Source organism: Loktanella sp. M215 (genome assembly GCF_021735925.1).
In the GTDB taxonomy this organism is placed as follows: Bacteria; Pseudomonadota; Alphaproteobacteria; order Rhodobacterales; family Rhodobacteraceae; genus Loktanella.
Genome location: NZ_WMEA01000001.1, coordinates 1,194,652 through 1,250,487, shown reverse-complemented (window position 1 = coordinate 1,250,487; position 55,836 = coordinate 1,194,652). Strand labels below are relative to the sequence as shown.

The window sequence follows — 55,836 nt, the reverse complement described above, 5'->3', positions numbered from 1 at the left end:
GATCGCGGCACCGGGGAAACTTGCGGGGATGAAGGCGGGCGCGGGTCCGAAGCCTGCCTTCATCTCGGCCATGTACATCTTTTCGTTGATCGACCCCATGACGATCAGCGGCTTCCTGGTGTGCATCAGGTGACGCACCTCGTCGTTGTTGGTCTTCTTGCCGCGGGTGCGGGCGACGGCAAAGGCGCAGGGAAAGCCCAGATCGCCTTCAAGGTACTTGCGGATGCCGCGGGTGTAGGTCTCGTTCGCGACGACGGCGAATTCGCAGGTCGCAAAGAAGTCCTGCGTGACCGACCGCCACAGGTCCCAGACCGGCTTCAGCGTCGAATGCTTCTCTTTCTCGATGAACGGCTCCGGGTCCAGCCCGAGCAATTCACCCAAGCTGCGCAGGAACAGCGTCGTCTGCTCGATCCCGATGGGCGCCTGCAGATAGGGCTTGCCCAGCACCTCGCACAGGCCCCGCCCGAATTCGCGGTACATGCAGACGTTGACGTCGGCATTCACCAGATTGCGCATCTCGGCCAGATGGGCGCCCAGCGGCATGACCATGTTGACCTCTGCGCCGATCCCCTCGACCAGACGCCGGATCTCGTGCAGATCCGATGGCATGTTGAACGTGCCATACATCGGCCCGAGAATGTTGACGCGGGGCGCTGCCCCCTCCTCACGCTTCTTCTCCGGCGGCATCCGCCCCTTGGTCTGCCCGAACTCGGTGAACAGCCAGGTCATCGCGCGGTCAGCGGACTCCCACTGATCCTCGTCGATGGTGCGCGGCAGGAACCGCTGGATGTTCGTGCCCTGCGGCGTGACCCCGCCACCGATCATCTCGGCAATCGATCCTGTCACGACGACGGCGGGCAGCGCCGGGTCCAGCACATCCCAGGCCCGCTTCATCGCAGCCTCGGTGCCCTCACCCATCTCGGTCTCGCCCAGACCGGTCACCACGATCGGCAATTCATGCGGCGGCAACCCGTCGGTGTAATGCAACACAGAGGTCACGGGCAGGTTTTCGCATCCCACAGGACCGTCGATGACGACCTGCAATCCCTTGACGGCACAGAAGGCATAGACCGCCCCCCAATACCCGCCGGCACGGTCATGATCTGTCACCAGCATGGGGTTACCCCCTTCTTCTGGTCGAAAATACTTCGGGGTCCGGGGCAGAGCCCCGAAAGGGGTGGGCGGGCGGGGCCCGCCGCCCCCACAAAAATCAGTGCAACGGTCATATCATCTGCTCCGCCGCAGCCGCACGCGCCTGCTTGTCCAGCTTCTTCTGGTGCTGCGCCCGGAAATCGGGCCGCAGATTGGGCGACCCTTCCCAGATGCCGGCGGTATCGCCAGTCCCGACGCCCTCGAAGAAGCCGCGCATCTTGTCCATGCGTCCCTTGCCCCCCATCGCGGCGGTGACGACCTGTTGCAGGCTGCCCGCACCCGCAGGTCCCATCAGGGGCCGGGCGGAGATCAGGTTCGTGAAATAAAGCGCCGGAATCCCCAGCTCCTTGCCACGCTGCACGACAGGCGTCGTGCCGATGGCGAGGTCCGGACGGACACCCTCCATGACGGCCAGATCGTCCTCCAGCGACGCGCGGAATTTCACCGTCACGCCCTTCGCCCGCAGCCAGTCGGCATCGACGGCGGACCAAGGCGTCCTGGGCAGGGCGGTGCCGACGTAGGGCACATGCGCACCGCTTTCGATCAGAAGACGGGCGACCAGCAGTTCGGAGCCTTCGTAGCCGGACACGGTGATCGTCCCCTTGACCTGCGCGCCCATCAGAGCGCCCTTGATCGCGGGCAGGAAGGCGTTCTGTGCGGCGGCGATCTGCGCCGGCGCGACATTATAAGCGTCGCCGATCGCGGCCAGCCAGGCGGCGGTGCCGTCATGGCCGACGGGAGCGGAGCCTATGACCGTCCGGCCTGCGGCCTGAAACTCGCGGACTGCGGCGGTATAGAACGGATGGATTGCAGCCACGACGCCGCAGTCGAGGGCGGCATAAAGCTCGCGCCATTCGCGGGTCGGGACCGTGGGTCCGGCGGCGAGGCCCATGGGGGCCAGCATCGCGCCGATCATCATCGGATCGGCGGGGAACATCTCGCCCAGCAAAGCAACGCTTGGGCGGTCCTCGGCGGCGCGGGCGGGGCGGGCGACGGGGCCGGCCTCAGCCTCGGTCCGGGCATAGTTCAGCATGGCGCCGGCGAGGACATCCTTCGCCTCGGCGTGGGTCGGGATGCCGAAGCCGGGCACGTCGATGCCGATGATCCGCACGCCGTTGATTTCCTTCGGCAACAGCCGCAGCGGCACGCCAGAGGCTGTCGGCACGCAGAGGTTCGTGACCACGATGGCGTCATAGCGTTCCGGGTCCGCCATCTCGTGAACGCTTTCGCGGATATCCTCGAAAAGCTTGCCGGTGACGAGGGATTCGGAATTGAAGGGCACGTAGCCGACGGAGCGGCGTGCGCCGTAGAAATGCGACACGAAGGTCAGGCCGTAGACGCAGCAGGCCGAGCCGGACAGCACCGTCGCCACCCGCTTCATCCGCAGGCCGACGCGCAGGGACCCGAAGGCGGGGCACATGGATTGCGGCTGGTCGTGGGGGCCTTTGGGGTAGTCTTTCGCGAATTGGTCCAACAGATCGGACTGGCCGGCAGCGCGGGCAGCGGAGTCCAGTTCGGATTTCGAGGAACAGAGGCCGGCGGTGGCTGGGGGCTCTGCCCCCGTCGCTGAAGCGACTCCCCCGAAGTATTTTTCACCAGAAGAAGCAGGGGAGGCGGTGACCAGCACCGTGCCGTCCGTGTCCTTGCTGACGTGGAAGCCTTCACGCGTCATCGTAGATGACCTCCAGGCTCGCTTTCGGTGTGCCGTGCTTGCCGCGCATGTCCAGATCTGTGGCCGGGACAAGTTTGTAGTCGCCGCCGGTGTCCTTGGCGTCGAAAAGGCCCAGCAGACCATCCTGATCCAGTGGTGTCGGGCGGACGGGCGGGGCGATGCCCACGGCCTCGGCCAGACCTTCGAACATCGGACCCCATTGCGATTCGTGGGTGCCGACGATCTGGTAGTTCGCGGATTTCTTACGCAGGTCGTCGTTCTGCGGAATGGCGGCGAGGACGGGGATCTTGACCGCTGCGGCAAAGGCCTGCGCTTCGCCCGTGCCGTCGTCCTTGTTGATGACCAGCCCTGCCACGCCGACGTTGCCGCCCATCTTGCGGAAGTATTCCACCGCAGAGCAGACGTTGTTGGCGACGTAGAGGGATTGCAGGTCGTTGGAGGCGACGAGGATGACCTTTTGCGCCATGTCGCGGGCGATCGGCAGGCCGAAGCCGCCGCAGACCACGTCGCCGAGGAAATCGAGCAGGACGTAGTCGAAGTCCCAGTCATGAAAGCCCAGCTTCTCCAGCAGCTCAAACCCGTGGATGATGCCGCGGCCGCCGCAGCCGCGACCGACCTCTGGCCCGCCGAGTTCCATCGCAAAGACGCCGCCGCGTTTGAAGCAGACATCGCCGATGGCGACTTCTTCGCCGGCCAGTTTTTTCTTGGAGGAGGTCTCGATGATCGTGGGGCAAGCCTTGCCGCCGAAGAGCAGGGACGTGGTGTCGGATTTGGGGTCGCAGCCGATCAGCAGCACGCGCTTGCCCATCTCGGCCATCATGTGGCTGAGGTTGGCGAGGGTGAAGGACTTGCCGATGCCGCCCTTGCCGTAGATTGCGATGATCTGCGTCTTGGAGGTGGGGGCGCCCTGCGGGACTTCGAGTGTGGGGGCCGCAGCCTCCTCGCGGAGGGCCTTGTCGTAGTCGCGCAGGTTCGGGACTTCGTCTTTCATGCGGCATTCCAATCGAGGATCATTTTAAGGCAGGATGTGTCGGTAAAGGCGGTGCGATAGGCGGCGGGCGCCTGCGTCGCGGGCATAGTGTGGGTGATGAGGTCGGAAAGGATCAGGTCGCCGGATTCCACCAGCGCGCGGGTGGCGATCATGTCGGCGGGTTGCCATTCGGCGCTGATGCGCAGGCGCGCTTCTTTCATGAAGGCGGGCGGGAAGGCGAAACTGAGTGCTTCGGTGTAGAAGCCGGCGAGCACGATCTCTCCACCGCGGGCGAGGCGCCCGATCAGGTCGGGCAGCAGGGCGGATTGGCCGGACACGTCGTAGATCGACTGGTAGTCGCGGCGCGGGTCCGTGGCGGGGTCGATGACTTGGTAATGCGTAGCACCTGTGCGGCGCGCAGGGTCGATTTCCCAGACGGTGGGTGCGGGTGCGCCGGACAGGACGGTCAGGCGGGCCAGCAGGCGACCGAGCGTGCCGTGGCCGACGATCAGGTCGGGGACGGCCTTGCCGGGGCCTGCCATCGCGTGGCGGGCGGTCGCGGCGAGCGCCAGAAGCGCGCCGGCGGCACCCAGGCCCTGATCGATTCGCGTCACACGGGAGGCGGCGGTCGTGACGGTCTGTGCTGCGGCCCCGAAGAGGCCGAAGGCGCCGTCGTAGCAGTTGGCCCCGGGGACGAAGACATGGGTGCCGACGGGGATGTCGGCGTCGGGACCGGCCTCGACCACCTCGCCCGCGGCCTCGTAGCCGGGGACAAGCGGGAAGCCCATGCCGGGGAACGGCGGCATCGTGCCGGTGTAGAAGAGCTTTTCAGTGCCGGTCGAAATGCCGGAGTGGCGGATCTGCACGACGACATCGGCGGCGCCGGGGGCGTGCAGGCCGACCTGTTCCAGCGTCAGCTGACCGGGAGCCTGCAGAAGGACGGCTGTCGTGTGCATGGTGCGATCCTCCTCCTGAGGACGTGGAGTGCGATGTGTCGCGTCCCGGTAACATCAACTTTAGCGAGACGCGCCAATGTGTCAACCTATTTAGACACCTTATGTGTCAATCTAGCCTTACAGTCGTCAGAACAGAGGTGACGAAGGGGCGGGCCGGGGCCGGGGCGGTGACGGCTTGCGTGAAGCCGGCCTGGCCCAGCAGGGCCGTGATCTGTGCAGCGGAACGGGCGCGCCCGGTGCGCATCGCCATGCAGTAGAGCGCGAAGTAGGCGTCGCCCGCGCGCGCAGGCGCGGACCCGCCCGTCATGGGTTCGGAAATGACCAGCCGACCGCCCGGCGGCAATGCCGCGTGGGCCGCGCGCAGCAGGGCCAGGACCGTATCGCCGGCGTGGTCATAGAGCACGCGGACGAGAGTGATCGTGTCGGCGCCTGCGGGCAGTGAATCGTCGCGGAACGATCCGGTGACGATGGTGCTGCGGTCCGTGAGGCCATCGGCGGCGAATCGGTCGGTGGCGGCGGGGGCCACGGCGGGCAGATCGAACAGCGTCAGGTGCAGATGCGGCTGCGCCGTGCCGAGGGCTGTCAGGAAGGCGCCGGTCCCGCCGCCGACGTCCATGACGCGGCGGCTGGCGGACCAGTCGATGGCCGCGATCGTGTCGGCGGCGACGAGGCGCTGGCTGTCGGCCATCAGGGCGGAATAGGTCGCGGTGACATCAGGATCGGTCGCACCACCCGCGCCGAAAACGTAGGGCCAGAAGGCGGCGAGTTCAGTCTCGACCTCGCCCCGGAAAAAGGCGACCGGGTCGGTGAGGTCGCGGTAGAGGACATCGTGGTGGGCGATCATGCCTTGCAGGCCGGGCACGCCGGCGAGCGCCGCACCGCGGGTGGTCAGGGACCACAGGTCGCGCGACCGGCGCAGCAGGCCGAGGGAGGCGGCGGCGTTCAGCAGGACCGTCATCCGGTCGAGCGGGATACGGCTGCGGGCGGCGAGGGTCGCGGTCGCGGCAGGTGAGTCGAGCAGCTGCGCGGGCAAGTCGAGGCGCACGAGGGCGAGCAGGACCTGGCTGTGGCAGAAGCCTGCGACGAGGTCGAACATCGCCTCGCCTTCGGATCTGACGATGCGGCGCAACAGAGGAATCCGGGCGGCGCGGGCCTGAAAGGCGGGGTCTGCGATCAGGCGCAACACGCGTTGGCGCAGGCCGGGGCGCGGGCTGCGCGACATCAGATCGGCGGTCGCCGTCATTCGCCCGGCACGGCGCTGCGCGCCACGGCAGGCACGAGGCGGTCGGCGTAGGCGCGGACCATCTGGGCAAGCGCCGCCTCGCCGGGGCAGGCGGGGATGGAGGAGATCGCACCGGCCAGCATGTCGTCGAAGCGCGCGACGGCGCCGTGAATTCCAAGCCGCGCCACGGCGTTGGGGCGGCCGTGCAGGTCGTCCTGACCGGCGGGCTTGCCCAATTCGGTTGCGTCGCACAGCGCGTCGCGCAGGTCGTCGGCCACTTGAAAGGCTTCTCCGATGCGGTCACCGAGTTCGGCCCAGGGTTCGCCAGCCTGACCGGCGGCGATGGCGCCCATCTGGGTCGCGGCGATGAAGAGCGCGCCGGTCTTGGACCGGTGGTAGGCGGCGAGGTCGATCTGATCCTCGGATTCCCACCCCTGCCCGGCGCAGATGCCAAAGGGCATGCCGGTGCGGGTGGCCAGCACGTCGATGAGCGCCACGGCGCGGTCGGGGGCAAGGGCAGCGGCGCGGGCCAGCACCTGAAAGCCCATGACGATCAGGCTGTCGCCGGTCAGAACGGCCAGCGGTTCGGAAAAGGCGCGGTGCAGCGCGGGCTTGCCGCGGCGGGTGTCGGCGTCGTCGAAACAGGGCAGGTCGTCGTGGACGAGGCTGGCGCAGTGAATGACCTCCAGCGCCGCGGCGGCCGCGTCGGCCAGCGCCGGGCGGTCGTCGCCGCAGGCCATGGCGACGGACAGCAGGATCGTGGGCCGGATGCGCGCGCCGCCGGGTGTGACGGCGTAGTGCAAGGCAGCTGACAGGCGAGAGGGCGCAGGGCCACGCTGGCCGGAGTGGATGGCCATGGCCACGGCGGCGTCGATCCGGTCTGACAGGCGCATCGGCCACATCCTTTGATAACTGTAATCTAAATTAGACACCGCAATGTAAACTAGACTGGACACATTTGGATTCCGAGTCAACAGTCGGGTTGAAGGAGAGGCGCGATGGAGACGCAGGCCAAGGTTGTGATCGTGGGGGCCGGGATCGGCGGGCTGGCGGCGGCCATGCTGTTGGCGCACGCGGGCTGTGCCGTCACGGTGATCGAGGCGCAGGCCACCCCCGGCGGCAAGATGCGGACCCTGGCGACGGAGGCCGGGCCGGTCGATGCGGGGCCGACGGTGCTGACACTGCGGCCCGTCTTCGACGCACTGTTCGCAGATGTGGGCCTGCGGCCGGAGGATCATCTGACGCTGCGCCCGCTGGACACGTTGGCGCGGCATTACTGGCCCGATGGCGCGACGCTGGACCTGATGGCCGATGCGGGCGACAGCGCCGCGCGGATCGCGCAGGTCTTCGGTGATGGCAGTGCCGACGATTTTCGCCGCTTCAGCGCGCGGGCGGCGCGGCTTTTCGCGGCCTTCGAGGTGCCGATGATGCAGGCCGCGCAACCGTCGCAGGCCGATCTGGTCCGGCGGGTGATCAGGCAGCCGCGGCTGGCGCTGGACATGGCGCCGCACAAGACGCTGGCGGGGCTTGTCGCGTCGTCGTTCCGAGAGCCCCGTCTGGCGCAGCTTTTTGCGCGCTATGCCACCTATGTCGGCGGCAGTCCCGGCGCCTCCCCTGCCCTGCTGTCCCTGATCTGGGAGGCGGAGGCGCGCGGCGTCTGGACGGTGGATGGCGGGATGCATGCGCTGGCTTTGACGCTGTCGCGGCTGGCCGAAGGGTTCGGCGCGACGTTTCGCTACGCGACACCTGTGCGGCGGATCGTCAAGCAGGGCGGCAAGGTCAGCGGCGTGGATACGGAGACGGGGTTCGTGCCCGCCGACATGGTGCTGTTCAATGGCGATCCGGCGGCGCTGCAGGCCGGTCTGCTGGGACCTGCGCCCAAGGCCGCCGTGGCCGAGGCTGCGGTGATGCCGCGCAGCCTGTCGGCGCATGTCGCGAGCTTTGCCGCCGTGCCGGAGGGGGTGCCGCTGGCGCATCACACGGTCTTTTTCGCGGACGACGCAGAGGCGGAGTTCGCCGCCATCGCCACGGGCGCTGTGCCGCAGGACGCCACGCTTTACATCTGTGCGCAGGACCATGACGCCGCCCCCGGCGCGCTGCAGCGGTTCGAGATCATTCGCAATGCCGCCCCGCTGGGCGAGCGCCCGACACCAGAGGATTTTTCATGTCAGACACTGATGTTCGACCGCCTGCGGCAGTTCGGCCTGCACTTTTCCCCCGGCCCGGTGACACTGACCGGGCCGGGGGACTTTGCCCGGCTGTTTCCCGGCAGCAGAGGATCCCTTTACGGGCGATCCCCGCAGGGGCTGACGGCGGCCTTGCAGCGGCCGACGGCACGGACGGCGGTGACGGGTCTGTATCTGTGCGGCGGGGGGACGCATCCGGGGGCGGGCGTGCCGATGGCCACACTCTCCGCCCGGCATGCGGTCGCGATGATGCTGAGCGACCATGCTTCAACCTTGACGTCCCGGCAGGCGGATACGCGTGGTGGTATGTCGACGGGATCAGCGAAGACGGGCAAAAAGCCGTTTCCGTCATAGGGTTCATCGGGTCGGTGTTCAGCCCGTGGTACGCGTGGTCAGGGCGGCGCGATCCGGCGAACCATTGCTGCATCAACGTGGCGACCTATGGCCCCGGCGGGCGCTTCACGATGACCGACCGGGGCCGCGCGGCGCTGTCGACGACGCGGGACACGCTGCGCGTCGGCCCGTCGCAGATGCACTGGGACGGGCAGTCGCTGGTCATCACCATCGACGAGGTCAGTGGCCCGCCGGTGATCGCGCGCGTGCGCGGCACGATCACGGTGACGCCGCGGGCGATCACGGGGGTGGAACTGCCGCTGGCGGCGGACGGCGGGCATGTCTGGCGACCCTTTTCGCCGATCAGCGACATCACCGTGGCGCTGGAGGCGGAGGGCTGGCAGTGGTCGGGGCATGGCTATTTCGACGCCAACTTCGGCACCCGCGCGCTGGAGGATGATTTCGATTTCTGGACCTGGGGGCGGTATCCGACGGCGGCGGGGGCCACCTGTTTCTACGACGCGGTGCGGCGCGACGGCAGCCGGTTCGACACCGCCATCGCCTTTGGTCCCGACGGGTCCGCCCAGCCTGCGGAGGCACCGCCGCGCACCGCGTTCAAGCGATCGCTGTGGCAGGTGAAACGAGAGACGCGGGCCGATCCGGGGACGGTGCCGCAACAGGTGCTGGGGATGCTGGATGCGCCGTTCTACAGCCGCTCTGCCGTGCGGACGCAGCTGAACGGCGAGACGGTGACGGGCGTGCACGAGGCGCTGGACCTGACCCGGTTCCGCAATCCCTTGTTGAAGCCGATGCTGGCGTTCCGCGTGCCCCGACGGCCCGGCTGGTCGGAACCGCGCAGGGACGGCTGACGTTTGACCCTGCTGCAGATCAAAGGGGGCGCGCATGGCCAAGACGACCGAGAACCGCCTGCCGGACGGGGCCAGCAAGGCCGAACCCCGTGTCGCGCAATTCGAAGCCCTGTCGCAGGCCATGTCGTCTGGCGAGCGGCTGATCCCGCCCGTGCTGCTGACCGGTCAGGCGCGGCGCGAACACATCCGCAGGACACTGCGCGAAGACCACGCCACCCGGATCGAGCAGCAGGCCAGCGGCACGCGGGATAAGTTCGACACCCTGTCCAAGGACGTCTTCAAGTTCTTTCGCGGCACGGCCCTGCTGTTCTACCGCGACATGGCGGGCGAGGATCCGGCGATGCCGACGGTGCTTGCGCTGGGTGACGTCCACCCCGAGAATTTCGGCGTGATGCCCGACGCGCACAACGTGCCTATCTTTGGCGTCAATGATTTCGACGAGGTGCTGTATGCGCCCTTTACCTGGGACATCAAGCGCGGGGCCGTGGGGTTCTGGATCGCGGCGGAACAGGTCGCGGGTGCGAAGAAAAGGCAGCGCAAGCGCATCGTGAAGCATTTCGTCAAAGGCTATCTGCGCGCGATGAAGGATTACGCCCGCCACGCGACCGAGAAGAACGACAACTACCGGCAGGACAATTCGCCCAAGGTGATCCGCCGCCTGTTTGCGCAGGCCTGGGAGGACCGGAAGGACTGGCTTTGGGGCGATTACCTGAAGCCCAGCGGCAAGGGGTTCCGGGCCGACGACGAATTGCAGCCGATCAGCGGCGAGATCGAAAAGTTCCAGCAGGCGATCTATGATCTGGCCAAGGCCAACGATCTGGACGTGCCGGACCGCAGCCCCGAGCTGAAGGTGAAGGACGTCTGCGTGCGGCACGGTCAGGGGACGGCGTCTCTCGGGCTGCCGCGCTATTACGTGCTGCTGGAGGGGCCGTCGCAGGACGCGACCGACGACATGATCGTGGAGTTCAAGCGGGCGCGGACCTCTGCCCTGCAGGGGCTGACGCCGCCGACGGAGTTTCACGCGGGCGACCGGGCGGACCGGATCGCGCACGGGCAGAAGGTGCAGCTGGCGCATGGCGATGTGTTCTATGGTGCCGTCACCATCGACGGCGACAGCTATATGAGCCGTGAACGCGCACCATTTCGCGATGACATCGATCTGGACGATCTGTCGGACAAGACGTGGCGCAAGTATGCGCGCGTTTGCGGGGCGGCACTGGCACAGGCCCATGCGCTGTCAGACGATCTGGGGCAGGTCGATTACGATGTGGAACCGTCGATCCTTGCCGCTGCCAGCCCGCGCAAGCTGTTCGTGGCCGATATCCAGCGCTGGACCAAGGAGGCCGCAAAGCGCCTGCACCGGGATCACAAGATGTTCCGTCAGGATCACGCGGCAGGCGCCTTCGACCGGGTCGACATCAACTATCGCTAGACGCGGCAGCCCTAGTCCAGTGCTGCCACAACGGCCCGGATGACGGTGGCGGCATTCGTGGCGGCCAGCGCCATGAAGGTGCCCATCTCGTTGGCCCCCTCGCCCCCGCCCGCGAGGTCGGACAGCGACCGGAAGGCGATGAAGGGGGTGCCGTTGGCAAAGGCGACCTGTGCGACGGCGGCGCTTTCCATGTCCAGCACCTGTGCATCGAAGGTGGCGAAGGCGTGCTGCCGCAGGGCGGCGTTGTCGACGAACATCGGACCCGAGACGCCGTTGCCGCCGACCACGATCTTGGGCGCCTTGGTCAGGCAGGCCTGATCCGGCGTGCAATCGGACAGGGCGACGTCGGCGGCAACGGTCTGCGCCAGCGTCAGCAGATCGGGATCGACGGGGAACCAGAAGCTCATGTCTGGCTCGCTCAGCCCGTCGGCCATGACGCCGAAGGGAACGGTGAAGGTCATGCCGAAATTGGGAAATGCGCTGGTCATCCAGGGTGGCATGGCAAAGGCGCCGTCAGTGTCGCGCGCGGCGACGCCCTGCAGGTATTGCCCCCACTGGCCGGGAATCACCACGTCACCGATGGCCAGATCGGGATCGACCCCCCCGGCGATGCCGGAAAACAGGATCCGGTCGATGGTGAAGTGATCCAAGGCCAGTTGCGTCGTCATGGCGGCATTCACCATGCTGACGCCGGACATGAACATCACGACCTGCTGACCCGCCAGTTGCCCGGTCGTGAAGCTGACCCCGTTCAGCGTCTGCGTCGCCGTGTCGGTCAGCCCGTCCTGCAGCGCCGCGATTTCCGGCGGAAAGGCCGAGATAATGGCGGTGCGGTGCGTCGCGTCCTGAGCGCTTAGCGGGCCGGCCAGCGACAGGGTCAGGATCGTGCAGGCAGCGTGGACAGGCAGGCGGTGCATCGGTATCTCCGGTCTGGGGTGTATCGACCATGCTGCATGTGGTTTGCGGGATCGCAAGTGCGGGCGGGTGGCTTTCGCCCCGGCGGTGGGTCAGGGCCTGCCGGATGTCGCAAATTTCAGCAGGAACGCGTTCGCATGGCCTATCCCGACCTTTATATCCTGCGCCACGGCGAGACGGTCTGGAACCGCGCGGGGCGGATGCAGGGGCATCTGAACGCGCCGCTGACAGAACTTGGCCGCGATCAGGCCCGGCGTCAGGGGCAGGTGTTGCAGGGGCGCGATCTGACGGGGTTCGGCTTCTGGACCTCGCCGCTGATGCGGGCGGTCGAGACGGCGGGGCTGGCGCTGGCCGAAATCGCCGTGGAGGTCCGGACCGACGACCGCCTGCGCGAGATCGACGTGGGCGACTGGCAAGGGCGGCTCCGCGCGGAGCTTTCGCCCCCCGATCCGGACGCCCCCCGCCCCGGCCCCGACGGCGATCTGAGCCTGTACGCGCGGGCCCCCGGCGAAGGGCTGGCAGCCGTTACAGCCCGGGCGCGGGCGTTCCTCGATGATCTGGACGGCCCCGCCGTCGTTGTCTGCCACGGCATCGTCAGCCGCATGCTGCGCTGTGCGGCACTGGGTCTGGACACCGCCGCCTGGACCGATCTGCAGGGCGGACAGGGCAACGTGTTTCACCTGTCGCGCGGGCGGATGGAGGAGTTGCGCTAGCCCCCGTTTGGCGCTAGATCGGCGCCTGCGGGTGGTTAGCTCAGTTGGTAGAGCGTTTCGTTTACACCGAAAATGTCGGGGGTTCGAGCCCCTCACCACCCACCATCTTCCAGTGACGCAGCGAGGGGCAGTCTCGATTTTGGGTGACTGCCGGATACGGCAGCCCGTGTAGGTTGCTACGTAACCACGCGCACCCCTCATTGATTTCATTTATGAAAATCACTTTGCTGCGCCCAAAGGTCTGCGCGGTATTCGCCCAAAGTCTTGCGCGTTTAGCGAATAGTCTTGCGCACCAACCTCGCCGCCAGAAGCCAGCGAATTGCCTGATTTTTATTACGTGAAATCCGGCTCGGCGTCCAGCCAGTAGAAAAGCCAGAAGCCGCCAAGGCATCCCTTGGCGGCTTTCATGTAGATAGCGCCCGACGACGGGCTTTGGTTAGATTGGCAAAACTCTCATCAGCTGGGCGATGTCACCGGTTCGGATCAAATGCCCGCGCGATGACTTGCCGGCGGGCTGCGACCCAACCGATGTGATTCCGTGACTCGCAAGCGTGGCAAGAAGCTTTCTGGACGTAGTCTGCCCTTCCTTTGCCAAATCCGAGACGACTTGGAATTCCCGGCGAAATCTCGCGACGGAATCCTCGGTAATTTGCCAGACGTCGAACGAACTTCGCCTGCCCTTGGTCGCAAAAAGCAGGCCCTGAGCTGCTGCCGGTTTTGTGGACACGAAGATAAGATCGTGACCATTGAACTGGAGAGTGGATATGACGAGACGGAAGTTTAGCCGCGAGTTCAAGATCGAGGCGGTAAGGCTGGTGACCGAGCGAGGCGTTGCGGTCGCTCAGGCGTGCCGGGACCTGGATCTTGCGGAGAGCGTGGCTCGCGTCGCTGGATGCGGGAATTGATGGGAGCGCCTGTTGCGGCGTTTCCCGGCAATGGCTTGCAACGCGCAGAATTGGCCGAGATTGCGACCCTGAAGAGAGAGGTCGCCAAGCTCAAGGCGGAGCGTGACATCCTAAAAAAGGCGGCAGCTTACTTCGCGCGGGAAGCGACATGACGTTCGCTTACGTGGCAAAGCATCGGCACATTTGGCCGGTCAGCTGGATGTGCGCGGTGCTGGGCGTCTCCCGATCCGGCTTTCATGCCTGGCTCAGAAGGCCGATAAGCGAACGCGCGGCTCAGGATGCAAAGCTCGTCCAGTCGATCGACAAGAGCTTCAAGGCCAGCGATCGCACCTATGGCGCCCGCCGGGTCTGGCGTGACGTTCTGGAAGAAGGTCTCGCATGTGGACTGCACCGGATCGAACGCTTGATGCGGCTAAATGCAATGAGAGCGCGGCCCAAACGCCGCGGGAACCCGAAGGATGACGGCGAGCGGTCGGTCATCGCCGACAACATCCTTGACCGCGACTTCACAGCAGACCGGCCGAACCAGAAGTGGCTTGCCGACTTCACCTACATCTGGACCGCAGAGGGCTGGCTCTACGTGGCGGTCGTGCTGGACCTGTTCTCCAGGGTTCGCCATTGTGCTTGAACCAATGGCGCATCAATGGCTCACCGTCGGCTGGTCCATGAAGGCGGAACGGGATGCTTCACTGGTCATGGATGCGCTGATCCCTCTCATGGTTTGCCAGTCATTCCACCGGAATGACCTGCAAACCACTGCCGGGCAGCGGATGGCCGTCTGGCGGCGCGGAAAGGCTGACGCGCTGCTCCATCACTCAGACCAAGGATCGCAATATACCAGTGAGCAGTTTCAGCGCCTGCTGCTGGACAACGGCATCATTTGCCGGGTGAGCCGTGCAGGCAATGTGTGGGACAACTCAGCAATGGAGAGCTTCTTCTCGTCGCTGAAGATCGAACGGACAGCCCGCAAGGTCTACCGCACCCGTGACGCGGCACGCGCCGACGTGTTCGACTACATCGAGCGCTTTTACAATCCGAGGCGACGGCATTCGAAGCTGGGCTATCTCAGCCCTATGGCGTTCGAGGACCGAGCTATGCAAACCTAACCCGGTGTCCACGAAACCGGCAGCAGCTCAAGTTGAAATCCCGTTAACCTTATTTGCGCCATGTTTGCCAATTATCCAGACCTTCGACACTTCTGGGTTGAGTTGGGTTTATGGTTATGTATCTGGTCTGGACGAAGACACATCCTTTAAGACGCGGTCGCTCACTTGCGTGTGCTCGTATGATACCTCTTCAGGAAGAACTGTAGGATGCAGATGTCCATGTTGAGGGTGCCTGCAGCGCTCGTTCTGCTTGCTGCAGCCGGCGTGGCAATCGCGCCGCAGATGACCAATCACATCTCGTCGGCGGCTGTCGTGAACGCGCCGCTCGTTTCTGTCTATGCGCCTTTTGATGGCACGATCATGACAGCCAGTCTGGGAGCGGCGGCACCAATTCTGGCGGGAGATACGATCGCAGTCATCAAGGATGCCCGCAGCCAGAGCGTGAACCTGCGCTCGCTTAGAAGCGAGATCGCGACCACATCAGGCGAAATCTCGGGCATCGAAACCCAGCGGCGACGCATGCAGGACCTGAAGGCCGATCTGATCAAGCGACGTTCGGATCAGGTGAACGCCAAGACGATCTGGTTTGGTCCGCGTCTGGAAGAAGCGCAGGCCGACGTGGCTGTCGCCGCGGCAGAGGTCAGCCGGACGCAGGATGCCGCCCTTCGGATTGCACAGTTGGAAGGGAAAGGCAGCGTCACGAAACGTGATGTCTTGGCGGCCGAAGCGGATCTGGCCGCGGCCCAAGCGCGGCACGCCCATGAGGTGGCAACGGTCAACCGCCTTGAGGTCGAACGCGATTATCTTCAGACCACAGACAGCATCGATCTTGCGACGAACAGCCTGGAACAGTTGAATTACCGGCTGGACGAGATCGCCCTGCGGGACGCCGATCTTTATACGCGGCTGCTGACGCTGCAGACCCGCCGTGCGGCGCTGCAGGGTGAGATTTCTGGCCTCGAACTCGAGAAGGCGCGCAACGACACGTTCTCTCCAAAGTCGGTGGCCGATGGCATCATCTGGGAGGTGTCTGGCCAAGTCGGAACAAACGTCGCGTCTGGCGAACAGATTGCCCAGGTGCTCGACTGTTCGCGCCGGTTTCTGGAGGTCATGATCAGCGAGACTTACACCCAGAGCATCCGGCCCGGCGACGACGTCTCTGTGCAGCTGAAAGGTGATAAGGATCGCTTCAAGGCTGTGGTCTATGCCGTCTACGGCAGCGGCGCACGGCCGAACCGCAAGATGCAGGCTGCGCAGCCGCGGATCGAAACACCCGACGGATTGCGCGTGATCGTCGGCATCGGCGGTGCGGACGTGTCTGCGCCCGGCGTGGCGCGATCCTTTTGTGATGTCGGCCGTTCGGCCGAAGTGCATTTCGCGATGAAGTCGATCTCTGCCGTGTCGAACCTCGTCTCTTCGTTGCGGGATATGGCTGGTTTCGCGCCGGTGATGACGGCCAAACTGGAGGATTCCGACAGCCCGACGACGGTCAACTGAGATGCCGCTGTATCTGATCCCGCTGACATTGGTCGTGGCGGCGGGTTTGTTGGCTCCCCGTCAGTGGCTCAGCGGACCCGGGGTCCGCAAAGGCGCGGTCTGGACTCTGCTCGCCGCGGTGACACTGGTGCTCTTGCGCTACCTTTACTGGCGCGTGACAGCGACACTCCCGGGGCCTGCCTCGGGGATCGGAGAGACCCTGTTCGCGTGGACGCTGTTTCTGATCGAGATGGCGGTCTGGTTCGACACCGCAGTGCTGTTCGCTACCCTGTGCCGGCGGCGCGACAATTCCGCGCTGGCCGATGCAGGCGAAGCGGCCCTGCGCGCGGCCGCCCCCGCTGAGCTGCCCACTGTCGATGTGTTCATCGCGACCTACAACGAAGACCTCGACGTGCTGGAGAAGACCATTCTGGGTGCCTTGGCCCTTGATTGGCCACGCGACCGGTTGCGCGTCTGTGTGCTGGATGACGGCAAGCGCGACTGGCTGCGCGACTACTGCGCACGAAAGGGTGCCGACTACTTTACCCGTGACAACAACGCCCATGCCAAAGCCGGGAACATCAATGCCGGGATCGCCCGGACCGATGGCACCTATTTCATGGTGCTGGACGCGGACTTCGTGCCGCAGCAGAATTTTCTCTACCGGGCGATGGGGCTGTTCGACGATCCACGCGTCGGCATCGTGCAGATCCCCCACAGCTTCTACAATGCCGACCCGATGCAGATCAATCTGGGCATGCGCAAGGCAATGCCGGACGATCAGCGCATGTTCTTCGGGTCCATCATGGAAGGGCGCGATGGCTGGGATGCGGCCTTTTGTTGCGGATCGAACTCCGTCACCCGCCGCAGCGCCATCGAGGCCGTGGGCGGCGGCTTGCCGACGGGGTCGATCACCGAAGACATGCTGCTGACCCTGGCGATGCTCCGCCACGGGTTTGTCACCCGCTATCTGAACGAGCGTCTGGCGGTCGGCCTGGCACCTGAATCCTTGAGCGCAATGTATGTGCAGCGCGCCCGCTGGGCCCGTGGTGCGATCCAGATCCTCTATCTGCGCGACGGACCATTCGGGCCGAACCTCAAGCTGCACCACCGAATCCTGTTTCTTCCGCTGCACTGGATGATCCAGCCGGTGATGACGATCACCTCGCTCGTGGTGCCGGCGATCTGTCTGTGGACTGGCTGGTCGCCGCTGCCGATGACGCCGACGGTCGAGTTGATCGACTACCAGGTGCCAACTCTCATCGCGACGCTGCTTGCGCTGCGGCTGCTCGACCCGAAAAGCTTCTTTCCACTCGCGGCGACCGTGCCCGCAGCCTTGCAGGCGCCACGGATTCTGCCGACCATCGTGACAACACTGATCCGGCCGCATGGTCATGCCTTCAAGGTCACGCCAAAGGGCCGCGCAGCCCAAGGCCAAACAGTTGACCGTCTGATGATCTATGCACCCCTCGCGCTGATCATCATCACCGCTTTGGGGTTCGTCGCGAATGCAAGTTACAATACCCGTATCGTGCTGTCGGCGGACCAGATGCCACTCCTGACGTTTTGGGGGATCGTCACCATGATTATCCTGTCGGTGGTTCAGGTCGCCGCAGTGACCGCACCGTCACAGGACGAAGCAGAGCATTTTCCCGTCGACATCCCCTGCTTCATCGGCACACGCCCGAACCAAAACGTTACCGCGCGGCTTGAATGGCTGTCGGTCTCTGGTGCCGGTCTGCGTCTGCCAAACCTGCAAGACGTCGGCTACAACTTTCGCTGGCTTCGCATCGATATCCCGAAACTCGGTCAGATCGCAGCCTATGTCGAGAATCAGGATGAGACCCTCATTCAGATTTCCTTCGCTGACCTCGACGACGTTCACCGCGACATCCTGATCAGAATGCTGTTCACGCAGGGCCTCGACAATTCTACGCAGGCAGCAGGCGCTTTTGCTGTGACATATGGCATTCTTACACGGATTCTGCGGCGGCATGATGCTGAAGTTGTAAAAGACATTCGTCCTGCACACACAGCACCACCGAAATGGATTATGGCAGCGGTCGCTCATTGAAAGTTATTTGCAATAGCAGCCGTATAGCAACCTCAGCGAAAGCGCGCTTTGTCCGCACACCGGATCTCGCCGCAAAGCGCAGCGAAGGTCGGCTTACCGCCCTTTCTATAATAAGATCGAACATGCAAACCGTAGTTTCACTACGAGATAGGACGGACGTTGATCTGACTACTCCGGTCTACCTTTGGGACAGGTGACGATCCAATACGAAATCGACGAAAGTGCTGGCGGCCCCAATCGCAAGGCGGGCATGGCGTGGTTGAAGCCCCTTGAATTCTCGCCCGCGACCATGGCCCTTGCCGTATGCATTCCGCAACGGAGCGAGAGAGTGAGCGATATTCCCCAAGCTGGTCAAAATACCTATAATTTCATTCGCGCCTCTGGCGCTCTCGTCGATCCCGTCCGTCATGATCTTGATCTCATTGCGGAGGAGCTTCAGCAGTTCGGGGATCTCCGCCTTTTCTGAATATTCTACCCTCCGATCATCCAAGATCAGCTTGCAGCAGCTCTCTACGATTTCCTTGGCCAAGGCGATCGCCTCGCCTGGCTCGCTGTCGCCGATACGCTCAAGGCGCCGTAAATCCTCGTAGAGCGTGTCCGAGTTCAAGGTAGCCGCGACGGCCTTGATGCGCTGGACCGATCCACCCAAGGCGTGAACCTTGAGTTGCGGCACATAAGCCGGCCGTCCATCGATGATGGCATCCTCGACGAGCTCCCACCCGTCAGCCCGTAGGTGACCATTGAACGCCCTGGCGAGCGCGTCCTGCTCCAAGTCGTCTTTGCGAACGATGGGATGAAGAACCTCGCAGATGAACGTCAGGAAGATATCCTCATCGGCAGCATAGAGACGTAAGCGCGGGTCACTGTAGACCCAGTCCTGTGGCCAGTCGAAGTTGTTGATGCAGTGCTGCCAGATGTCCTGCTGGGCGTTCTGGAACCGGCTGTCATGAGAAGGTAGGGAGGTCAGATTAAAGATGCGGCTGAGGAAAGCGATTTCATTTAAGGCACCGTGCCAGACAGTTTCCCTGGCACGCATCTCATCGAGGATGGCCGCGCGCGTCCGTTCGCCGATCTTCCCGTTCGGTAGGCGCCGATCCGGCGGCGGCGCACGCATCGGCGAGATCGCCGCGCTCACCCAGTATCCATTGTCCTGGCCCGCGACGACCTTGAGGTTCTTCGAGATGATCCCGGCGATCTCGTCCCGGCGGTCCTCGAACGATACGAAAACGCTGACCGGGACGCGAAGGAAGACAGTCCAGAGCTCGGTGCCACCGTTCCAGTTGTCGTAGCCAACTTCCTCGATCTCGATATCCGCCTGGCTCATAGCGCGGAGGGCATCGTGCTCACCTTTCTGGCGAAGGAGTTCCGCCACGGTGGGCAGGCTGCCTTCGATCTCGCGTCTGATGCTCAGGTATCTCATAGGTATCGGCATTGCCCGCGCAAACCTTTAGGAAAATCGCGCAACCTTTTGGGTATCGCGCACGATTATGCGCGATCCTACAGCCCGTCAGAAATCCAGATTCTCGACGTTCAGGGCGTTGTCCTGAATGAAGATCCGGCGCGGTTCGACGACGTCGCCCATCAGCTTGGTGAACAGATCGTCCGCCTCGGCCACGTCGTCGACCTTGACCTGCAGCAGGGTGCGGGCGTCGGGGTCGAGGGTGGTTTCCCAAAGCTGCTCTGGGTTCATCTCTCCCAATCCCTTGTAACGCTGCAGCGACAGGCCGCGTTCACCTTCTTCGAGGATCGCGGCCAGCAGGTCGAGGGGGCCGTGAATCAGCTGGCTGCGGTCCTTGCGGACCAGCGTCGCGGGCAGGTCGTAGACGTCCTGCAGAGCCTGCGTGAACGTGCCGGTCTTGCGCGCCTCACCCGAGCGCAGCAGGCCGCCGTCGAGGGTGCGGACTTCTTCCACGCCGCGCAGGATGCGGGCGAGGCGAACGCCGTGGTCCTGCGTGATCCGGCCCTGCCAGCCGCGTTCCCATTCGAGCGCGATCAGGTTCAGGCGCACGGCGATCTTGTCGGCGACACCTTGCAGGTTTTCTGCCACGGCACCGGGGGCAAAGGCCCCGGCAATAGCGGCCTGTTCGAGAATATGGCGCGGGTAATGCGTTGGAAACGCATCCAGAACCCGCTTGAGCTGACGCGCATCGTCGACCACACGGCGCAGGTCCGCACCGCTGATTTCCTCGCCGTTGCCCTGACGCAGCATGGCGCCTTCGATGCCCTGTTCGATCAGGTATTCGTCCATCGCGGCTTGGTCTTTCAGGTAGACCTCTGACTTGCCGCGCGCGACCTTATAAAGCGGCGGCTGCGCGATATAGAGGTAACCGCCCTCGATCAGTTCCGGCATCTGGCGGAAGAAGAAGGTCAGCAAAAGGGTGCGGATGTGCGCGCCGTCAACGTCGGCGTCGGTCATGATGATGACCTTGTGATAGCGCAACTTCTTGATGTTGAACTCATCCCGCCCGATGCCGGTGCCCAGCGCCATGACGAGGTTGCCGATTTCCTGGCTGCCCAGCATCCGGTCGAACCGCGCGCGTTCGACGTTCAGGATCTTACCTTTCAGCGGCAGGATCGCCTGCGTGCCACGATCCCGACCGGTCTGGGCGGACCCGCCGGCAGAATCGCCCTCGACGAGGAAGACTTCGGTTTTCGACGGGTCTTTTTCAGAGCAATCCTTCAGTTTCCCGGCAAGGAAGTTCACGTCCATCGCGGTCTTGCGGCGGGTCAGGTCGCGGGCCTTTCGGGCGGCCTCGCGGGCCAGTGCGGCCTCCACGATCTTGCCGACGACGACCTTGGCGATGCTCGGGTTCTCCTCGAACCACTCGGCCAGTTTTTCACCGACGAGGTTTTCGACCGCAGGGCGGACCTCGGAGCTGACCAGCTTGTCCTTGGTCTGGCTGGAGAATTTCGGATCGGGCACCTTGACCGACAGCACGCAGGTCAGACCTTCACGGGCGTCATCGCCGGTAAAGCTGACCTTTTCCTTCTTCGCGATGCCTGACGTCTGGGCATAGTTGTTGATCGTTCGCGTCAGGGCGGCGCGGAAGCCGGCCATATGCGTGCCGCCGTCGCGCTGCGGGATGTTGTTGGTGAAGGGCAGCACCATTTCGTTGTAGCTGTCGTTCCACCACATCGCGACTTCGATCCCGATATCGTCACGCTCGCCGCGCACATAGATCGGTTCCGGCAGGATCGAGGATTTCGACCGGTCGAGGTATTTCACGAATTCCTTGACGCCACCTTCGTAGAACAGTTCGGTCCGCAGGGGTTCTGCGGGGCGTTCATCTTCCAGAATGATCCGCACGCCGGAGTTCAGGAACGCCAGTTCGCGCAGACGCTTTTCCAGCGTATGGAAATCGAAGTCGCGGTTGGAGAAGGTTGCGAGGCTGGCGAGGAAGCGGACTTCCGTCCCCTTGCGGCCATTGGCATCGCCTTCAACGCGCAGGCTTTCGGTCGTGTAACCCCCTTCGAAGCGGGCGTAATGCTCTTTGCCGTTGCGCCAGATGCGCAGTTCCAGATAGTCGGACAGGGCGTTGACGACAGAGACGCCGACGCCGTGCAGACCGCCAGACACCTTGTAGGAATTGCTGTCGAATTTGCCGCCCGCGTGCAGCTGGGTCATGATGACCTCGGCCGCCGAAACGCCCTCTTCCTTGTGCATGTCGACCGGGATACCGCGGCCGTTGTCACCGACCGAGACCGAGGAATCCGCGTTGATGCGGACATAAACGTGGTCGGCGTGACCGGCCAACGCCTCGTCGATGCCGTTGTCGACGACTTCGTAGACCATGTGGTGCAGGCCCGACCCATCGTCGGTGTCACCGATATACATGCCGGGCCGCTTGCGGACGGCTTCCAACCCCTTCAAAACCTTGATGGAATCAGCGCCGTATGCGGCATTTTCGGCGGTATCGTCGGACATGCGGGAATTTCCTGTCTATTACCCGCAAAATATATGCTTTTTGTCAGACTATGTCACGCCTGACGCACCATATTTTGTGGCCCCGCACAGCGCGGCGCGCTAGTCGCGCAGCGCCCGGTTCAGGTTCAGCGCCGGGGTCAGCACGGACGCGTCCGTATCCACCAACCCGCGCAGCTTGGCAGAGGTCACATCGGTGTCGGTCATGTCGGCACCGGTCAGGCGCGCGCCGGTCAGATCGGCCCCGGCGAGGTTCGCCGTGGACAGGTCGGCGCCGCTGAAATCAGTGCCTGTCAGGATCGCAAAGCTGAGCACGGTCCGCACCAGCCGGGCGCCGGTGAAATCGGCGCCTGTCGCAATCGCGCCGGTCAGATCACCCCGCATCAGACCCATGGATTGATTCCCCAGTTCCGCCCCCAGATCGGCCCCGGTGAACAGCGCGCCGGTCAGATCGGCCTTGGTAAAATTGCCGGAGGCCAGCGCATCGGTGAAATCCGCACCCCGCGCCGATGCGCCGATCAGCTGGGCTTGAAACAGATGCGCCCCGCGCAGGCTGGCGTCGTCCAGACGCGCCTCCATCAGCCAGGCCTGGTCAAGGGTCGCACCGTCGAGGTTCGCCCCCGTCAGATCGGCCTTGTTCAGCCGCGCCAGCCGCAGGGTCGCGCCCTGAAAGTCGACGCCCGACAGGTCCAGACCATTCAGCCGCGCGCCGGTCAGGTCCGCCGCGCCCTGCGACAGGGCCTGCATGACCTCGTCCCGGGTCATCGTCGCCTCTGTCATGGCGGGCGAGGTTATGTCGACGCCTGACAGAAGCGATTGCGCCTGCACCGGTCCGCAAAGCAGGCAGAACACAAGCAGGGCGGTTTTCGGGTACATCGGGGATCCTCCGGTCTCTGGACTTGCAGTCTAAGGGGGCCGCGGCGGTGGGCCTAGTCATCTGAATGGCGGACGCCGCGGTCAGATCAGGGGGATGACGCAGCCGACGGCGATCAGCAGGGTGCCTGCGATGCGGTTGGTGCGACGCACCGCCTCGGGCGAGCGCAACAGCGCCCGGGCGCGTCCGAAGAAATACGCAAGGATCAGGTTGCCCGTCAGCGGCACAACCAGCGACAGACAGCAGATCGCCGCGATGTCGGGCCATGTCAGGCGGGTCAGGTCGAAGAACCCCGGCAAAACGCCCATGTAGAACAGGATCGCCTTGGGATTGCCGAGGATCACCGCCACGCCCGCCAGAAACCCGGCCCACATGCCGGGACGTGTCAGGCGACTGTCGGACCCGATGGTGCGGCCCGCGTTGCGGATGATGAGCAGACCCATGACGATGAAGGTGACGCTGGCGACCCAGCGCAGCACGACCATGAAATCCGCGTAGACCGACACGATCCATGTGACGCCGAGGATCGCAAGCAAGGGCCAGAGCACATCGCCCACCACGACGCCCAGCGCCAGCGGCCAGGCCGCGTTGAAGCCGCCGGACAGGGTGCGGGCGATCAGCGCCACCCAGACCGGCCCCGGCGTCAGGAACAGCGCAAACAGGGCGGCCGCATAAAGCGCCATGTCGGTCAGCGTGATCGTCATCAGAAGACGTGCCCCACCAGATCGACCGGCGCCGCATCGTCCCAGACCTCATCGCGCAGCGGCAGGACCATCAGCCCTGCGTCGACCCCGGTCCGGATTCCTGTGCTGCGCACGTCGTCCAGCGCCGACCATGTCAGCTGGTTCGTCGCGGGCCGAAACCCGTAGCCAGCATAGATCGGCCGGTCGCCGAACAGCACCATGAAGCGGGCCATGGACCCGCGCGCCTGCGCGATGGCCTCTGCCAGCATGGCCGCGGCGATGCCCTGCCCGCGGCGATCCGCACGGGTCGCGACCTCGGCCACGCCGATTACCGGCGTCAGGCGGTCGTCTAGACGGATCTCGCGCATCAGCAGGGCGATATGCCCGACGAGTGCGCCTGCGTCCCGGGCCACGATCCGCACATGATGCCGCTGCATGTGGAACGACCGTCCGCCGAAATCCTCCTCAAAGGCCTCGCGCAGCAGGGCCGCGATCGCGGCATCGTCGGCGGCGGTCAGTTGCAGTTCAGCGATCACGTCGATCCGCATCATGCCGCCCCGCCTGCGACCACGACAGACCCGTCAGGGCCGTCGGTCACGGCCAGATACTGGGCGCGCACGCCAAGGGAATCGAACAACTGCACCTCCGTTCCGGTCATCCAGGCCTGCGCACCCAGCGCGCAGACCTCGTCATAAAGGGCCGCGCGTCGGGCGGTGTCCAGATGGGCGGCCACCTCGTCCAGCAACAGCACCGGTGGCTGCCCGGTCTCGGCCATCAACGCACGCGCATTGGCCAGGATCAGGCTGATCAGCAGCGCCTTCTGCTCTCCGGTGGAACAGTCGCGGGCATGCACCCCCTTGTCGGCAAAGACCGCGTCCAGATCGCTGCGATGCGGCCCCGTCAGCGTACGCCCGGCCGCCAGATCGCGCGGGCGACCGTTGGCAAGGGCCGCGCGCAAGGCGTCGACACCCTGCGCATCCGCGCTGCCTTCGACCAGCGTCAGGGCGGCGGTGGGAAAGGCGGTTTGCGCATCCTGCTGCGCCGCCATGAGGGCGGCGATGGCGGTGCGGCGGTTCGCCTGCACCGCGGCGCCCGCCTCGGCCATGCGCCCCTCCAAGGCCGCATACCAGTGGGCGTCGCGGACCATGTCCTTGAGCAGGCGATTGCGTTCGCGCATCGCCTTGTCATAGCGCAGCGTCGCCTCGGCGTGGGACGGCACGAAGCTCAGGGTCGCGCGGTCCAGAAACCGTCGCCGCCCTTCTGCCCCCTCGATCCACAGCCGGTCCATCGCCGGCACCAGCCACAGCACGCGCAGAATCGCCGCCAGCGCCGTCTGGGTCGTGGCCTTGCCGTCGACCTGCACGCTGCGCGACTGGCCCGCCTCGGCCCCGGTGACGATCTCGACCGTCTGCCGTCCGGCGGTGACGTCGGCAAAGATCTTCCAGCCCAGCGCCTCTGGCCGGCGCACGAGGTCCTCTGCCCCCGCCCGCCGCAGCCCGCGCCCCGGCGACAGCAGCGACACCGCTTCCAGCAGATTGGTCTTGCCCGCACCGTTGGGTCCGTGAATGGCGATAGGCCGCCCGTCGGCCACGACCTCGGCCCGCCGGTGCGACCGGAAATGCGACAGTTGCAACCGCGCGACCTTCAGACCGGTCATCGCGAGTCCGCCCTTCTTCTGGTCAAAAATACTTCCGCCGGAGGCTCGGTTTTGTCAAAAACCGAAATCCTAGACCCGCATCGGCATGACGACATAGACGGCGGACATGTCGTTGCCTTCGCGCATCAGGGTCGGGTCGGCAGAGCCGTTGAACATGAAGACCGCATTCTCGCGGTCCACCTGGCTTGCGATTTCCAGCAGGTATTTCGCGTTGAAGCCGATTTCCAGCCGCTCGTCGGAATAGGCCACGGCCAGTTCTTCCTCGGCGGCGCCTGAATCGGGGGCGTTCACGGAAAGGATCAGGCGATCCTCGTCCAGTTGCAGCTTGACCGCGCGGCTGCGTTCGCTGCTGACGGTGGCGACCCGGTCCACGGCGCGGGCGAATTCGGCGGCGTCGACTTCCATGCGGCGGGTGTTCCCCTGCGGGATGACGCGCGTGTAGTCGGGGAACGTCCCGTCAATGACCTTGGACGTCAGGGTGATGTCCGGCGTGGCAAAGCGCACCTTGGTTTCCGACACGCTGACGGCGACCTGCAATTCGTCGTCGTCCAGCAGCTTGCGCAATTCGCCCACGGTCTTGCGCGGCACGATCACGCCGGCCATGCCGGCCGCGCCTTCAGGCAGGGGCGCATCGATGCGGGCCAGACGGTGACCGTCGGTCGCGACGCAGCGCAGCACCTGTCCGCCGTCGCCATCGGCCACGTGCATGTAGACGCCGTTCAGGTAATACCGCGTCTCTTCGGTCGAGATCGCGAATTTCGCCTTGTCGAACAGGCGGCGCAGCACCGGGGCGGGCGCGCTGAAATTGGTGGTGTAGTCAGAGGTCGCCATGACCGGGAAATCCTCGCGCGGCAAGGTCGCGAGAGAGAAGTTCGACCGGCCCGCCTGAATCGTCAGCCGCCCGGTGGCGCCGTCTTCGGTCAGGGTGACGAGGGATCCGTCGGGCAGCTTGCGCACGATCTCGTTCAGCGTGACGGCGGCGACGGTGGTGGCGCCGGCGCGGTCCACCTTGGCGGGGGCGCGGTCCACGACTTCGATATCCAGATCGGTCGCGCGGAACTGGACCGTGTCGCCCTCGGCCTCGATCAACACGTTGGCCAGGATCGGGATCGTGTTGCGGCGTTCCACGACCGATTGCGCCTGCGCCACGGCCTTCAAAAGGCTGGCCCGTTCGATGCTGAATTTCATAGGTCTCGCTCCGCCGTTGATCCCGAGGTCCGGGACCGCGACGCTACCGCTTTTTGCGCCATGCTCAAGATGTTTCGGGCGTTTTTGCGCCGACTGTGGCGCGCTTACTGTTCCAGCGCGCGCCGCAGGATGTCCAGATCGTCGGCGATCTGGCTGTCGGTCTGGCGCAACTCCTCGATCCGCTTGACGCCGTGCATGACCGTGGTGTGGTCACGCTTGCCGAAACGGCGGCCGATGTCAGGCAGCGACCGGCTGGTCAGGGTCTTGGACAGGAACATCGCGACCTGACGGGGCCGGGCAAAGCTGCGGACCCGCTTGGGGCCGACCATGTCGGACAGGCGGATGTTGTAATACTCGCTGACCTTGCGCTGGATTTCCTCGACGCTGACCTTGCGGTCATTGGCCCGCAGGATGTCCGACAGGCAGTCCTGCGCCTGTTCCAGGTCGATGTCGCGCCCGACCAGACTGGCGTGGGCAAAGAGGCGGACCAGCGCGCCTTCCAGCACGCGGACGTTGCTGGTGATCTTGTGCGCGAGGTATTCCAGCACGCCCGGCGCGATCTTGAGCCCCGGATAGATTTCCTGCTGACGCTCGACCTTGGACTGCAAGACGCCAAGGCGCAGTTCAAAATCGGTGGGGTGGAGGTCCACGACCAGACCGCACTGCAGACGGGACCGCATGCGGTCTTCCATCTCCTTGATCTCGCCCGGTGCGCGGTCGCCGGAAATGATGACCTGTTTGCGGGCATCGACGAGCGCGTTGAAGGTGTGAAAGAATTCCTCTTGCGTGGAATCCTTGCCGCCCATGAACTGCACGTCGTCGACCATCAGGATGTCGACGGACCGCAGGGCGTGCTTGAATTCCATCATCTTGCGTTCGCGCAGCGACGTGATGAAGCGGTACATGAACCGTTCGGCAGACATGTAGAGCACGCGTAATTCGGGCTGGCGCCGGGCCAGTTCGTTGGCGATCGCGTGCATCAGGTGGGTCTTGCCCAGACCGACGCCGGAATACAGAAACAGCGGGTTGAAGGTCACCGGGCCGCCTTCGGCCACGCGGCGGGCGGCGGCATGGGCCAGCTCGTTCGGCTTGCCCACGACGAAAGTGTCAAAGGTCAGCTGGGGGTCGATCGGCAGGCCCAGCGGGTCCTGATGATCGCCGAAATCAGAGGTTGCAGCCTTGGCCGCCGTTGCGGCGACCGGCTGCGGCATGGTCGGTTCACGCCGGGTGGCACAGACCTCGAACCGCAGGCGTTCGACAGCGCTGCCCGCGCGGTTGAAACCATAGACGATCTGGTCGCTGAAATGCTGATCGACGTAATTGCCGATGAAGGTCGTCGGAACCTCGAACCGGGCGGTCCGGTTCTCGATGCCGGAAAAACTTAAGGATGCAATCCAGCTTTGAAATTTGGCCTTGCTCATCTCCTTTTCCAGATCCGCCAGTACATGCCCCCACACGTCATCGCTCATCTTTTTCTTCTTTCAATACAAATAACCTGCCCACGGACCCGTTCAGCCCGTCACGTTCACGCTGCATTCCATGACACGCCCCGCCGTGGTCCACCGCAGCAGCGGACCGGACAGGGTGCATCACACGCGGCCCCAAACCGTCTTGCGCAGGGGTTCCGCCGGAGCGGAACCTGCGCATCGCAGCAGGACGCAGGAGGATCACGGACACGCCAATGGGCGACAGCAAACGCTGTGCCACAGGTCGGTCACGCCGACCGGTGAAACCATGATCGCGTCATGGCCTGACAGTCTGGCAGCATGGATCGCGGCGTCTGAAACGGCGGTGACGTTCGGGTCATTCCACGACCCCGTCACACTTGGCCTGCACCGCAATCCCCCATGTCCCCCCCGGAACGATGTGAATCGCAGGTGCAATCTAGCAAGGGGTTTGCGGCGGCCACAACCGAACAACGCGCTTGACTCATGTCCGGAGGATTAAGAATCTCTGACGTCTTTGAAACGTCACAAAACTTTCTTCACAGGCACGTTGGGCATAAAAAAACGCACCCCGAAAGGTGCGTTTGAACCTGTGCAATCCGGCAACAGCGGACCGAATGACGCTGCGTCAGGCCAGCGCTTTGACGCGGCTGGACAGGCGCGACATCTTGCGCGCTGCGGTGTTCTTGTGGACGACACCCTTGCTGACGCCACGCATCAATTCGGGCTGTGCGGCCTTCAGGGCTGCGGCAGCGGCGGTCTGGTCGCCGGCGGCAATCGCCTCTTCGACAGAGCGCAGGAAGGTGCGGATGCGCGAGCGGCGCATCTTGTTGACGGCAAAGCGGGCTTCGTTCTGCTTTGCGCGTTTTTTGGACTGGGGGCTGTTTGCCATGATTTTGGGCCTTTTGTTCAGGTCGATACAATAATTCTCAGCGCCCGAGAGGCCCACCGGGTTCATTACCGGACTGATCTGCCAAAGCGGGCATCACGCGCATGTCGCAGGGCCGATAAACCGGCCCCGCGCAAAAGGCAAGCGTTACTTGTCGCGGAACTGCGCTTCGCGCTTTTCCTGAAAGGCCGCCATGCCCTCTTTCTGGTCCTGCGTCGCGAAGAGGCCGTAAAAGCTGCGGCGTTCGTAATTCAGGCCCTCGGCCAGCGTCGTCTCGAACGCGCGGTTGACCGTGTCCTTGGCCGCCATCGCCGCCAGCATCGACTTGGCCGCGATCTTTTGCGCGGCCCCCTGTGCCTCGTCCATCAGCTTCTTGGCCGGGACGACGCGGCTGACGAGGCCGGAGGCCAGCGCCTCTTCGGCGTCCATGAAGCGGCCCGTCAGGTTCATGTCCATCGCCTTGGACTTGCCGACATAGCGGGCCAGCCGCTGCGTGCCGCCCATGCCGGCGATGACGCCCAGGTTGATTTCGGGCTGGCCGAACTTGGCGGTGTCGGAGGCGATGATGAAATCGCACATCATCGCAAGCTCGCACCCGCCGCCCAGCGCATAGCCGGACACGGCGGCGATGATCGGCTTGCGGATCGCCTCGATCCGGCGGGCGGGTTCTTGAAAGAACGCCTGCGTCGTCATCTCGACAAAGGTCTTGTCGGCCATTTCCGTGATATCGGCCCCGGCGGCAAAGGCCTTTTCGGACCCGGTCATGATGATGCAGCGCACCTTGTCGGAGGCATCCGCGTCCTCCAGCGCCGTGCAAAGCTCGCCCAGCAGCTTCTGGTTCAGGGCATTCAGGGCGTCGGGCCGGTTCAGCCGGATCACGGCGATATCGTCGGAGGTGTCGACGATGATGGTCTCGTAGGCCATGCGGCCCTCCGTTTTACTGGTCAGACCTCATGTGATGCGCAAAAGTGCGGCCGCGTTCAAGCTATCTTTGACACTGTGGGCAAAAGAACGACGACCGCCCGGATTGCACGATCCGCGCGATGGTGCCGGGGCAACCGGGGGTGACGCAGGGTTGACCCTCGCGGCCGTAGACCGCGAATCCGTGCTGAAAGTAGCCCAGTTCGCCATCGGCCTGCCTGTAATCGCGCAAGGAGGATCCGCCGGCGGCGATGGCCTCATCCAGCACCTGACGGATCAGGGGGACCAGCCCGGCGATACGCGCGGCGGCAATGCGGCCGGCCTTGCGGGCGGGATGGATACGGGCGCGGTGCAGCACCTCGCAGACGTAGATATTGCCAAGGCCCGCCACGATCCGCTGGTCCAGCAAGGCGGATTTGATCGGCGTATTGCGTCCGCGCAATCGCGCGACAAGGTAATCCTCGTTGAAATCATTGGCAAAGGGTTCCGGCCCCAGATCGCGCATCAGCCAGTGCGCATCCGCGTCCAGCGTGCCCATGAGGTCCATCGCGCCAAAGCGGCGTGCATCGTTGAAGGTGATCCGCGCCCCCTGCCCCATGTGCAGCACAACATGATCGTGCTTGGCAGGTGCCGGGTGATCGTGGTGGAAATCACCCAGCATGGCGCCCGAAATCAGCATCCGCCCCGACATGCCGAGGTGGATCAGCAGCGTCTCTCCCGTATCCAGATCGGCCAGAATATACTTCGACCGCCGCCGCAGCCGTTCGATCAGCGCGCCCGTCAAACGGTCGGCCATGCGGTCGGGAAAGGGCCAGCGCAGGTCGGGGCGGTTGACCTCGGCCCGCGTGATCCGCTGCCCTTCCATCACGGGGGCCAGCCCGCGACGCACTGTCTCGACCTCTGGCAATTCGGGCATCGGGTGTTCCTTAGGCAGTGGCGACGTTGTAGGACCGTCGCGGCACCCTACATCTGGGGCGACACAGACAGGACCGCAAGCCATGACCGACAGCGACAAGACCACCCACTTCGGCTTCGAGACCGTGCGGGAAGAGGACAAGGCGGGCCGCGTCCGTGGCGTCTTTTCCTCGGTCGCCAGCAAATACGACATCATGAACGACGTGATGTCCGGCGGCGTCCACCGGTTGTGGAAAGACGCGATGATGGACTGGCTGGCGCCGCGCGCGGGGCAAAAGCTGCTGGATGTGGCGGGCGGCACCGGCGATATCGCGTTCCGCTTTCTGAAACGGGCGGGATCGGGCCACGCCACCGTGCTGGACTTGACCGAACCGATGCTGATCGCCGGCCGCAAGCGGGCCGAGGCAGAGCGGATGCACGACCAGCTGGACTGGGTCGTGGGCGACGCGATGGCGCTGCCGTTCCCCGACAACACCTTTGACGTCTATACGATCAGCTTCGGCATCCGGAACGTGACCCGCCCGCAAGAGGCCCTGAACGAGGCCTTCCGCGTGCTGCGGCCCGGCGGCCGGCTGATGGTGCTGGAGTTCAGCCAGCTGCCCAACCCCCTGATGCAGAAGGCCTACGACGCCTATTCGTTCAACGTGATCCCGCGCATGGGGCAGCTGATCGCGAACGACCGCGACAGCTATCAATACCTCGTCGAATCGATCCGGAATTTCCCCGATCAGGACACCTTCCTTGGCATGGTGCGCGCGGCGGGCTTCGACAATGCCAAGTACCGCAACATGACGATGGGCGTGGCGGCACTACACTCCGGCTGGAAGCTGTAAGTGCGCGGACCCCACAATATCATCCGCCTGATCCGGACCGGTGCGACGCTGGAACGCACCGGCGCCATGGCCGTCATCATGGACGCGGTCGAGGCGCCGCCGCTGTTGCGGGCCGTGCTGCGCGGCGTGGTCTGGCCGTTCAAGTGGCTCGGTTACAAGGGCGATCCCACCGTGCCGCCAGCGCCCCGCGCGCTGACGGCGCTGGGTCCCGCCTACATCAAGTTCGGGCAGGTCCTGTCCACCCGGCCCGACGTGGTGGGCGACGAGATGGCGGTGCAGTTGCGGGTTCTGCAGGACAAGCTGCCGCCCTTTCCGATCGCGGAGGCCAAGGCCGAGGTGCAGCGCGAACTGGGCCTGCCCGTCGACCAGATCTTTTCCAGCTTTTCCGAACCCGTTGCCGCCGCCTCGCTGGCGCAGGTCCACAAGGCGCATCTGGCCGACACCGGCGAGGCGGTCGCCGTCAAGATCCTGCGCCCCGGCATCGAACGGGCGTTCCGGCGCGACATCGACGCCTTCTATTTCGCGGCCAAGGTGATCGAGGTGCTGTCGCCCTCGTCCCGCCGCCTGCGCCCGATGGAGGTCATCACCCACTTTGAAGGCGTGGTGATGGGAGAGTTGGACCTGCGGCTGGAAAGTTCTGCCGCCGCCGAATTCGCGGCGAATACGGCGAAGGACGAAGGGTTCCAGGTGCCGTCCATCCGCTGGCACCTCTCGGGCCGCCGCGTGATGACGCTGGACTGGGTCGAAGGGATCAGCGCCGGCGACAACGCCGCCATCGACGCCGCTGGCCTAGACCGACGGGTGCTGGCGGCGCGCGTGCTGCAGTTGTTCCTGTCGCACGCCCTGCGCGACGGCTATTTCCACGGCGACATGCATCAGGGCAACCTCAAGATCGGGGCCAACGGCGACATCATCGCCTATGACTTTGGCATCATGGGGCGGATCGACGAATATACCCGTCGCGTTTACGCCGAGATCCTGTTCGGTTTTATCCGCAAGGATTATCAACGGGTTGCCGAGGTTCATTTCGAGGCAGGCTACGTCCCCGCCCACAAGGACGTCGACGAATTCGCCCGCGCCCTGCGCGCGGTCGGAGAGCCGATCTTTGGCATGGATGCCAGCCGCATCTCGATGGCACGGCTTTTGTCCTATCTCTTCGAGGTGACGGAGCGATTCGGGATGGAGACCCGCACCGAGCTGATCCTGCTGCAACGCACCATGGTCGTGGTCGAAGGTGTCGCGCGGTCGATGGACCCGCACATGAACATCTGGCAGGTCGCACAGCCCATCGTGACCGACTATGTCAGCAAATCCATCGGCCCCCGCGCCCTGCTGAACGACCTGCGCAAGGCAGCGCTGGTACTGGCGCGGTTCGGTCCGCAACTGCCCCGGCTGGCAGAAGATGCGCTGATCCGCCTGAACAACCCGCCACCGCCGCCCCGGCCGCAGCGCCGCCGCGCGCGGCTGTCGTGGATGGCGCTGGGTGGCGTGATCGTGGGGGCCGCCTGGTTCGTGCAGGCGCTGGTCTAGGACGCCTCTCGCACCGCCGTGACCTGGGATGCGGGCACACTTTTGCCACCCGCCAGAATCAGCGTATTCACGCCACCCGTGACCTGCACCTCGGTCACGCGGGCGTAGATTTCAGATGGCGCCTCGGCCACGACCTCTCCTGCGGCGAGGCTGACCGTGTCAAAGGCATAGAATCCCCGCGGCAGGGGCGCACCATCTGTGGTCACCCCCGCCCATGTGACCGGCGCATTGTCGGTTGCGATGGTCAGGCGCTGGATCTCGATCCCGTCGGCGTCGCGCACGACCAGCTGCGCCGCATCCGCCCCGCGCTGGACATTCGGCACCACGGTCACCGGCGCCCCGTCGAAATAGGCCGGTACTGGCGCGCGCGCGTCCATGCCGACCCATCCGGCCAGCTGCATCAACCCGCCGGTGTTCATCTGTCCCGTCAAGGCGCGCAGCAGATCGTTCGTCTGCACCTGCTGCTCGACGCCAGAGAAGGTCGCGAGCTGGGTCGCATAGTCGGACGAATCGACCGGATTGAGCGGATCTTGATTCTGCATCTGGACCGTCAGCATCTTCAGGAACGTCTCGAAGTCGGCGCTGATGTTGCTGTTGCCCCCCGTCATCGCTGTCGCATTCGCGGCGGTGACGGGCGATGTCTGTGTCTGCGTTGGTGTGATCGTTGTCATATCGGACCCTTCCTAAAGGCGTAAATCAAGGCTGCCGTCCGCCGCCCGACGGGCGACACCGGCCGTGGCGGCGGTGGTTGAAGGCGCATCATCCGGGGCCGTGTCGGCGTAGGCCCCCCCGGCCTTTGGTCCGTCCTGCGACGGGGTGGCCGGTCTGTCCTGACCCCGTTCGAACGTCAGATTGACCGAGGTATATCCCAGCCCCCGAAATTCCTGTTGCAGGACATCGACGTGGCGGCGCATCAGATCCGCAGTTTCGGGCCGGTCGGCCACCACGACCATCGTGATCGTCTGATCGTGGGCCGTCACCGTCATGCGGACGCGCCCCAGTTCGACCGGATCCAGCGCGATATCCGTCGCTCCTCCCGCTTGCCTGTGCAGAGCCACGGAGAGTTGTTGCGCGACATGCTGCGCCAGCAAAGGCGTCTGTGGCCGCGCAGATCCCATGTCGGACCGGGCCGTCACCAGCGGCGAACCGGCAGAGGCGACCGACAGGACCGCCGCCTCGGGCCCCGCAATCGTCGCGAGGCCCCCGGGTGTCGCAATCGGCTCTGCCGGGTCGACCGCGCTGATGGTGGGCCTGCTGCTGATCGGCAGGGATGGCGGCGTCGGCGGAACGATCGGCGCCGGACCGTTTGCGACCACAGGTGCCGCGCGGCCGATGCTGCTCCCGCGCGATCTGTCGCTCCGCGGGCCGTCGTCAGCTTTGGCAGCGTGACTTGTGGCGGCGCTTCGATCAATGACTGCACCGCGCGCCACATTGATGGCAACACGCGATACAGAGCCCGCATCGACGCTGGACGTCGGCGCCGGATCCGTCGCGGCGGCAGGCGTGCGGTCCTCGGGCACGGTGATCGGCGGGCGCGCCACCGCCGGAATGCCCATGGCGGCCGCCGGGACAACCGGGGCCGTTTCGACACCGGATGCCGGCATCTGCGGTGCGACGGGTGGCGCAATCGCGCTTGGCGGAGCCTCGAGATGTGCATGCGCGACAATCCCGCCGTCGCGGACAGGGGACGTCACGGCATCGCGCGCATTCGCGATCAATGGTGCGGGACCCGGCGTGACGGCGCGTGACACATCAACCGGAGCCGCCACCGCAGCTGCGGGCCGTGCAGGCACGACCACGACAAAAGCCACGTCCATCACCGGATCGACGAGAGTGTCTGTCACCTCGGCCTCGGGAGGATCGACCGCTTCGTCCGCATCCCCAGCCTCGGGAGCGTCGCTGTCGATCTCGGCGGTTTCGGTTTCGGCCAGGGCAGGCAAACGTGGCGCTGCACCGCCTTTCTTCTGCAGGTTCGCGAGTGCGGTCTCGAAGCTCTCGTGCGGCAACTGGGCGGGACCGGGCCGCACAATCGGCTCCACGGTCGGCGGATGATCCGGCCGGGGGAGGGATGGCATGACGATCGCTGTCTGCATCGCGAGACTTTCTGTTCTGGACAGCCCCTTTTCGCCCAAGAAGGTTACGAAAATTTCACCGCTCTGAGGCACAACGGAAAAAAGAACGAAATCAGAGGTCCCGATGACACCGATTCCCGTGATGCCTGCCGTCGTGCCGCCGCAGGCCCGACCGCTTCCCCTGACGGACGACGCACGGCTTCTGGCCGCGGCCCAGAAGCTGGAAGCAACCTTTCTGTCCGAAATGCTGAAATCTGCGGGATTCGACGCCGCGCGCGGTGCCTTCAGCGGCGGCGAAGGCGAGGACAGCTTTGCGTCGTTTCTGCGCGATGCCCAAGCCGAAGACATGGTAGCGGCTGGCGGAATCGGTCTGGCCGAATCACTGTTCAACGCAATGAAAACGCGCGCCCATGCATAAGACGGCCGAAACCGCGTTGCTCGCCCTTCTTGGCGAAGAGCGGGCGGCCCTGCGCCGGGGTGATCTGGCCGACCTGCCCGACCTCGCTGCGCGCAAGGGCGCCTTTATCGACGATATGCTGTCACATCCACAGCCCCCGCGGCTGATCGATCAGATCGCACGGGACCTGCAACGCAACGCGGCCCTGCTGGCGGCCGCACGGGACGGCGTCGCTGCGGCGCAGTCGCGTCTTGGCGCGCTGCGCGCCGTGCGCAACGGGTTGAGCGTCTATACCGCCGACGGCGATCGCACGACGGTCGCCCGTCGTCCCGGCGCGCTCGAGCACAAGGCCTGATCGCAGATCATTCAAATTGCGCGAAACTTCCGATCGGCCGTTAACCCGGTGTTGAGAGTGAAACAGGCAACAAGAGCACATCCAAAACGGATGATCTTGCCGCCGAAGATGCGGAAACAAGCGTCAGAACGACGTGTCCCTGCCCCGGCACCCGGGGTGATTTTCCCACATGGCGATCAGCAAAACGCTGTCGCGAAAGGATCAAAAACATGTCCAGCATTCTGACCAACAACGGCGCAATGGTTGCGCTGCAAACCCTGAAGTCCATCAACAGCGATCTGGGCAAGACCCAGTCGATGATTTCCACCGGCAAGGCCGTCGGCAGCGCCAAGGACAACTCCGCCGTCTGGGCCATCTCCAAGGTCATGGAATCCGACGTCAAAGGCTTCAAGGCCATCTCGGAAAGCCTGTCCTTGGGGCAGTCCACCGTGTCGGTCGCCCGCAACGGTGCGGAAAAGATCACCGACCTTCTGAACGACATCAAGAGCAAGGTCATCGCCGCGAACGAGGAAAACTTCGACGGCGACAAGCTGCAGGCCGACCTCAGCGCGCTGCGTGACCAGATCAGCAGCATCACCGGCGCGGCCCAGCTGAACGGCCTGAACCTGCTGGATAACAAGGCCGTCGGCGCCAATACCGCCGCCACCGTCAAGGCCAAGGGCAGCGGTGACGTGTTGATCACCTCGTCGCTGGACCGCAAGTCGGACGGGTCTGTGTCGACCTCGACCATTACGGCTGGCAAGCAGGATCTTGGGCTGCAAACAGCCACGGCCGGCACGGGGACCGACCTTGCCGCCACTGCGATGGTGGCGACGGCCGCGACCGCCGCTCTGGGCTCGACAGGCACGATCACCATCGCAGGCGATACGGCGACCGCTGCACGTGTGGGCAACAAAGTGCTGGCCGGCGACGGCTACAAGCTGTCGGGGGCATCGTTCGGCCTGAGCGCGGACATCAGCTATGTCGCCCGCGACGGCGACACGGTCACCGACATCGCCAAAGCCATGGAAGCCAACCTCGCCTTCCAGGCCAAGAAGGACAACGTGGCGATCACGGTGGCCCGCACCGGTGCGGTCATCACCTTTACCAACAACACGGGGACCGCGACAACGGCACCGACCGTGACGACGACGACAGGCGGCAAAGCGGGCGGTGGCCTCGAACTGCTCAGCAAGGTCGATGTGTCGACCCTTGACGGTGCCAAGGCCGCGCTGGCCGCCTTCGAAAGCCTGGCACAGACGGCGATTGACGCAGCCGCGTCCTTCGGTTCCGCCGAAGGCCGGATCGAAATCCAGAGCAACTTCATCTCGTCCCTGTCCGACAGCCTGAAGTCCGGCATCGGCGCTCTGGTGGATGCGAACATGGAAGAAGCCTCTGCCCGTCTGCAGGCCCTGCAGGTGCAGCAGCAGCTGGGCGTTCAGTCGCTGTCGATCGCCAACCAGGCGCCGCAGTCGATCCTGTCGCTGTTCCGCTAAACCAACCGGCCGGAGGCGGACAACCGCCTCCGGCCACGCTTGCAAGATTTTCCACGCGGTAAAACCGCGTTCCGTTCCACTTCGTCCCGGAAGGACATCACGTGAACGCCATTCTGAAAGCCCAAAAGGCCTACGCCCCCGACCGGCCCGCCATCCAGACGCCCCGTGCCATCGAAGCACGCGTGATCACGCAGATCACCGCGCGATTGGCGCACAAATCATCCGATTTCCCGACCCTTGCGAAAGCTGTTCACGACAACCGCATGATGTGGTCGACCTTGGCGATCGACGTCGCAGATTCCGGCAACACCCTGCCCACCCCGTTGCGTGCGCAGATCTTCTACCTCGCCGAGTTCACCGATCTGCACAGCCGGAAATTCCTGCGTGGTGAGGCCGACCTTTCGGCCCTTATTGATATCAACACCGCCATCATCCGCGGTCTGAACGCAAGCGAGAGACGCTGATGTCCGGTCTGGTCCTGAAGCTGAACCCGCGCGAGCGTGTGCTCGTCAACGGTGCCGTCATCGAAAACGGTGATCGCCGCAGCAAATTGTCGATCCTGACGCCCAATGCGAACATCCTGCGCCTGCGTGACGCCATTCGGCCGGACGAAGTGAACACGCCCGTCCGCCGCGTCTGTTACATTGCCCAGCTGGTGCTGTCCGGCGACGCCAGTGAAGAGGACGCACGCCACCAGCTGACACGTGGCATCGACCAGTTGCGCCAGGCACTCATGGACGAAGACAGCCATCTGCAACTCTGCGCGGCGCTGGCGGCGGTGACAGGCGGCGACTTCTACAGGGCGCTGAAATGCCTGCGTGCCTTGCTGCCCTACGAGGAGAGGCTGATCGCCGCGCAGGCATCATGAGCTTTCAACCCATCCTGCCCTTTGGCGGCTACGCCGGGTGGAGTTTCCTGCAGCGCACGCTGCCAAAGCAGCAGGACACCTTCAACAACAGTGCGCCAGTCAAGCGGGCAACCGATCAGTTCCGCGAAAAGATCGCCGGCATCCGCACGGCGGACGACCTGATGGCCGACCGGCAGGTCTTGCAGGTGGCCCTCGGGGCCTTCGGGCTGGACGACGACATCAACAACACATTCTTCATCAAGAAGATCCTCACCGATGGCACGACATCCAGCACGGCCCTTTCCAGCCGCCTTGCGGACAAGCGCTATGCCGCGTTTTCCAGTGCCTTCGGTTTCGGTGCCGGTGATCTGCCGCGTACCGGGCAGGCCGCCTTTGCCGAGACGATCACCGGACTTTACGAAAAGAAACAGTTCGAGCGTGCGGTCGGCGAACAGGACAACGATCTGCGGTCAGCCCTGAACCTGTCCAGCGGTCTGAGCGATATCGTGGCGAACAACGGGTCCAACAACGCGCGCTGGTTTGCCATCATGGGCAACGCCCCCGTGCGGGCCGTTGTCGAAACCGCCCTCGGATTGCCCAGTTCGATCGCCCGCATCGACCTGGACCAGCAGCTGGACACCTTCAAATCCCGCGCCCAAAGCGTGTTCGGCACCGATAAGGTCGGCGATCTTACAGCCCCCGACCAGCAGACGAAAATGGTACGGCTGTTCCTGATCCGGTCAGAAGCGGCCGCAGCGGCGCAGACATCCGCCGGGTCCATCGCGTTGAGCCTTTTGCAAAGCGCGGGCTATCGCAGATAGGGCGGCGTCGCTGGCCCCCTACCGCCCTTGCGTCGCATGGCTCAACGCCTGCTTGAGGGCCGCGAAATGGCCCGCGATGTTGCGCCGGTCCTTGATGGTCAGAAATTGCTCCAGCGGATCGCGGCAGGCGATGGCGGCGTCGATCTGCGGGTCGGATCCGGATTCGTAAAGACCTGCCTGAATCATCATCGCCGCCTGATCGTAGGCCGAAAAGCGGCGCCGCGCTTCCCCGATCATCGCGTTCTCGACACGGTCGGCGGCGTCGGGCAAGGCGCGCGAGACAGAACGCAGCACGTCGATCGCCGGAAAGCGGCCCCGTTCCGCGATGGCGCGGTCAAGCACGATATGACCGTCGAGGACGCCGCGCAGCATGTCGGCCACGGGTTCATCCATGTCGGACCCCGCCACCAGCACCGTGTAGACGGCGGTGATGTCGCCCGATCCGTCAGGGCCTTCCGTATCTACACCGGGGCCGGCCCGTTCGCACAGGGACGCAATGGCACCGGCGGTCGACGGGGGATACCCGCGCAGATTCGCCTGCTCGCCCCCGACGACCGCGATCTCGCGGTGCGCCTCACAATAGCGCGTGACCGAATCGACCAGCAACAGCACTTGCAACCCCTGATCGCGAAAGTGTTCGGCGACGGCGGTCGCAGCCCAGGCGCAGCGGCGGCGGACCTGTGGTGCCCGGTCGGACGTGGCTGCGACGACGATGGTGCGGCGCATCCCCTCCGGTCCCAGCACGGTTTCCGTGAACTGACGCACCTCGCGCCCCCGCTCGCCGACCAGCGCGATGACCACGACATCCGCGCGCACACCCCGCGCCAGATCGGCCAGCAGCGACGACTTGCCCACGCCGGATCCCGCGAAAAGGCCGATTCGCTGCCCTCTGACCAGAGGCAGAAGGGTATTCATCACGGCGAGACCGGTCTCCATCCGCTCGCCAAGGGGGCGGCGGTGATGCGCGGGGGGCGGCGGGCGCTGCAGATCGGCCTCGACCACGCCGGGCAACAGGGCGCGCCCGTCCAGCGGCTTGCCGTCCGGATCGATGACCCGGCCCATCCAGCTGTCGTCGGGCGCGAATCGCGCCCGGTGCAGCAGGCGCACCGGATCGCCGATCGCGATCCCTTCGGCCGGGCCGTCGATCAGCGCATAGCCCATGTCATCCGACAGCCGGACGACATCCGCCCGCACGGTGGCATCCCGCGCAACGACCGCGACCCGGTCGCCCTGCCGCAAGACGCGGTTCAGCCCCGCGATCGTGATCGAGGACCCCGTCACGGCCCGAATGCGCCCGATGGCAAAATCACCTGTTGCGTCAGCCACCAAGGCGGCCATGCGGTCGAATAATGTCGTGTTCATACAACTGTCCCTGTGCAGCACACCTTCTTTTAAGGAATCCCCCTTAATGATCCGTGCATCGCCACCGAGGGAGAAACCCCGATGTTCCAATCACTCGCCCTGTTCCGCACGTCCGCCGCCATGGCGCAGTACGCCGGCGACGCACAGGCCCAGATCGCGCGCAACATCGCGAATGCCGACACGCCCGGGTATCACGCCGAGAAACTGACCGATTTTGCGGCGACCCTGCACCGGACCGGACCGATCCAGATGAAGGCGACCCGCCCCGGACACCTGATCGCCTCGCCCACCGTCGATGCCGTCCGTCACGTCGACAGCGGCGGAGAGGCCGCGCCCAATGGCAACACCGTCTCTCTCGAAGACGAGCTGATGCAGTCGGTCGCAGCCGGCGGCATGCACAAGGAAGCGCTGGCGATCTACCGCCACACCATGACCGTCCTGCGCAGCAGCCTTGGCCGATAGGAGTTTGCCATGACCGTTTTCACCGATGCCATGACCGTCGCCACCAGCGGGATGAAGGCGCAGGCCACCCGGCTGCGCCATGTGTCAGAGAATATCGCCAACACCGAAACACCCGGTTACCGGCGCAAGACCGTCTCTTTTGACGAGGTTCTGCGCGGCACCTCCGGCGCGGTCGCAGTCGGGCCGATGCGGCTGGATCAATCGCCACTGACCAGCATCTACGATCCGTCGAACCCGCTCGCCGATGCCACCGGCCGCTATGACGGATCGAACGTCAACATGCTGCTGGAAATCGCCGACGCCCGTGAAGCGAACCGCAGCTACGAGGCGAACCTCAAGATGTTCGACCAGATCCGCCAGATGAAACAGGGCCTGCTCGACCTGTTGCGCAACTAACACCCGAAGGACACCAGAATGGATATCCGCAACGTGCTTGTCGCACAGAACTACGCCAGCAGCCTGGCCGCAACCCGGGCGCAGCCGTCGGCCGGCGCCGCGGTGGCGGGGGCGGCACAGGATTTCCTGTCGACCCTGCAACAGGGCGAACAGGCCGCCATGGCCACGATGACCAAGGGCGGCGATCCGCACACCCTGGTGCAGGCCCTGGCCCAGACCGAACTGGCCGTCCAGACCGCCGTCACCGTGCGTGACAAGGTGGTCGAGGCCTATCAGGAAATCCTGCGGATGCCGGTCTGACGCGTGGAAGAGACGGTTTTCTACGACACCCTGCGTCAAGCGCTGTGGATCGCGTTCCAGATCTCGATCCCGATCCTGACGGTTGCCTTGGTGGTCGGTCTGGCCATCGGCCTGTTCCAGGCCCTGACCTCGATCCAAGAAATGACCCTGACTTTCGTGCCGAAACTGGCGGCGATCGTCGGCGTCTTCTGGATCTCGATGGCCTTCATGACCGAAACCTTGGTGGGCTTCTTTCAGGCCACCCTCATTCCCCTGATTGCCGGAGGCTGATCCATGGACAACGCCATCTATGCCACCCTGACCCGGCAATCCGGCCTGATGAACGAATTGCAGATGGTGGCGAACAACATCGCCAACGCCAATACGGCGGGTTTCAAGGCCGAGGGCATGATGTTCTCGGAATTCGTGGCCGACCTTGGCCCGGACGACGATTCGCTGTCGATGGCCGCCGGCCGTATCAAGCTGACCGACCAGACGCAGGGGGTGCTGGCCCAGACGGGTGGCGCATTCGACGTGGCAATCGAAGGCGACGGATATTTCCTGATCGACACGCCGCAGGGGCAGCGCCTGACCCGCGCCGGCAACTTCACGCCCAACGCCGCGGGCGAGTTGGTGACGATGGATGGCAACCGCGTCCTCGACGCCGGCGGCGCGCCGGTTTTCGTGCCGACGGGTGCAGGCGCGGTGGGGATCGCCGCGGACGGCACGATCAGCGCGGGCGGAACCGCCGTGGGCCAGATCGGCGTCGTCGTGCCGAACGATCCGCTGGATCTGCGCCGCCAGGGCGGCACCCTGTTCGAGGCGGCAACGGGCTTTGGCCCCGCCCCGCGGCCGCAGGTGCTGCAGGGCTTCGTCGAAGGCAGCAACGTCAATCCCATCGCGCAGGTCAGCCGCATGATCGAGGTGCAGCGCGCCTATGAAATGGGCCAGAGCTTTCTCGAAACCGAAGACAACCGCATCCGCGGTGTCATCCAGGCGATCAGCCGCTAATTCAACTCAAGGACTGTCCCCATGCGTGCTCTTCAGATTGCCGCCGCAGGCATGACCGCTCAACAGACGCGGGTCGAGGTGATCTCGAACAACCTCGCGAACATGTCGACCACGGGCTACAACGCCCGCCGCGCCGATTTCGCCGACCTGCACTATCAGCAGGTCGCCCGCCCCGGCACGATCAGCTCGTCCAGCGGGACGATCCTGCCGACCGGCATCCAGCTGGGCCTTGGCGTCAGGGCCAGTTCCGTCAGCATGATCATGGCGCAGGGGTCTCTGGCCGCGACGGGCGGCGATCTGGATGTCGCGATCGAAGGTCAGGGGTATATCGAAGTGACGCTGCCGGACGGGACGTCTGGCTATACCCGTGACGGCGCATTGCACATGACCGGCGACGGGCAGGTGGTGACCGCGGACGGTTACCCTGTCGTGCCGGACATCACGATACCGGGCGATACGCGGTCGATCGCGATCAACGCGCAGGGCGAGGTCTATGCGAATTTTCTGGGCAACGTGCAACCGGCCCTGCTGGGCCAGATCACCCTCGCGAATTTCACCAATCCCAAGGGGCTGGAGGCGATCGGGTCCAACCTCTTTCTCGAATCGGGTGCCTCTGGCCCGCCCGCCGTCGGTGTCGCCGGCGAAGACGGGCTGGGCACGTTGCGACAGGGTTATCTCGAAGACAGCTCTGTCGATCCGGTGAGGGAGGTTTCCAACCTGATCGAGGCACAGCGTGGCTACGAGCTGAATTCCAAGGTCATCACCGCAAGTGATCAGATGCTGGGGTCCATGGTGCAGATCCGATGATCCGCCTGACCGTGCTTGCAGCGATGATCGCCTGTCCCGCAGCCGCCGATACGATCGTGGCCGCCCGCACGATCCCGGCGCAGACCCTGATCGGACCGGATGACCTTTTGGTGCAGCCCACCGACGTGCCCGGCGGTACCGACGACCCCTTGCTGCTGATCGGGATGGAGGCGCTGACAGCGCTTTACGCCGGGCGCCCGGTGATGCCGGCCGATGTGGGATTTCCGGCCATTGTCGACCGCAACCAGATCATCCCGATCATCTACGATGTCGGCGGCCTGACCATCACGACCGAAGGACGCGCCCTGGGGCGCGGCGGCGTCGGCGAAATCATCCGCGTCATGAACCTGACGTCCAAAGCAACCGTGACCGCGCAGATCCGCGCGGATGGAGCAGCCCATGTCTCGCACTGATATCCGCCAACTCTGGGCTCTGGGGGCCTTCATGCTCAGCGTGGCCTGTTCCAGCGCGCCCGTCGGCAAGCCGCCAGAGCTGACGCCGCTCGGCGCGACACCGGACCGCCTGGCCATGGTGAATTACGCGCTGCCGCAAAACCTTGAAACCGCACCGCACGTCCCCGGCGCGCAAGCATCGCTCTGGACCGGCGACCGCGGCTCGCTGCTGGGCGACCGCCGCGCGATGCAGCAGGGCGACATCCTGACGGTGGTGATCGAAATCAACGACAAGGCCGAAATCTCGAACTCCTCCGACCGATCCCGCTCCGCCTCGCAGACGATGGGCGTGCCGAGCCTCTTCGGGCTGCCGCAAAAGATCGACCAGGCCTTGCCGGACGGTGCATCCCTTGGCAGTGCCGTCGGCGTGAACTCGAATTCGACCGCACAGGGCGACGGATCGGTCAAGCGCAACGAAAAGCTGACGCTGCGTGTCGCCGCCACCATCACCGACGTGCTGCCGAACGGCGTTCTGGCCATTGAGGGGCAACAGGAGGTTCGGGTGAATTTCGAATTGCGCGAATTGACCGTGTCGGGGTTCGTGCGCCCGGCGGATATCACCCGCCAGAACGAGATCACGTATGACAAGATCGCGTCGGCCCGGATTTCCTACGGGGGACGTGGCCAGATCACCGACATGCAGCAACCCCGCTACGGCCAGCAGGTCCTTGAAGCGGCCCTGCCGTTCTGACCTGAAAGAGGTGCGCCATGAAGAAACTGCTTTTGCCAATCTTGCTGATGCTTGTCGGCACCGGATCCGGAGTCGGCGCAGCGCTGATGCTGAAATCGGATCCCCCGCCAGAGGCGGGGCATGATCTGGCCGCGGGCGCGCCCTGTGGCGATCCGGCGGCAGACCCTGTCGCCACCGAAGGCCACGCTCCGGCGACGGATGCAATTGCGCCCATCGCCGCCGTTGCAGGCAGCGAGTTCGCGCCCCTCGCCAACCAGTTCGTCGTACCCGTGATGGAGCAGGATCATCTGGTCGCCATGATGGCGATCATGCTCAGCGTCGAAGTCCCGTTGGGCGGATCGGCCAAGGTCTATGCCGTGGAACCGCGGCTGCGCGACAGGCTGTTGCAGGACATGTTCCAGCATTCCAACATCGGCGGATTTTCCGGCAATTACACCGCGACCGACAAGATGCGGATCCTGCGGCAGGACCTGTTGCGTACCACCCGCGACATCATGGGGGACGCCGCGCTGGACATCCTGATCCTCGACATCAAACGGCAGGACGTCTGACGCTCAGCCGTCACGCTCCTGCCGCGCGGCCTTGCGGTGCAGATCCTTCGCCTTGGTGCGCAGGGTCAGCTGCCGCAGCGCCTCGGTCCGGCCATGCGCCTTGCGGACCCGGTCCATCTGATGGCCCTTCAGCGCGATGACCTGTAAAAGCTCTGCATTCAACCGCGTCTGGCGGGTCGCGATCCACTGATGCCAGCGCACATCCGCACCCGCCGCCAGCGCCGCATCGTCCGCGCTGCGCGCACTGTGGGCCACGGCGGACCGGTCGTGCAACAAGGTATCCAGCTGGTGACGCAGATCCGCCTCGCGCCGGGTGATCCGGGCCAGCTTGGCCTGCTCGGCCAGAAACACCGCGTCCGTGACGTCGTTCAACTGGGACAGCTTGCCTGTGGTCATGGGCGCCGCGCCGCCTTGGCGCGCATGGCCTGGGCAAAGCGGATGGCCGCCGCAACCGCCTGATAGTGGTCCGGCGCGATCTCCTGCCCGATCTCGACCGTGGCATGCAGGACGCGCGCCGTCGGCGGATCGGAATGGATCGGCACGCCGCTTTCGGTGGCAATCTCTCTGATCCGGGCGGCGACGTCGTCGACACCCTTGGCCACGCAGACCGGCGCGGACCCCGCGGTCCCGCCCCAGGACAGCGCAACGGCGAAATGGGTCGGGTTCACGATGACCACGCTGGCCTGCGGCACATCGGCCAGCATCTGGTTCATCGCCAGATCGATGGCCCGCTGCCGGCGCTGCTGCTTCATGGCGGGATCGCCGTCGGACTCCTTCATTTCGTCTATCATTTCCTTGCGCGACATCCGGTGCTTGCGCGCGTGTTCGGCGCGCTGCCACAGCAGATCGACGATGCCCAATGTCAGGGCAATGGCGACGACGATCAGCATGAGGGTCATCATCATCTGGCCCAGCACGACCGTCACCATGCCAGGCGACAGCGACATCGCCGACATCATGCGGTCGCGGGCAGACCACAGATAGATCCCCGTCACGGTGCCATAGATCATCAGCTTGACCAGACTTTTCCCGAATTCGAAAAGACCCTGCCGCCCGAGCTTGTTCTTGGCCCCCGCAATCGGGGAAATGCGCGACACTTTCGGCGCGATCCGCGAGGGCGCGATGACGAACGCCTGTTGCGCCGCGATCGCCAGCAGCGCAAACGCCGCCGGCAGCGCGAACCACGGCAGCATCTTCACCGCCACCGCCCAGAACAACCCGCCAAGGACCGGCTGTGCCGACCCGCTTAAGGCGAGGACCGAAAGATCGTCGACCTGGTCCAGCAGAACCTCCAGCACCGTTCCCGCGCCGATCAACGACCCGGAGCCCACGCTGGCCACCGCGACCAGAAAACCGCCGTAGGCCGCTGCCGTGGTCAGGTCCGTGGATTTGGGAAATTCACCCTTTTTACGCGCATCATCCAGCTTTTTCTGGGAAGGCTCGAATTGCTTGTCGTCGTCTTCATCGCTCATGGGATGGCGCCGCCCGGGTCCATGATCACGGCGCTGAAGGCGCGCATCCAGATGTCGAGCATCAACGGGGCGCACATCATCAGCAGCACAAGGCCGGCCGCCGTGATGGCCGGGGCGCCCACGAAGCTGACCATCAGCTGCGGCATGGCGCGGTTGATGACCCCGATCGTCACGTTATAGATCAGCGAGGCGATGACGAAAGGCGCCGCAAGGGTGAACCCCAAGGCGAAGATATGGCTGACGGCGCGCAGGCCAAGATCGGCCACCACATCGGCCCCGATCAAAAGGCCGACCGGCACAAGATCGTAGGTCTGGATCATGTAGCCGGCAAAGGCGGTATGCAGGCCCAACACCGCGGCCAGCGCCAGCGCAGCCGTCGTCAGGACATGCCCGATCGCCGCCTGCGGCTCTGCCCCGGCGCTGCCTCCGAAAATCTGCGACAGCGACGTCGATTGCGCCGCGATCGCACCGGCGATCTGCAGCGCAAAGATGAAGAACCGCAGCAACAGCCCGAAAAAGAGGCCCGCCAGCACCTCTGGCAGCACCAGCGGCAGCGCCCCCATCAGGTCGCGGGGAACCGGCCCGATCTGTGCATCGACAGCCGGCACCACCACAACGGTAAAGGCCAGTGCGATCCCCAGCCGTATCCTGGCGGGTACGACCTGCTCTCCGAACGCGGGAAGCAGGGAGACCATGGCGCCGACACGGACAAAGACGACAAAGCCAGACCAGAGCAGGAGTTGCGAGACATCAAGCACTTGGGCGAGAGTCTGGATCATGCGCCGACCAGTCCGACAAGGGCCGGGCGCGCCTCGATTCCGATTTCCTCGAACGACAGGACCGGGTTCATGATGCCCTTGGCCGCCATGACGGTCCGCAGAAACCGCCTGCGCCGGATCGTGGTCACCACGGCGGCATAGGTGCCCTGCGCTGCCGCCTGATTAAGCTTGGCCGCGATCCCGTCGGCCAGCTTGTTGAAAGTGTCCGGCGGCAGGGCCACGTCCCCCCCCGCGCTGCCCCGTTCCGCCCTGATTTCGTAGGTCGTAAAGGCGTCTTCCCATTCGGGGGCAAGTTGCACCAACGGAATGGTGCCGTCCGACCGGCGCACGTCCGCCACCAGCTGAAAGCCAAGGCGCTGGCGGACGTGTTCGGTGATGCCGTCGACGGTCTGCTGCACCTGCCGCGCCTCAGCAATGGACTCGAGAATCAGGGGCAGGTTGCGGATCGACACACGCTCTTCCAGCAGCAGGCGCAACACGCTGAGCAGGACGTCCATCGGCACCTTGTCCGGCATCAATTCGTCCAGAAGGCGGCGGTTCGCCTCGGCGCGGGACTTGTCTGTCAGGTCCGTCATTTCATCCAGACGTCGCCGCAGGGCCTTGTGCGTCAACAGCCTTGGAAAATTGCGTTTGACGATTTCCAGAAGATGCGTCGCCAGCACCTCGGCCGGTTGCACCGTGGTCAGACCAGAGAGGGAGGCGTCTTCCTGCCGGTCGCGGTCGATCCAGCGCGCCGGTGCGCCGTAAACGGGTTCCGCGACATCCTCGCCGGTCAGATCCGTGCTCTCGCCATCGGGCAGCAGGGCAAGGATCCGGTCCGCCTGCAGATGATCGCGCACCTGTTCGACCCCTTGCACATGCACGACATAGGTCCCGGCCGGCAGCGCCGCACTGTCGGTCAGTCGGATTTCCGGCAGCAAAACCCCGAATGTCGTCGCCACATGATTGCGCATGTTCGCGATCCGCGCATCAAGGCCCGTTCCGGGGTCCAGCACCATGTCAACCAAGTCGGGGGCGAATTCGACATGGATGTCATCAAGGTCCAGCATGTCACCCAGCGACCGCTCTGCCTTGGCCACCCTGTCCGGCAAGGCGGGTCGCGCTGCCGCCGCAGCCCGCTTGCGCGCGGATGTCATGGTCAGGAAAGCGCTGCCGCCCAACACGAAAGCGCCGAGCATGAACGGCACGAAGGGCATCCCGGGCACGAGCGCAAACAGCGCCATGAGCACGCCGACCGTCGCCAGTGCCGCGGGATGGCGCCCCAACTGATCGACCAGCGCCAGATCGGTGGCCCCGATCGCGCCGCCCCGGGCCAGCAGCAACGCCGATGCGATCGAAATCACGACAGCCGGAATCTGGCTGACCAGCCCGTCACCGACCGTCAGAATGGCATATGTTTCAAAGGCCTGCCCAAATGGCATACCCTTCATCGCGACGCCGACAATCAGTCCCATCACCAGATTCAGCCCGGTGATCAGCAGACCCGCGACCGCGTCGCCCTTGACGAATTTCGACGCCCCGTCGAGCGAGCCGAAGAATGTCGTCTCGGCCTGCTCACGCTCTCGCCGCAGCTTGGCCTCGGCGTGATCGATGGCGCCGGCGGACATGTCGGCATCAATGGCCAGTTGTTTGCCCGGCATCGCATCAAGGGCAAAGCGGGCGTCGACCTCTGCCATGCGGGTGGCACCCTTGTTGATCACCACGAAATTCACGATCAGCAGCACGCAGAAGACCACGACACCCAGCAGGACATTGCCCCCCATGACGAACATGGCAAAGCCTTCGATGACATCGCCGGCCGCATTTGTGCCGGTGTGACCTTGCCCGATGATCAACTTCGTCGAGGATATGTTCAGCGACAGCCGCAGCATCAGCGAGGCCAGCAGAACCGTCGGAAAGGCAGAGAAATCCAGCGGCCGCTCGATGAAGAGCGTCACCGTGAACATCAGGATCGCCAGGGCAAAGGACGCCGCGAGGCCAAGGTCGAGGACCCACGACGGCATCGGCAGAATCATCATCACGATGATCGCCATCAATGCGAGCGCCAGCAGGATCGTCGGCTGAAACACGTTTGCCATTGTCAAGCGGGGCATCGGTCATGCCTTCCTGAACCGCACAACGTCCGCGACGGAGGATTTGCCATCCGTCGCAGAGGACACGCATACGGTAACGTTGGGAGCCCATAGTGGTCTGCCGGCATTCTGCCCTGCATCGGTATTCTGCCCGCTCAATTGGGATGTCGCTGCGGTCCGTGCTAGACCTCAATCGTTACCAAACCGTGCAGATGCGTGTCAGGATGGCGGTGCATATCGCGACATGAGCGTATCGAGCGTCGCCCGTGTCCTGTTTGCGTCGTCGATCAGCGCCCGCCCGCTGGCCAGCGGGGCCTGCGCATCGGGCGCCGGATTGACCTGATCCTGCGCCAAGGCAGCGGCCTCTTGCAGCAACGTGTCATCGGAAACGGCGAGTGAGGCCCAGTCGCCGCTGCGCCAGGCGGCATCGGCGCCACCGGGTCCTCCCGCCATATCACGCTGCCCCGCCAGGATTGCTGCGGCGCGCGGCGTGGTGACGCCAGACAGGCTCGCTGCAGCCAGCTCTGGCCTGTCAAGATCCATGGCGGCGCTGGCGCGCAGATAACGCCGCTCTGCCATGATGCTGCCGCTGGCTGGCGCCGCGAGGACAGCCAGCACCCGGTCGGGGAAACCAAGGTCCAGCAACCGGGAGGCCACCTTGTTCTGCACCGCCGGAGAGACCGCAGCGCCGGTGGGACGAAAGGCAAGGTCGAGGAACAGCATGTCATCGCCCTGTGCTGCGACAGCCGCGACGGCCACGTCACGCAAGGCCAGGGCGGCAGGCGGATCAAGAGCGGCCTCGGCCTGTGGCAACAGACCCAGCGCGCCCGCCAGATTGCCCTGATGGACAAGGGCTGCCGTCCGGACGCGCAGGATATCCGCTACGACCGGCTGATTGCGATACTCGAACTGCATCGTTTCCAGCAACGACAGCGTTTCGGGTTCCACGACTTCGTCCTGCGCGATCTGCAGGTCGATCAATTGCACCAGCGCATCGGGCGTGATGCGGGGATCCTCTGCAGCCATGGCCTCCAGCACGCCAGTGGCCTGTGCAACATCACCACGGTCAAGCGCAAGATCGGCTGCAACCTGCGACGCCGATTGGGGCGCAACGGCCATCCGCTGCGCCGGGGCAAGCACGGTTTCAGCCAGTTCCGTCAGGCCCGTCCGCCGCAAAAGATCCGCGAGACGCGGTCCAAGCTGTGATTGCAGGATCTCGGGCAATAGCTTGAATTGCTGCACGATCTCGTCAGCTCCGGCAGGCTTCAGGCTGCTTGTCTCAGTGGATGCGAGTGCCGCCCACAGACCCACCGGACCCGGACACCCGATCTGGGCCGCCAAATCCGGTGTGGTCTGGGGTACGTCGTCAATCACTTTCGCCACGGCGCGGATGGCCACCCGCTCTCTGTCATTCACGCCGTCTATATCAAGCACCTGCATGGCTTCCTGGCCAAAACCGAAAGCCAGGTATCCGCGCGCCAATGCGGTCACGGCCTGCGCGTCCGGGCGATCGCGCTCGTCCGTCACTTTCGTCCGCAGCGGCCCGATGACATCGCCAAAGGTCTGGGGTTTGTCATCCATGACCGGAAACGCAAAATAGCTGGCCGGCCAGCACAGCGTGCCGTCGCCGGTCTTGCCACGGGCCGTGTCAAGAAGGGTCTGCAACGTGTCCAGACTGGTATGGGCAAGCAGGCCCGGTGTCACCTTCGACCCCGGTGCCACGGCACCGTGTGCTTCTACCATAGGGTCCGACGTGGTCCCTGCGACCGGATGCGGCGGCTCCGCCAGAGCCGGAGCGGGCGCGACTGTGTCTTCGGTCGTTGCGGCGGCGGCCTGGGCTGCGTCGGGCGCAAGGGTCAGCAGACCCTGAGACGCCGCTCTTGCGAGCGTGTCGACAACCTCTTTTTCCAATCCACCGATATCCTGCGAATTCATGGAAGGGCGCGCTGACAGGCCCGCAGATACGGTTTTGACGGGCCGCAGACCCGGTCCGGCGACGGGAACCGGTACTGTCCCGGGGGCCAGCGGCAACAGCATGCGACCCGGTGGAGCCGTGCCGGCAGATGCCCTCAGGGCCATGGCGGCGCCGCGCAATGGTGAAACCGCGGTCTGCTCGAAAGGGCTTGCAGGATCAGGCAGGCCATCGCGGATGTCGATCACCAGAAAGCGATCGCGAAAGCGGAAGGCCGTCGCAGCACACCGGCACGGAACGATCAGCGACAACGCGCCGTCATCGGCACCGATGGCAGCCAGCCGATTTCTCCCGATCTTGCGGTAGACTTGCGACAGGTCGAAGGTTTTCCGATCTGCGAACCTTAGGGTATAGCCTTGCGCCGTCCGTTGCATCGTCCAGTCGGATCCAGCACCAAGCGGGAACGTCAAGCGCGTGAAACCGGGGTGATCGCCCGACAATATGGTCGCGGTTTGCGCCGTGGCGCAACCCGCACTCAACAGCATCAGGATGATCGCAAGACGGATCATGCGGCCTCCTGCTTCACGCTTTTCAACGCTTCCTCCAGCTCACCGAAACCCGGCCGCATATGCGACGGCGCGTTCTGGCGCCCGACCTCGATGCAGATATTCGGGGCGTGGCGGTGCAAATTCGCCACAAGGATTTCACGGATCATCCGGTGGAAATGACCATCCTCCTGCACCACCGCGCTGACCCGTGTGGAAAATGGCCCCACGAGCCCATAGGCAAGGAAAACACCCAGAAAGGTGCCGACCAGGGCCCCACCGATCATCTTGCCCAGAATCTCGGGCGGCTGGTCGATAGAGGCCATGGTCTTGATCACGCCAAGCACGGCCGCGACGATCCCCAGCGCCGGCAGGCCGTCAGCGATCGACTGCAGCGCATGGGTCGAATGCAGGCTGTGTTCCAGCGTGGCTTCGATACGCTTCTCCAGAACCTCCTCTACCTGATGCGGGTCGTCGTAGTTCATCGACGCGGATCGCAGGGTGTCGCAGATCAGCGCGATCGATTCCTTGTCTTTCGATATGCGAGGATACTTTCCGAAAATCGAGGAGGTGTCCGGCGATTCAATGTGTTCCTCAAGGGCAACCGGGTTGCTGCGCGCCACGCGGATCAGTTCGAACAGCAGGCACATGACGTCGGTGTAATCCTGCGGTTTCCATTTCGGACCCTTGAAGACCTTTCCCACGTCCATGAGCGTATGCTTGATCGTCGACATGTCGTTACTGATCACGAAGGCGCCGAGTGCCGCGCCACCGATCATGATCATCTCGAACGGCAATGACTTGAGGATGATGCCCATCTTGCCGCCGGCCAGAACGTAGCCCCCGAACACCATGACAAAAACGATACCGACGCCGATCAGGCCAACCATGCCGTCATTCCTTTTAGAGAAGTAAGGGGGCGATCTTGTCACCCCTGCATCCGGTATGGCGCAAAGGGATTAAGGAAGACTGTCCATCATTCCGTCGGCACACCGGCATTTCGGCCTGCGAGCACCACACTGATCGAATAGGCTGTCTCCGGGCTGACCTGCGCCATGATCTGGGCCGAGACCTGGGGACTCATCAGGCCCAGAAATCCCGCCGCAAAGTCCGGTGTCATCTGCGAGAAGAGGGCTGCGGCCTCCTTCGGCTTCATGTTCTCGTAGACCGCTACCAGCTTCTGGATATCCGTCTCGGCGGCGACATCGGCCAGCGCCATCGTCGATTTCAGCGAATCCTCGGCCGCCGTCATCGCGGCCAGACGTTCCGACGCCGCGCGCTCGGCCAGCTGCAGGGCCTGCATCCGCTCTTCCATCTGCCGCTCGCGTTCGGCGATTCGGGCCTCCCGCTTCTTGAAGGCGTCCAGAAGCATGGGGTTGTCGGCCCCCGGCACGTCAGCGCCTGGCGCTGCCGCCGCGACTTCGGCCGGTGGCGGATCCATGGCATGATCCGGCTGCCCTGCGGCCCAGGCCTGCCCCGCGGTTGTCGCGCGGATGACACCGGAGAGGACCAGAAGGCCACCGATCACATGCAGCGTGCCCTTGCCACGGCGCGCCCGACGGGTCATTGCCGCTTCTCCTGCTCACGGTTCTGACGCACGAAGAACGGATTCGGTGGCGCCGGTGCGGGCGCCTCGGCCGGCAGATCGTGCAACGATGCAACCAGTAGCTCCAGCTGGCGCGCCGCCTTTTCGGCGCGGTCGCTCACCTCGCTCAACGTGGCCACTGACCCCCTGGCCGTGACCTGCGCGGCTTGGACGGATTTCGACAGGTCGTCGACCTGCGCACTCAGCATCGCGACAGCTCCTCCAACACCTTTTTCAAGGTCGGTAAAATTGCGCAGCCGCCGCGACAGCACGTGACAGTACAGTCCTGCACCCAGCGCACCCGCCACCAGCAGAATATCGGCAATGAAGCTCATCATCTGACCTTTCTAGTTCAGTACGAATTCCATGATCAGCAGATCCCGGACATTGTCCGCGCCCGCCACGACCTGCACCCGACGCAGCATTTGTGCGCGCAGACGCATCAGGGCCGCAGGGTCGGCCAGTTCCACCGCATCCACCGCGCGCAAATAGCCGTTCAGCACATCGACGATCCGCGGCACCACCGCCGTGACCTCGGCCTGCGCTGCAGGCGCCACTTCGACCTGTGCCGTGAAACGCAGATATTTCTGGGGGCCCTGCAGCGAGATCACCATCGGTTCCAGCGGCACGAAAGCAACCGGCACGGCCGTTGCATCCGCTGCGTGGTCGCTCGCTGCGCCGGCGTGTTCCGACTCGGCCGCGTCCCCATGATCGCCGCTGCCGCCGATCATGCCGGAGGTGATGGCAAAGAATCCGGCACCCCCACCGGCAAGAGCAAGAACGAGCCCCAGAAACAGGGGCATTTTCGACTTCTTCGGCAGTACCTCTTCGTCAGCGACGGCAGTCATGGCGCATCCGTTCATAAATTCGCGTTGCAGCCTGCATAAACCGACAAGCCCTAACCGATTGTTAAGTCTGTTCCCCCAAAAACGGTCTGACCGGGCAGAAGCCCGCCTGATCGGAGAATCCTTGTGCAAGGCCTGCTATCTGTCTGGACTTCGCTGAACGCGCGCCGCCAGATCGTCGTGATCGGCGCGACCGTCGCCATGTTTCTGGCGGTGCTGCTCGTGGCCCGCAGCGCATCCCAGCGCGATCTGACACTGCTGTTCGGCGGCCTCGACCCCGCCGCCGCAGGAGAGGTGATCACCGCCCTCGATCAGCGCGGCGCCATCTACGAGGTGCGCGGCGGGGCCATCTATGTCGAATCGAATCAGCGGGATCTGCTGCGCATGTCGCTGGCCGGCGAAGGACTGCCCGCGATCGGCGCCCAGGGCTACGAACTTCTGGACGGGCTCTCCGGCTTTGGCACGACCAGCCAGATGTTCGACGCCACCTACTGGCGCGCGCGCGAAGGGGAACTGGCGCGCACGATCCTTGTCAGTCCTGCGGTGCGTGCCGCCCGTGTCCATATCTCGACCCCGGCGGGCCGTCCGTTCCAGCGCGGCAGCGTGCCGACCGCCGCCGTCACGGTGACCACTGCCGCTGGCGCGCTGACGGCGCAGCAGGTGAAGGCGTTTCAATATCTGGTCGCCGCCGCGGTCAGTGGGCTGAAACCTTCGGATGTGGCGATCATCGATGATTCCGGCGGCTTGCTGTCGGATGGCGGCGGGCCGCCGACCGCGGCTGCGGGCGATGAACGGGCGGACGTGCTGCGCGACCGGGCAGAGCGTCTGCTCGCCGCCCGCGTCGGCCCCGGCAACGCCGTGGTCGAAATTTCGATCGACACCGTGACCGACAGCGAACAGATCATGCAGCGGACCTTCGATCCGGACGGGCGCGTGCCGATCAGCACCGATGTGACGGAAAACACCTCCTCCGCGCAGGACAGTCGCAAGAACAACGTCTCCGTGGCCTCCAACGTCCCCGATGGCGCCGCAGCCGGCGGTGATGGCGGGACCAGTACGGACCAAAGCAACGAGACGCGCTCGCTGACAAACTACGAGGTGTCCCAGACGGAGCGGCAGATCACCAAGGCGCCGGGATCGGTCAAGCGCCTGACCGTCGCCGTGCTGGTGAACGACGCTGTCACCGTGGCGCCCGACGGCACCACCACCGCCACACCGCGCACGCCAGAAGAGCTGACCGCCCTCACAGAACTCGTCTCCTCTGCCGTCGGTCTGGATCCGGACCGGGGCGATGTGATCACCCTGCGGGCGATGACCTTCGGGCCACAACCGGACCTCGGGACCGCGGCAATCGCGCCTGGCCTCCTGTCGGCGCCGCTGAACCTGATGCGGATCATCCAGATCGCCGTCGCCGCCGTCGTGGCCCTGATCCTTGGTCTTTTCGTCGTCCGTCCCATCCTGACCAGCCCCGCGACAGCCATGGCACTGCCCCCACCGGATGATTTCGACTTTGGCGGCTTCGGCGGCCACCTGGCGCTGGCTGGCGGCGGTGGCTTTCCGATGGTCGGCAGCGACAATACCGACGACAGCGGCAGTTTCGGCGGCACTGCGCAAGCCGATGCCGTCGCCCGTCTGCGCCAGATAATCGCAGAGCGCGAGGTCGAGACGGTCCAGATCCTGCAGGACTGGATGGAATCCCCGGAAAAGGAAAACACCTGACATGGCCGTGATGTTCGCTCTCGAAGACTTCGCCAATCCCACTGCGGCCAAGGAACCGCAGATCAATCCCGATTGGCAGGACGGCTACGAC

The 55,836-nt window shown here is 64.7% G+C and carries 55 protein-coding genes, 1 tRNA gene and 1 pseudogene (2 of these 57 cut by a window edge); 27 read left to right on the top strand and 30 right to left on the bottom strand.

All coding sequences use genetic code 11. The annotated features are described in order from the left end of the window. From bchZ to GLR48_RS06040, 6 genes are all read right to left on the bottom strand, one after another. Positions 1-1,116: the 5' portion of a chlorophyllide a reductase subunit Z gene (gene bchZ, locus GLR48_RS06065; protein WP_237059650.1), read on the bottom strand. The gene continues 342 nt to the left of window position 1, outside the view; only the first 1,116 of its 1,458 coding nucleotides appear in the window; it begins with the start codon at positions 1,114-1,116; the stop codon falls past the left edge of the window. Between the two features lie 106 nt (positions 1,117-1,222). Next, positions 1,223-2,824, bottom strand: coding sequence for a chlorophyllide a reductase subunit Y (gene bchY / locus GLR48_RS06060; protein ID WP_237059648.1), 1,602 nt, complete (start codon positions 2,822-2,824; stop codon positions 1,223-1,225). Beyond that, the gene (locus GLR48_RS06055; protein WP_237059646.1) at positions 2,814-3,815 is read right to left on the bottom strand and encodes a chlorophyllide a reductase iron protein subunit X; all 1,002 of its coding nucleotides are present in this window, start codon (positions 3,813-3,815) and stop codon (positions 2,814-2,816) included. The genes bchY and GLR48_RS06055 overlap by 11 nt, the downstream gene beginning before the upstream one ends. Then, complete coding sequence (gene bchC, locus GLR48_RS06050) at positions 3,812-4,750, bottom strand: chlorophyll synthesis pathway protein BchC (RefSeq protein WP_237059645.1); 939 nt, start codon at positions 4,748-4,750, stop codon at positions 3,812-3,814. The genes GLR48_RS06055 and bchC overlap by 4 nt, the downstream gene beginning before the upstream one ends. A 106-nt stretch (positions 4,751-4,856) precedes the next feature. Then, a complete protein-coding gene (locus GLR48_RS06045) occupies positions 4,857-5,993 on the bottom strand; it encodes an acetylserotonin O-methyltransferase (protein WP_237059644.1) in 1,137 nt (378 codons plus the stop codon). After that, a complete protein-coding gene (locus GLR48_RS06040; RefSeq protein WP_237059643.1) occupies positions 5,990-6,865 on the bottom strand; it encodes a polyprenyl synthetase family protein in 876 nt (291 codons plus the stop codon). Before GLR48_RS06040 ends, GLR48_RS06045 begins: the two co-directional genes overlap by 4 nt. Positions 6,866-6,970: 105 nt before the next feature. Between GLR48_RS06040 and crtD the strand changes: the two genes are divergently transcribed. The 3 genes from crtD to GLR48_RS06025 are packed head-to-tail and all read left to right on the top strand — an operon-like array spanning position 6,971 to position 10,792. After that, on the top strand, positions 6,971-8,512 hold the full coding sequence (crtD, locus tag GLR48_RS06035; RefSeq protein ID WP_237059642.1) for a 1-hydroxycarotenoid 3,4-desaturase CrtD: 1,542 nt from the start codon (positions 6,971-6,973) through the stop codon (positions 8,510-8,512). Continuing rightward, positions 8,476-9,360: a carotenoid 1,2-hydratase gene (gene crtC, locus GLR48_RS06030; protein ID WP_237064402.1), complete on the top strand. Its 885-nt coding sequence runs from the start codon at positions 8,476-8,478 to the stop codon at positions 9,358-9,360. Before crtD ends, crtC begins: the two co-directional genes overlap by 37 nt. Before the next feature lie 34 nt (positions 9,361-9,394). Further along, a complete protein-coding gene (locus GLR48_RS06025; RefSeq protein WP_237059641.1) occupies positions 9,395-10,792 on the top strand; it encodes a DUF2252 domain-containing protein in 1,398 nt (465 codons plus the stop codon). An 11-nt stretch (positions 10,793-10,803) separates the two neighbouring features. Here GLR48_RS06025 and GLR48_RS06020 read toward each other — a convergent pair whose 3' ends face one another. Continuing rightward, positions 10,804-11,709, bottom strand: a complete 906-nt coding sequence (locus tag GLR48_RS06020) for a 5'-methylthioadenosine/S-adenosylhomocysteine nucleosidase (RefSeq protein WP_237059640.1) — start codon at positions 11,707-11,709, stop codon at positions 10,804-10,806. 135 nt (positions 11,710-11,844) lie between these two features. On the opposite strand from GLR48_RS06020, the gene GLR48_RS06015 reads away from it, so the two are divergent. The 5 genes and pseudogenes from GLR48_RS06015 (at position 11,845) to GLR48_RS05995 (ending at position 17,981) form a co-directional block, all read left to right on the top strand. Continuing rightward, positions 11,845-12,420 (top strand): histidine phosphatase family protein, encoded by a 576-nt coding sequence (locus GLR48_RS06015; RefSeq protein WP_237059638.1) that lies wholly within the window; start codon positions 11,845-11,847, stop codon positions 12,418-12,420. A gap of 29 nt (positions 12,421-12,449) precedes the next feature. Beyond that, a tRNA-Val gene (locus tag GLR48_RS06010) sits at positions 12,450-12,525 on the top strand. Between the two features lie 659 nt (positions 12,526-13,184). Next, positions 13,185-14,431: pseudogene (locus GLR48_RS06005) on the top strand (IS3 family transposase). Between the two features lie 213 nt (positions 14,432-14,644). Further along, positions 14,645-15,928, top strand: coding sequence for an HlyD family efflux transporter periplasmic adaptor subunit (locus GLR48_RS06000; protein ID WP_237059636.1), 1,284 nt, complete (start codon positions 14,645-14,647; stop codon positions 15,926-15,928). A gap of 1 nt (position 15,929) precedes the next feature. Then, positions 15,930-17,981 carry a glycosyltransferase gene (locus GLR48_RS05995; protein WP_237059634.1) on the top strand — a complete coding sequence of 684 codons (2,052 nt, stop codon included), beginning with the start codon at positions 15,930-15,932 and terminating at the stop codon, positions 17,979-17,981. A 178-nt stretch (positions 17,982-18,159) separates the two neighbouring features. Here the strand turns inward: GLR48_RS05995 and GLR48_RS05990 are convergent, their stop codons facing one another. The 11 genes from GLR48_RS05990 to mutM form a co-directional block, all read right to left on the bottom strand. Continuing rightward, the gene (locus GLR48_RS05990; protein ID WP_237059633.1) at positions 18,160-19,401 is read right to left on the bottom strand and encodes an abortive infection family protein; all 1,242 of its coding nucleotides are present in this window, start codon (positions 19,399-19,401) and stop codon (positions 18,160-18,162) included. A gap of 87 nt (positions 19,402-19,488) precedes the next feature. Further along, positions 19,489-21,906, bottom strand: coding sequence for a DNA topoisomerase (ATP-hydrolyzing) subunit B (gene gyrB / locus GLR48_RS05985; protein WP_237059632.1), 2,418 nt, complete (start codon positions 21,904-21,906; stop codon positions 19,489-19,491). A gap of 99 nt (positions 21,907-22,005) precedes the next feature. Next, entirely contained in the window at positions 22,006-22,779 is a 774-nt protein-coding gene (locus tag GLR48_RS05980; protein ID WP_237059631.1) for a pentapeptide repeat-containing protein, read from the bottom strand. Positions 22,780-22,860: 81 nt separating this feature from the next. Beyond that, positions 22,861-23,481, bottom strand: coding sequence for a LysE family translocator (locus GLR48_RS05975; RefSeq protein ID WP_237059629.1), 621 nt, complete (start codon positions 23,479-23,481; stop codon positions 22,861-22,863). Next, positions 23,481-24,011: a GNAT family N-acetyltransferase gene (locus GLR48_RS05970; RefSeq protein WP_237059628.1), complete on the bottom strand. Its 531-nt coding sequence runs from the start codon at positions 24,009-24,011 to the stop codon at positions 23,481-23,483. Before GLR48_RS05970 ends, GLR48_RS05975 begins: the two co-directional genes overlap by 1 nt. Then, a complete protein-coding gene (recF, locus tag GLR48_RS05965; RefSeq protein ID WP_237059627.1) occupies positions 24,008-25,117 on the bottom strand; it encodes a DNA replication/repair protein RecF in 1,110 nt (369 codons plus the stop codon). The genes GLR48_RS05970 and recF overlap by 4 nt, the downstream gene beginning before the upstream one ends. 69 nt (positions 25,118-25,186) lie before the next feature. Further along, a complete protein-coding gene (gene dnaN, locus GLR48_RS05960) occupies positions 25,187-26,305 on the bottom strand; it encodes a DNA polymerase III subunit beta (protein ID WP_237059626.1) in 1,119 nt (372 codons plus the stop codon). A gap of 104 nt (positions 26,306-26,409) precedes the next feature. Then, positions 26,410-27,774 carry a chromosomal replication initiator protein DnaA gene (dnaA, locus tag GLR48_RS05955; RefSeq protein ID WP_237059625.1) on the bottom strand — a complete coding sequence of 455 codons (1,365 nt, stop codon included), beginning with the start codon at positions 27,772-27,774 and terminating at the stop codon, positions 26,410-26,412. Positions 27,775-28,378: 604 nt separating this feature from the next. Next, positions 28,379-28,642, bottom strand: a complete 264-nt coding sequence (gene rpsT / locus GLR48_RS05950; protein WP_237059624.1) for a 30S ribosomal protein S20 — start codon at positions 28,640-28,642, stop codon at positions 28,379-28,381. Between the two features lie 144 nt (positions 28,643-28,786). Next, positions 28,787-29,563 carry an enoyl-CoA hydratase-related protein gene (locus GLR48_RS05945; RefSeq protein ID WP_237059623.1) on the bottom strand — a complete coding sequence of 259 codons (777 nt, stop codon included), beginning with the start codon at positions 29,561-29,563 and terminating at the stop codon, positions 28,787-28,789. A gap of 61 nt (positions 29,564-29,624) precedes the next feature. After that, positions 29,625-30,476: a bifunctional DNA-formamidopyrimidine glycosylase/DNA-(apurinic or apyrimidinic site) lyase gene (gene mutM / locus GLR48_RS05940; protein ID WP_237059621.1), complete on the bottom strand. Its 852-nt coding sequence runs from the start codon at positions 30,474-30,476 to the stop codon at positions 29,625-29,627. Between the two features lie 82 nt (positions 30,477-30,558). Here mutM and ubiE point away from each other — a divergent pair, with 82 nt between their 5' ends. Both ubiE and ubiB read left to right on the top strand, forming a co-directional pair. Then, positions 30,559-31,308, top strand: coding sequence for a bifunctional demethylmenaquinone methyltransferase/2-methoxy-6-polyprenyl-1,4-benzoquinol methylase UbiE (ubiE, locus tag GLR48_RS05935; protein WP_237059619.1), 750 nt, complete (start codon positions 30,559-30,561; stop codon positions 31,306-31,308). Beyond that, the gene (gene ubiB, locus GLR48_RS05930; RefSeq protein ID WP_237059618.1) at positions 31,309-32,838 is read left to right on the top strand and encodes a 2-polyprenylphenol 6-hydroxylase; all 1,530 of its coding nucleotides are present in this window, start codon (positions 31,309-31,311) and stop codon (positions 32,836-32,838) included. On the opposite strand, the gene GLR48_RS05925 is transcribed toward ubiB, so the two are convergent. After that, positions 32,835-33,509 (bottom strand): flagellar hook capping FlgD N-terminal domain-containing protein, encoded by a 675-nt coding sequence (locus GLR48_RS05925; protein WP_237059617.1) that lies wholly within the window; start codon positions 33,507-33,509, stop codon positions 32,835-32,837. The two genes, ubiB and GLR48_RS05925, sit on opposite strands and share 4 nt — an antisense overlap. A gap of 12 nt (positions 33,510-33,521) precedes the next feature. Further along, positions 33,522-34,913, bottom strand: coding sequence for a flagellar hook-length control protein FliK (locus GLR48_RS05920; RefSeq protein WP_237059616.1), 1,392 nt, complete (start codon positions 34,911-34,913; stop codon positions 33,522-33,524). A gap of 121 nt (positions 34,914-35,034) precedes the next feature. Here GLR48_RS05920 and GLR48_RS05915 point away from each other — a divergent pair, with 121 nt between their 5' ends. The 6 genes from GLR48_RS05915 to GLR48_RS05890 all read left to right on the top strand — a co-directional run bounded on the left by GLR48_RS05915 (position 35,035) and on the right by GLR48_RS05890 (position 38,805). Then, positions 35,035-35,328: a rod-binding protein gene (locus tag GLR48_RS05915; protein WP_237059607.1), complete on the top strand. Its 294-nt coding sequence runs from the start codon at positions 35,035-35,037 to the stop codon at positions 35,326-35,328. Beyond that, positions 35,321-35,662: a flagellar protein FlgN gene (locus tag GLR48_RS05910; RefSeq protein ID WP_237059605.1), complete on the top strand. Its 342-nt coding sequence runs from the start codon at positions 35,321-35,323 to the stop codon at positions 35,660-35,662. The genes GLR48_RS05915 and GLR48_RS05910 overlap by 8 nt, the downstream gene beginning before the upstream one ends. A 209-nt stretch (positions 35,663-35,871) precedes the next feature. Then, positions 35,872-37,137: a flagellin gene (locus tag GLR48_RS05905; RefSeq protein ID WP_237059603.1), complete on the top strand. Its 1,266-nt coding sequence runs from the start codon at positions 35,872-35,874 to the stop codon at positions 37,135-37,137. A 101-nt stretch (positions 37,138-37,238) separates the two neighbouring features. Continuing rightward, positions 37,239-37,601 (top strand): flagellar biosynthesis regulator FlaF, encoded by a 363-nt coding sequence (gene flaF / locus GLR48_RS05900; protein ID WP_237059601.1) that lies wholly within the window; start codon positions 37,239-37,241, stop codon positions 37,599-37,601. Next, positions 37,601-38,005: a flagellar biosynthesis repressor FlbT gene (flbT, locus tag GLR48_RS05895; protein WP_237059599.1), complete on the top strand. Its 405-nt coding sequence runs from the start codon at positions 37,601-37,603 to the stop codon at positions 38,003-38,005. The genes flaF and flbT overlap by 1 nt, the downstream gene beginning before the upstream one ends. Beyond that, a complete protein-coding gene (locus GLR48_RS05890; RefSeq protein ID WP_237059597.1) occupies positions 38,002-38,805 on the top strand; it encodes a DUF1217 domain-containing protein in 804 nt (267 codons plus the stop codon). Before flbT ends, GLR48_RS05890 begins: the two co-directional genes overlap by 4 nt. A gap of 18 nt (positions 38,806-38,823) precedes the next feature. Here the strand turns inward: GLR48_RS05890 and GLR48_RS05885 are convergent, their stop codons facing one another. After that, positions 38,824-40,167: a FliI/YscN family ATPase gene (locus GLR48_RS05885; protein ID WP_237059595.1), complete on the bottom strand. Its 1,344-nt coding sequence runs from the start codon at positions 40,165-40,167 to the stop codon at positions 38,824-38,826. Between the two features lie 81 nt (positions 40,168-40,248). On the opposite strand from GLR48_RS05885, the gene GLR48_RS05880 reads away from it, so the two are divergent. From GLR48_RS05880 to GLR48_RS05840, 9 genes are read left to right on the top strand one after another with little or no spacing between them, the layout of a single operon-like run. Further along, the gene (locus tag GLR48_RS05880; protein WP_237059593.1) at positions 40,249-40,629 is read left to right on the top strand and encodes a FlgB family protein; all 381 of its coding nucleotides are present in this window, start codon (positions 40,249-40,251) and stop codon (positions 40,627-40,629) included. 9 nt (positions 40,630-40,638) lie between these two features. Then, positions 40,639-41,025, top strand: coding sequence for a flagellar basal body rod protein FlgC (gene flgC, locus GLR48_RS05875; RefSeq protein WP_237059591.1), 387 nt, complete (start codon positions 40,639-40,641; stop codon positions 41,023-41,025). 18 nt (positions 41,026-41,043) lie between these two features. Further along, positions 41,044-41,325 carry a flagellar hook-basal body complex protein FliE gene (fliE, locus tag GLR48_RS05870; protein ID WP_237059590.1) on the top strand — a complete coding sequence of 94 codons (282 nt, stop codon included), beginning with the start codon at positions 41,044-41,046 and terminating at the stop codon, positions 41,323-41,325. A gap of 3 nt (positions 41,326-41,328) precedes the next feature. After that, complete coding sequence (locus GLR48_RS05865) at positions 41,329-41,595, top strand: flagellar biosynthetic protein FliQ (protein WP_237059589.1); 267 nt, start codon at positions 41,329-41,331, stop codon at positions 41,593-41,595. A 3-nt stretch (positions 41,596-41,598) separates the two neighbouring features. After that, complete coding sequence (locus tag GLR48_RS05860; protein WP_237059588.1) at positions 41,599-42,315, top strand: flagellar hook-basal body complex protein; 717 nt, start codon at positions 41,599-41,601, stop codon at positions 42,313-42,315. 21 nt (positions 42,316-42,336) lie between these two features. Next, entirely contained in the window at positions 42,337-43,122 is a 786-nt protein-coding gene (gene flgG / locus GLR48_RS05855; protein ID WP_237059587.1) for a flagellar basal-body rod protein FlgG, read from the top strand. Next, positions 43,119-43,535 carry a flagellar basal body P-ring formation chaperone FlgA gene (gene flgA, locus GLR48_RS05850; RefSeq protein WP_237059585.1) on the top strand — a complete coding sequence of 139 codons (417 nt, stop codon included), beginning with the start codon at positions 43,119-43,121 and terminating at the stop codon, positions 43,533-43,535. Before flgG ends, flgA begins: the two co-directional genes overlap by 4 nt. Further along, positions 43,522-44,265: a flagellar basal body L-ring protein FlgH gene (gene flgH, locus GLR48_RS05845; protein WP_442915764.1), complete on the top strand. Its 744-nt coding sequence runs from the start codon at positions 43,522-43,524 to the stop codon at positions 44,263-44,265. Before flgA ends, flgH begins: the two co-directional genes overlap by 14 nt. A gap of 17 nt (positions 44,266-44,282) precedes the next feature. Beyond that, positions 44,283-44,816: a flagellar basal body-associated protein FliL gene (locus GLR48_RS05840; RefSeq protein WP_237059584.1), complete on the top strand. Its 534-nt coding sequence runs from the start codon at positions 44,283-44,285 to the stop codon at positions 44,814-44,816. 3 nt (positions 44,817-44,819) lie between these two features. On the opposite strand, the gene GLR48_RS05835 is transcribed toward GLR48_RS05840, so the two are convergent. The 9 genes from GLR48_RS05835 to GLR48_RS05795 form a co-directional block, all read right to left on the bottom strand. After that, a complete protein-coding gene (locus GLR48_RS05835) occupies positions 44,820-45,212 on the bottom strand; it encodes a hypothetical protein (protein WP_237059583.1) in 393 nt (130 codons plus the stop codon). Next, on the bottom strand, positions 45,209-46,288 hold the full coding sequence (locus GLR48_RS05830) for an EscU/YscU/HrcU family type III secretion system export apparatus switch protein (protein WP_237059581.1): 1,080 nt from the start codon (positions 46,286-46,288) through the stop codon (positions 45,209-45,211). Before GLR48_RS05830 ends, GLR48_RS05835 begins: the two co-directional genes overlap by 4 nt. Then, the gene (locus GLR48_RS05825) at positions 46,285-47,067 is read right to left on the bottom strand and encodes a flagellar biosynthetic protein FliR (RefSeq protein ID WP_237059579.1); all 783 of its coding nucleotides are present in this window, start codon (positions 47,065-47,067) and stop codon (positions 46,285-46,287) included. Before GLR48_RS05825 ends, GLR48_RS05830 begins: the two co-directional genes overlap by 4 nt. Next, complete coding sequence (gene flhA / locus GLR48_RS05820; protein WP_237059577.1) at positions 47,064-49,160, bottom strand: flagellar biosynthesis protein FlhA; 2,097 nt, start codon at positions 49,158-49,160, stop codon at positions 47,064-47,066. Before flhA ends, GLR48_RS05825 begins: the two co-directional genes overlap by 4 nt. Before the next feature lie 198 nt (positions 49,161-49,358). After that, entirely contained in the window at positions 49,359-51,620 is a 2,262-nt protein-coding gene (locus tag GLR48_RS05815; protein WP_237059575.1) for a hypothetical protein, read from the bottom strand. Beyond that, positions 51,617-52,486 (bottom strand): flagellar motor stator protein MotA, encoded by an 870-nt coding sequence (gene motA, locus GLR48_RS05810; RefSeq protein ID WP_237059573.1) that lies wholly within the window; start codon positions 52,484-52,486, stop codon positions 51,617-51,619. Before motA ends, GLR48_RS05815 begins: the two co-directional genes overlap by 4 nt. 86 nt (positions 52,487-52,572) lie before the next feature. After that, positions 52,573-53,163 (bottom strand): MotE family protein, encoded by a 591-nt coding sequence (locus GLR48_RS05805; protein WP_237059571.1) that lies wholly within the window; start codon positions 53,161-53,163, stop codon positions 52,573-52,575. Next, complete coding sequence (locus tag GLR48_RS05800) at positions 53,160-53,516, bottom strand: hypothetical protein (protein WP_237059569.1); 357 nt, start codon at positions 53,514-53,516, stop codon at positions 53,160-53,162. Before GLR48_RS05800 ends, GLR48_RS05805 begins: the two co-directional genes overlap by 4 nt. Before the next feature lie 12 nt (positions 53,517-53,528). Then, entirely contained in the window at positions 53,529-54,029 is a 501-nt protein-coding gene (locus tag GLR48_RS05795) for a flagellar basal body-associated FliL family protein (protein ID WP_237059567.1), read from the bottom strand. A gap of 123 nt (positions 54,030-54,152) precedes the next feature. Here GLR48_RS05795 and fliF point away from each other — a divergent pair, with 123 nt between their 5' ends. Further along, the gene (fliF, locus tag GLR48_RS05790; protein WP_237059565.1) at positions 54,153-55,745 is read left to right on the top strand and encodes a flagellar basal-body MS-ring/collar protein FliF; all 1,593 of its coding nucleotides are present in this window, start codon (positions 54,153-54,155) and stop codon (positions 55,743-55,745) included. A 1-nt stretch (position 55,746) separates the two neighbouring features. Further along, a protein-coding gene (locus GLR48_RS05785) for a hypothetical protein (protein ID WP_237059563.1) crosses the window boundary here: on the top strand, positions 55,747-55,836 show its beginning. 477 nt of this gene lie beyond the right edge of the window; only the first 90 of its 567 coding nucleotides appear in the window; it begins with the start codon at positions 55,747-55,749; its stop codon lies beyond the right edge, outside the window.

What these genes read in the sequence shown, in the direction of transcription:
- GLR48_RS05860 (WP_237059588.1), top strand. Translation starts at nt 41,599, where the DNA reads ATGGACAACGCCATCTATGCCACCCTGACCCGGCAATCCGGCCTGATG.
- gyrB (WP_237059632.1), bottom strand. Translation starts at nt 21,906, where the DNA reads ATGTCCGACGATACCGCCGAAAATGCCGCATACGGCGCTGATTCCATC.
- flgC (WP_237059591.1), top strand. Translation starts at nt 40,639, where the DNA reads ATGACCGTTTTCACCGATGCCATGACCGTCGCCACCAGCGGGATGAAG.
- GLR48_RS05910 (WP_237059605.1), top strand. Translation starts at nt 35,321, where the DNA reads ATGCATAAGACGGCCGAAACCGCGTTGCTCGCCCTTCTTGGCGAAGAG.
- GLR48_RS05915 (WP_237059607.1), top strand. Translation starts at nt 35,035, where the DNA reads ATGACACCGATTCCCGTGATGCCTGCCGTCGTGCCGCCGCAGGCCCGA.
- GLR48_RS06025 (WP_237059641.1), top strand. Translation starts at nt 9,395, where the DNA reads ATGGCCAAGACGACCGAGAACCGCCTGCCGGACGGGGCCAGCAAGGCC.
- flgG (WP_237059587.1), top strand. Translation starts at nt 42,337, where the DNA reads ATGCGTGCTCTTCAGATTGCCGCCGCAGGCATGACCGCTCAACAGACG.
- motA (WP_237059573.1), bottom strand. Translation starts at nt 52,486, where the DNA reads ATGGTTGGCCTGATCGGCGTCGGTATCGTTTTTGTCATGGTGTTCGGG.
- crtD (WP_237059642.1), top strand. Translation starts at nt 6,971, where the DNA reads ATGGAGACGCAGGCCAAGGTTGTGATCGTGGGGGCCGGGATCGGCGGG.
- GLR48_RS05825 (WP_237059579.1), bottom strand. Translation starts at nt 47,067, where the DNA reads ATGATCCAGACTCTCGCCCAAGTGCTTGATGTCTCGCAACTCCTGCTC.
- GLR48_RS05990 (WP_237059633.1), bottom strand. Translation starts at nt 19,401, where the DNA reads ATGAGATACCTGAGCATCAGACGCGAGATCGAAGGCAGCCTGCCCACC.
- GLR48_RS05880 (WP_237059593.1), top strand. Translation starts at nt 40,249, where the DNA reads ATGTTCCAATCACTCGCCCTGTTCCGCACGTCCGCCGCCATGGCGCAG.
- GLR48_RS05795 (WP_237059567.1), bottom strand. Translation starts at nt 54,029, where the DNA reads ATGACTGCCGTCGCTGACGAAGAGGTACTGCCGAAGAAGTCGAAAATG.
- GLR48_RS06000 (WP_237059636.1), top strand. Translation starts at nt 14,645, where the DNA reads ATGTCCATGTTGAGGGTGCCTGCAGCGCTCGTTCTGCTTGCTGCAGCC.
- flgH (WP_442915764.1), top strand. Translation starts at nt 43,522, where the DNA reads ATGTCTCGCACTGATATCCGCCAACTCTGGGCTCTGGGGGCCTTCATG.
- GLR48_RS05805 (WP_237059571.1), bottom strand. Translation starts at nt 53,163, where the DNA reads ATGACCCGTCGGGCGCGCCGTGGCAAGGGCACGCTGCATGTGATCGGT.
- GLR48_RS05975 (WP_237059629.1), bottom strand. Translation starts at nt 23,481, where the DNA reads ATGACGATCACGCTGACCGACATGGCGCTTTATGCGGCCGCCCTGTTT.
- flbT (WP_237059599.1), top strand. Translation starts at nt 37,601, where the DNA reads ATGTCCGGTCTGGTCCTGAAGCTGAACCCGCGCGAGCGTGTGCTCGTC.
- GLR48_RS05885 (WP_237059595.1), bottom strand. Translation starts at nt 40,167, where the DNA reads ATGAACACGACATTATTCGACCGCATGGCCGCCTTGGTGGCTGACGCA.
- GLR48_RS05830 (WP_237059581.1), bottom strand. Translation starts at nt 46,288, where the DNA reads ATGAGCGATGAAGACGACGACAAGCAATTCGAGCCTTCCCAGAAAAAG.
- mutM (WP_237059621.1), bottom strand. Translation starts at nt 30,476, where the DNA reads ATGCCCGAATTGCCAGAGGTCGAGACAGTGCGTCGCGGGCTGGCCCCC.
- GLR48_RS05840 (WP_237059584.1), top strand. Translation starts at nt 44,283, where the DNA reads ATGAAGAAACTGCTTTTGCCAATCTTGCTGATGCTTGTCGGCACCGGA.
- GLR48_RS06045 (WP_237059644.1), bottom strand. Translation starts at nt 5,993, where the DNA reads ATGACGGCGACCGCCGATCTGATGTCGCGCAGCCCGCGCCCCGGCCTG.
- recF (WP_237059627.1), bottom strand. Translation starts at nt 25,117, where the DNA reads ATGACCGGTCTGAAGGTCGCGCGGTTGCAACTGTCGCATTTCCGGTCG.
- bchY (WP_237059648.1), bottom strand. Translation starts at nt 2,824, where the DNA reads ATGACGCGTGAAGGCTTCCACGTCAGCAAGGACACGGACGGCACGGTG.
- GLR48_RS05890 (WP_237059597.1), top strand. Translation starts at nt 38,002, where the DNA reads ATGAGCTTTCAACCCATCCTGCCCTTTGGCGGCTACGCCGGGTGGAGT.
- bchC (WP_237059645.1), bottom strand. Translation starts at nt 4,750, where the DNA reads ATGCACACGACAGCCGTCCTTCTGCAGGCTCCCGGTCAGCTGACGCTG.
- flgA (WP_237059585.1), top strand. Translation starts at nt 43,119, where the DNA reads ATGATCCGCCTGACCGTGCTTGCAGCGATGATCGCCTGTCCCGCAGCC.
- GLR48_RS05945 (WP_237059623.1), bottom strand. Translation starts at nt 29,563, where the DNA reads ATGGCCTACGAGACCATCATCGTCGACACCTCCGACGATATCGCCGTG.
- GLR48_RS06015 (WP_237059638.1), top strand. Translation starts at nt 11,845, where the DNA reads ATGGCCTATCCCGACCTTTATATCCTGCGCCACGGCGAGACGGTCTGG.
- GLR48_RS05815 (WP_237059575.1), bottom strand. Translation starts at nt 51,620, where the DNA reads ATGATCCGTCTTGCGATCATCCTGATGCTGTTGAGTGCGGGTTGCGCC.
- GLR48_RS06055 (WP_237059646.1), bottom strand. Translation starts at nt 3,815, where the DNA reads ATGAAAGACGAAGTCCCGAACCTGCGCGACTACGACAAGGCCCTCCGC.
- GLR48_RS05970 (WP_237059628.1), bottom strand. Translation starts at nt 24,011, where the DNA reads ATGATGCGGATCGACGTGATCGCTGAACTGCAACTGACCGCCGCCGAC.
- flhA (WP_237059577.1), bottom strand. Translation starts at nt 49,160, where the DNA reads ATGCCCCGCTTGACAATGGCAAACGTGTTTCAGCCGACGATCCTGCTG.
- fliE (WP_237059590.1), top strand. Translation starts at nt 41,044, where the DNA reads ATGGATATCCGCAACGTGCTTGTCGCACAGAACTACGCCAGCAGCCTG.
- GLR48_RS06020 (WP_237059640.1), bottom strand. Translation starts at nt 11,709, where the DNA reads ATGCACCGCCTGCCTGTCCACGCTGCCTGCACGATCCTGACCCTGTCG.
- GLR48_RS05995 (WP_237059634.1), top strand. Translation starts at nt 15,930, where the DNA reads ATGCCGCTGTATCTGATCCCGCTGACATTGGTCGTGGCGGCGGGTTTG.
- ubiE (WP_237059619.1), top strand. Translation starts at nt 30,559, where the DNA reads ATGACCGACAGCGACAAGACCACCCACTTCGGCTTCGAGACCGTGCGG.
- GLR48_RS05835 (WP_237059583.1), bottom strand. Translation starts at nt 45,212, where the DNA reads ATGACCACAGGCAAGCTGTCCCAGTTGAACGACGTCACGGACGCGGTG.
- GLR48_RS05800 (WP_237059569.1), bottom strand. Translation starts at nt 53,516, where the DNA reads ATGAGCTTCATTGCCGATATTCTGCTGGTGGCGGGTGCGCTGGGTGCA.
- GLR48_RS06040 (WP_237059643.1), bottom strand. Translation starts at nt 6,865, where the DNA reads ATGCGCCTGTCAGACCGGATCGACGCCGCCGTGGCCATGGCCATCCAC.
- dnaN (WP_237059626.1), bottom strand. Translation starts at nt 26,305, where the DNA reads ATGAAATTCAGCATCGAACGGGCCAGCCTTTTGAAGGCCGTGGCGCAG.
- dnaA (WP_237059625.1), bottom strand. Translation starts at nt 27,774, where the DNA reads ATGAGCGATGACGTGTGGGGGCATGTACTGGCGGATCTGGAAAAGGAG.
- GLR48_RS05980 (WP_237059631.1), bottom strand. Translation starts at nt 22,779, where the DNA reads ATGTACCCGAAAACCGCCCTGCTTGTGTTCTGCCTGCTTTGCGGACCG.
- GLR48_RS05920 (WP_237059616.1), bottom strand. Translation starts at nt 34,913, where the DNA reads ATGCCATCCCTCCCCCGGCCGGATCATCCGCCGACCGTGGAGCCGATT.
- GLR48_RS05905 (WP_237059603.1), top strand. Translation starts at nt 35,872, where the DNA reads ATGTCCAGCATTCTGACCAACAACGGCGCAATGGTTGCGCTGCAAACC.
- GLR48_RS05925 (WP_237059617.1), bottom strand. Translation starts at nt 33,509, where the DNA reads ATGACAACGATCACACCAACGCAGACACAGACATCGCCCGTCACCGCC.
- rpsT (WP_237059624.1), bottom strand. Translation starts at nt 28,642, where the DNA reads ATGGCAAACAGCCCCCAGTCCAAAAAACGCGCAAAGCAGAACGAAGCC.